Below are 43441 nucleotides of genomic sequence, written 5' to 3'. Positions count from 1 at the left end.
CACCACCTACGCGAACGCCGACGAGACCCTCGCCGAGCTCGGTTACGCCCCGAACCGTCGCCCCGGCCAGGTCGGCTTCACCCAGCACGCCTGACAATCCAGCAGCGGAAGCCTTCGTTGGGCAGGACGCGGCGTGTATCCCCGCCTCCGCCAACTTCAGCAATCAGAGGACTTTAGATGAGCACATTCCGCACGCGTGCGGCCAAGACGGTTGCGATCGCCGCAACCGCTGTCGGCGCGATCACCCTGGGAGCATGTGGCGGGAACACTTCGGCCGCAGACGGTTCCGTGATGAAGGTCGGCGTCACCCAGGGTGTGCCTGGCGACCTGATCGCGGTCGTCGCCGAGAACGAGGGGTTCTTCGACAAGCGTGGCGTCAATGTCGAGTTGATGCCTCCGTCGTTGACCACCGCGCAGTCCGCCGCCGTCATCTCCAATGACCTCACGGTCGGCACCATGGTGCCCGGCACGCTGTGGCCGGCGGTCGACAAGGGCGCCTGCGTGAAGGCGCTCGGCTCCACCCTGGGCAACACGCTGGATGTCATCGCGCAGCCCGGCACGGAGATCAAGGGCGACCCCACCGATCCCGACACCACCATGAAGAGCCTCCAGGGCAAGACCATTGGCGTCACCTCCCGCGGCTCCGGCATGGAGCTGTGGATCACCGAGCTGCTGAACGAGGCGGGCCTGGACCCCGCGAAGGATGTCACGTTCGTGGCCGTCGGCGCGCCCGCGACCGCCATCCAGGCCTTCAACGCCAAGCAGGTCGACGCCATGTACTACGGGCCGACGATGGAGGAGCAGCTGCCCCCGTCGAAGGTCACCCGCGTGACCGACATCGTCGGCCGGGACGGCAACGCACTCTCGCCGCTGGTCCAGGGTTATCCGTCCGCGTCGTGCGACACGATCGAGCAGCGCCCCAACGACGTGCTGAACTACTGCAAGGCCATGTGGGACGCCTACGACTACTCGCGGGACCCGCAGAACGCGGCGACGATGGCCAAGTGGCTCGGTGAGCTTGTCGGCGTCTCGCCCGAGGGTGCGCCCGCGCTGTGGGAGTCCATCAAGGACGTCTACCTGCCCTTCACCATCACCGAGGATTCCTGGGCGGCGCAGGCGCCGCTGGCAGGCTCGCCTGCTCCCCAGGTGCCGGACTTTGCCGACACCGTCCACGCGCCGTGTGCAGGCGGCGATCCGCGATGAGTGTGACCTCGACAGCCCCCACTGCGGCCGCCGGCGCGGCCGTGACGGCGGGCGGCAAACGTGCCGCCGATGCCAAGAAAAAGAAGAAGGTCGTTGTCGGCGCGACCGGTGTGAAGGCCAAGCTGTCGGGCGGGCCGCTGCTGGCGGTGCAGATCCTGCTACTGGCCGCGCTGCTGGGACTGTGGCAGCTCAGCTACAACTTCGCCGGCAGCAACAAGCTGGTGGTCTCGAACCCGCAGCTGGTGTGGAAGGCGTTCGTGGCCTGGCAGGACAAGGGCACCTTCTGGCCGGATCTGTGGTCGACGGTGTCGGCGGCGTTGATCGCGCTGGTCGCCAGTGCCGTGATCGGCATCGCCGTGGGCATCGGTCTGGCGCTGTCCCCGAGTGTGGAGGCGGTGGTCTCCCCGTTCCTGGACGCGATCAACGCCATGCCGCGCATCGCGCTGGCCCCGGTGTTCGTGATCTATTTCGGCATCGGGTCGACGTCGAAGATCGTGCTGGCCTTCACGCTGGTGGTGTTCATCATCACCATCAACACCCGTGCGGGTGTCGCCAGCGCTGACCCGGAGTTGCTGCGACTGTCGGTGGTGATGGGCGCAAACAAGTGGCAGCGCTTCTACAAGGTGCTGCTGCCGGTGGCGGTTCCCTCGATCTTCGCGGGCCTGCGACTGGGCCTGATCTACTCGCTGCTCGGCGTGGTCGGCGCGGAGCTGATCGCGTCCACGGCCGGCCTGGGCCAGCAGATCTCCGCGTCCTCGGCCGCCTTCGACCTCGGCACCGTCTATGCGGCGCTGATCGTGCTGGCGATCATCGCGGCGGCGTTCAATGCGGCGTCGGGCCGGATCGAAAAGGCGATTCTCCGTTGGCAACCCCCTCAGGACTCATGATGACGCATACGGACGTGACGACAACGGGCGCCGCCGGCGCCACCACCATCGAGGATCCGGCATTCGAGATCCGCTCCGCGACACTGGATTACACCCCGCCGGGTGCGACCACCTACTCGGGTGTTCGGGACCTGTCGATCACCGGCAAGCGGGGCGAGCTGCTGGTCTTGGTCGGGCACAGCGGCTGCGGCAAGACCACCGCGCTGAACCTGATGGGCGGACTGATCCAGCCGACCACCGGTTCGGTGTCGGTGCTGGGCACCAGCCCGGCCCAGGCGCGCTCGCAGATGGGCTACATGTTCGCCCGCGACGCGCTCTACCCGTGGCGGACTGCGCTGCGCAACGTCGAGCTGGGCATGGAGATCGCGCACGTCGACAAGACCGAGCGGCGCGAACGCGCGATGGACATGCTGCGCAGAGTCGGCCTCGAGTCGGCGGCCGACCGCTACCCCTGGCAGCTGTCACAGGGCATGCGCCAGCGGGTCGCCCTGGCCCGGACCTGGGTGATGAAACCCGCCCTGATCCTGATGGACGAGCCGTTCTCCGCCCTCGACGCGCAGACACGTGACGTCGTGCGCGACGAATTCCTCAACGTGTGGAGCCAGGAACGGCAGACCGTTGTGTTCGTCACCCACGACCTCAACGAGGCGCTGCTGATCGCCGATCGTGTCGTCGCGATGCGTGAAGGTCGCATTGTGATCGACACGAAGGTAGAACTCGACCGGCCCCGCGACACCATCGACACCGAGAGCTCCGCCGAGTACCGGGACATGCTCGCCGAACTGCGCGAAACGCTCAATCAGCACTGACCGCAACACACACCCCGGACAGCAACAGGGGCCGGCCCGGACAACGGGCCGGCCCCTGTCTCAGTCCCGACCGGAATCCTCGGACGGCAGATTCGGGCCATGTCGCATCCGCGTCGCGGGGTGCGCGCGGGCCACCCCTGGGGGCCCTTGTTCCCGATGCCGTCGGGGCGCAGGCTCGAACCATGACTGAATCACTGGTAGCGAAGGAAGCAGACCGCGTGCTCAAGGCCAAACATCGTGCAATGTGGGCGTCGGGCGACTATCCGGCGGTCGCGGCGGACGTGATCCCTGATCTGGGGGCAGTGCTGGTCCGGGCGTGCGGCGTGCGCAGCGGGCAGCGGGTCCTCGACGTCGGTGCGGGTACCGGCAATGTCGCGATTCCCGCGGCGCTGACCGGCGCCGACGTCGTGGCATCCGATCTGACCCCCGAACTGTTCGACGCGGGCCGCGAGCTGGCCGCCAAGCGCGGTGCCCAACTCGAGTGGCGCGCCGGCGACGCGGAGGCGTTGCCGTTCCCGGACGACGAGTTCGACGTCGTGACGTCGTGCCTCGGGGTGATGTTCGCGCCGCACCACCAGAACAGCGCCGACGAGTTGATCCGGGTGTGTCGGCCCGGCGGCACGATCGGGCTGCTCAGCTGGACGCCCGCCGGGTTCATCGGCCGGATGTTCGCGGCCATGAAGCCGTATGCGCCGCCGCCACCGCCCGGCGCGCAGCCGCCGCCGCTGTGGGGCGACGAAACTCACGTCCGCGAGCTTCTCGGGGACCGGGTCACCGACGTCGTCGCGCACCGGGACACCGTCCGGGTCGACCACTTCGATGGTCCCGAGGCGTTCCGGGACTACTTCAAGGCCAACTACGGTCCCACGATCGCGGTGTACAAGGCGATATCGGGCGAGCCCGACAAGGTCGCCGCGCTGGATCGCGATCTCGTGGACCTGGCCCGACAGTTCGACGTCGGCGCGGGTGCGTTCGCGATGGACTGGGAGTATCTGCTGCTCACCGCGGTCGAGCGCGCGTAACTCACCCGCGGAGCTGTGACAGTATGGCCAGGTGAGTGACCCCGTGCCTGGCCAGACGAACGACGCAGTGCCCACCCCGCCCGATCCGTTCTTCACGGTGGGCACGCGCCTGCCCGACAAGCTGGGCCGCACCGGCACCATCCACACCCCGCACGGCGACATCCGGACCCCGGCGTTCATCGCGGTCGGCACCAAGGCCACCGTCAAGGCCGTGCTGCCCGAGGCCATCAAGGACCTCGGTGCGCAGGCGGTGCTCGCCAACGCCTACCACCTGTACCTGCAGCCCGGCCCCGACATCGTCGACGAGGCCGGCGGGCTCGGGAAGTTCATGAACTGGGACGGCCCGACGTTCACCGACAGTGGCGGCTTCCAGGTGATGTCCCTCGGTGTCGGCTTCAAGAAGGTGCTGGCGATGGAGGCCGTCGGTGTGCAGTCCGACGACGTCATCGCGGCCGGCAAGGAGCGTCTGGCGCACGTCGACGACGACGGCGTGACGTTCAAGTCGCACCTCGACGGCTCGGCGCACCGGTTCACCCCCGAGGTGTCGATGCAGATCCAGCACCAGTTGGGCGCCGACATCATGTTCGCGTTCGACGAGCTGACGACGCTGCTGAACACCCGCGGCTACCAGGAGCAGTCGGTCGAGCGCACGCAGGCGTGGGCGGTGCGGTGCATCGCCGAGCACGAGAAGCTCACCGCCGAGCGCGCGCACCGGCCGTACCAGGCTTTGTTCGGTGTGGTGCAGGGTGCGCAGTACGAGGACCTGCGCCGCCAGGCCGCCCGCGGGCTCGAGTCCATCACCGGTGTGAGCGGGCGCGGTTTCGACGGCTACGGCATCGGCGGCGCGCTCGAGAAGCAGAATCTCGGCACCATCGTGCGCTGGGTCAACGAGGAACTGCCCGAGCACAAGCCGCGGCACATGCTCGGCATCAGCGAGCCCGACGACATGTTCGTCGCGATCGAGAACGGCGCCGACACGTTCGACTGCGTCAACCCGTCCCGCGTCGCCCGCAACGCCGCGATCTACCACCCGGACGGCCGCTTCAACATCAACACGGCGCGGTTCCGTCGCGACTTCACCCCGATCGACGACGAGTGCGACTGCTACACGTGCGCCAACTACACGCGCGCGTACATCCACCACCTGTTCAAGGCGAAGGAGATGCTGGCCTCGACGCTCTGCACCATCCACAACGAGCGGTTCACCGTGCGGCTCGTCGATCGGATCCGGGAGAGCATCGAGGGCGGCTACTTCGAGGAGTACAAGCGCGAGATGCTGGGCCGGTTCTACGGCAGCAAGCCGTCGTCCACCGGCGCGTAGGTCGGTTCGCGCTTCTTCACGAACGCGATCACGCGGTACGTCACGGGCATCACGACGATCTCGACGAGGGTCTTCCACACGAAGCCGACGATCACGTAGTTGATGAAGTCGTCCCACGTGGAGATGCCGATCGCTCCGGCCGCGATGGAGCAGAAGATGACCGTGTCGGCGAACTCGCCCACCACCGTCGAACCGATCAGCCGCGCCCACAGGTGCTGCTCCCGGGTGCGTTCCTTGATGAGCACGAGGACGGCGGAATTGAGCAACTGCCCGACGAGGTAGCCGGCGAGCCCGGCGATCAGCAGCCGCGGCACCACGCCGACGACGGCGTCGAACGCGGCCTGGTTCTCGTAGAAGTCGGCCGCTGGCAGCTGCTGGGTGATCCAGAAGCTCAGCGCCGCCAGCAGCAGCGCACCGAAGCCCATGTAGATCGCGCGGCGGGTGGCCTTGAAGCCGTACACCTCGCTCAGGACGTCGCCGAGGACGTACGCGAGCGGGAACAGGAAGAACCCGCCGTCGGTGATGATCGGCAGGACCTGGAACGGGCCGAACGTAACGTCCTGATCCACGAAGAACGCGACCCCCTTGGTCGCGCAGATATTCGAGATCAACAGAGTCATCGTGAACAACGCCACGATGGTGGCGTAGTAACCGCGGCTGACGTGGGCAAATGCCGCTGGTTCGGAAAGGGTGGATCGGGACTGCACTGGCTCTGTCACCGCGCCATCCAAACATTAGGCGTGGTGTGACGGCGATCCGCACCCCGTGTCCGCCCGTTTTGCGCACTTACCGCCCCGGCGAGGCTGGTCTCCCGGGGCGGTAAGTGCGCGGCGCACAGGGCTGCGGTCAGCGGCGCTTGATTTCCTTGACGTCCTCGGAAATCTTGATCACCGCAACGTAGAACTCGAGCGTGATGCGGATCAGCGCGAGCATCACGATGAAGAACAGGGCACCGACGATCAGCGTGATGATTCCGACCCCGGGATTGTCGCCCATGAAGCCCGAGACGCCGAACGACAGCGAACCCAGACCGATGAAGATCGTCACGAGGATGTAGAGGACCTTGACGACCTTCGGGGTGACGTAGCTGTTGAAGTTGTAGTCGAACAGAGCGGTGAAGAAACTGCTCGGCATCGGGCCGGGCTGGCTGCCCAGAGGTCCCGGTGCCGGGGGTGCCGGCGCGAATCCGCCGAACCCGGCTCCGGGCGGCTGTCCGGGGTAGCCGGGTCCGGGGTAGCCCGGACCGGACGGCGGTGTGCCGCCGGGCGGCGGCATGGGCGGGCCGCCGAAGCCGCCGGAGTTGTTCGGATCGTGAGTGTCGCCGGTATTCATGTTTCCCCTCGTTGTTCATGTCAGGCGTCGAGCATCAACACAATACGGCGAGGTCGGTTTTTTATGGTCAGGGTGCTACGCGTCCCCCGACCGTTACGCGGTACGCGTATGTCGACGCGATGATCGTCATCGGGACGGTCACGAGCAGGCCGACCAGGCAGAGGAGCGCGCCGAGGATGTTCAGGAAGAACAGCGTGATCGCCAGTAGCAGCAGAGGGGCCCAGTTCGACGAGATCGCCCGGAAGCTGGATTTGATCGCGGTGATCGCATCCTGATCCTGGTCGACGACGAACTCGAGCGTCCACCACGTCAGGAACGCGATGATGATGCCCGGGATGACCAGGAGGACCAGGCCGATGCTCGTCATCAGGCCCACCAGGAAGCTGGCGATGATGATCGCACCGACGTTCTTGAACTCGAAGAACGATCCGAAGGCAGGACGGCGTCCGTCGGTCTCGTGCAGCGCGCCGCGGATGAGGGCGGCCGAGATCAGGTAGCCGACGATCGCGGTGACGATATTGCCGATGATCTGCCACGCGCTGAACGACGACGAGGCCAGGTCGCTGAAGTTGTCGTACTCACGGTTGCCGCCGAAGCTGAACGGCAGCGACACCAGCATGGTGATCAGGAAGGCCACGACCAGGATCCCGATCCAGGCACCGGGATTGGCCTTGAACTTGTTCCAGCCGTACGAGAGGGCGGCGCCGACGCTCACCTCGCTGGGCGGCGGTCCTGCAGGTTGCCGTCCGTACCCGGAGTCGTAGGCCGGCGGAGGCGGCGGGTACCCGCCGGGCGGCGGCGGATAGCCGCCCTGCGGCGGTGGGTAGTTCCCGGGCGGGGGCGGATAGCCGCCTCCCGGACCCGGCGGGGGCGGGTAACTACCCGGCGGGGGAGGGTAGTTCCCGGGCGGCGGGGGAGGCGTGCCACCGGGCGGAGGTGGGTAGCTGCCCGGGGGAGGCGGCGTTCCACCCTGCTGCGGCTCGTTGTTGCCGCCCTCCGGGTTCTGATTCGGGTCCTGTCCACCACTGGTCATGTGTGCACCTTGGTTCTCGTCGTCGGGGTACTGCTCGCGGCGAAGATGAATTTCTCGTCCGTGACCCTACGTCGCGAGTGGTCTGTTTGGGTGGTCCGTCGGCGGAGATTCACATGCCGTAAACCCAGGGATCGAGCGAAAGGGCTTTCGGATCCCACCGATCGAGAAGCTGTTGCGGGGTCACCGACTCCTCGTCGTCGGTCATTCCCAGCGATCGGGCGAGCATGCCGAGTACGTCTCGGGGTGTGTGGCCCAGACCCGCCTGGTCTGCGAGGGTGACGGCGCCGTCGCGCTTGGCCAGGCGCTTCCCCTCCGCGTTCAGCGCCAACGGCACGTGGGCGTACGCGGGTGCGGGCAGGCCCAGGAGGCCCGCGAGGTACGCCTGCCGCGGTGCCGACGACAGCAGGTCGTCGCCGCGCACTACCTGGTCGATGCCCTGCGCGGCGTCGTCGACCACCACCGCGAGGTTGTAGGCGGCGACGCCGTCGCCGCGCCGGAGGACGAGGTCGTCGACCGTCCCGGTGTAGGTGCCGTGCAGGACGTCCTCCACCGTGAACGAATCGGTGCCGGCCCGCAGCCGCAGCGCCGGCGGCCGTCCCGTCGCCCGCCGCTCGTCGCGTTCGGACGGACTCAGGTCGCGGCACGTTCCGGGATAGGCGCCGGCGGGTGCGTGCGGAGCCGAGGCCGCCTTCAGGATCTCCTTGCGAGTGCAGAAACACTCGTAGGTCAGTCCGGCGCGCTGCAGTCGGGCGATCGCGGCGTCGTACAGCGGCAGCCGCGCGGACTGGTGGACGACGTCGCCGTCCCAGTCCAGACCCAGTGCCGCGAGATCGTCGAGCTGGCGTTCCTCGGCGCCCGGACGCACCCGGTCCAGGTCCTCGACCCGGACCAGGAAGCGGCGCCCCGTGGACCGCGCGAACAGCCAGGCCAGCAGTGCGGTTCGCAGGTTGCCCAGATGCAGGTCGCCGGAGGGGGAGGGGGCGAATCGTCCCGCATGCGTTGATCCGTCGACCTCGTTCGGCATTGCCGCAGCTTATCGAGGTGGGTGCGACTGTTCGGGACTCGGTCCGGGGCCGCCGGATCCGTAGCCAAGCGCGGGTGGAAGGCGTAGCGTCCACAGTGCTGAGCTTGTGCCGGTTGCCGCCTGCCGATCAGATGTCCCGAGCAGACCGTGACCGGTCACGCTTCGACGAGGAGTGTGCCTCGATTGCGGGGCCCGCGGTCAGGAGGAGCGGTGGCAACCGTCGCGTCGAAACCTGTTGCGGTTCGGCCGTATCCGGCCAGGTTTGCCCGTAAGGGCGCGGTCTTCTACCGCGTGATCACGACGACGGATCCCAAGGTGATCGGGATCATGTACCTGATCACGTCGTTCGCGTTCTTCATGTTCGGTGGGCTGCTGGCGCTGCTGATGCGTGCCGAACTCGCCTTGCCGGGGCTGCAGTTCCTCTCGAACGAGCAGTACAACCAGCTGTTCACGATGCACGGCACGATCATGTTGCTGCTGTACGCGACGCCGATCGTGTTCGGTTTCGCGAACTTCATCCTGCCGCTGCAGATCGGTGCACCCGACGTCGCGTTTCCGCGGCTCAACGCATTCAGCTACTGGGCGTTCCTGTTCGGCGGCATCATCGCGTCGGCCGGGTTCATTACCCCCGGCGGTGCGGCCGACTTCGGTTGGACGGGCTACACGCCGCTCAGTGATGTTCTCCATTCGCCCGGGATGGGCGGCAACCTGTGGATCATGGGCCTGGCCCTCAGCGGTCTGGGCACGATCCTCGGTGCGGTCAACATGATCACCACGGTGATCTGTCTGCGTGCGCCCGGCATGACGATGTTCCGGATGCCGATCTTCACGTGGAACATCTTCATCACCAGCATCCTGATCCTGGTGGCGTTCCCGATCCTCACCTCGGCGCTGATGGGCCTGTTCGCCGATCGCGTGGTGGGAGCGAACGTCTACGACCCCGCGACCGGCGGAACCCTGTTGTGGCAGCACCTGTTCTGGTTCTTCGGTCACCCCGAGGTGTACATCGTCGCGCTGCCGTTCTTCGGCATCATCTCCGAGATTCTGCCGGTGTTCTCGCGCAAGCCGATCTTCGGTTACACGGGACTGGTCTACGCAACGATCGCGATTTCCGCTCTGTCCGTTGCGGTGTGGGCACACCACATGTATGCGACGGGTGCCGTGCTGCTGCCGTTCTTCTCGTTCATGACATTCCTCATCGCGGTGCCGACCGGCGTGAAGTTCTTCAACTGGATCGGCACGATGTGGCGGGGCCAGTTGACGTTCGAATCCGCCATGCTGTTCTCGATCGGGTTCATCGTCACGTTCCTGTTCGGTGGTCTGTCGGGAGTCCTGCTCGCGAGCCCGCCGATCGACTTCCACGTCACCGACTCGTATTTCGTGATCGCGCACTTCCACTACGTCCTGTTCGGCACGATCGTGTTCGCCACGTATGCCGGCATCTACTTCTGGTTCCCCAAGATGACGGGCCGGTTCCTCGACGAGCGACTGGGGAGGTGGCACTTCTGGCTGACGTTCATCGGCTTCCACACCACGTTCCTCGTGCAGCACTGGCTCGGCGCAGAAGGCATGCCGCGCCGGTACGCCGACTATCTGCCGTCCGACGGTTTCACCGTGCTGAACTCGGTGTCGACGGTCGGTTCGTTCATCCTGGGTGCGTCGACCCTGCCGTTCCTGTGGAACGTCTTCAAGAGCTTCCGCTACGGCACCATCGCCGCGGCCGACGACCCGTGGGGTTACGGCAACTCCCTGGAGTGGGCCACGACGTGCCCGCCGCCGCGGCACAACTTCACCGAGCTGCCCCGAATCCGTTCGGAGCGGCCCGCATTCGAGTTGCACTACCCGCACATGGTGGAACGGCTACGGGCGGAGGCCCACGTGGGTCCGGGCAGCGCCGGCCGCGCGGTGACGGCGGTGATCGAGAGCAGTGATCGGGAGGCGGACAGCGACCGTGAGCCGCCGCCCGAGGAAGAACGACACGACCCCGGCCGGCACCGCGACGACACATGACGCCGCCGCGGCGGACGGTTCACTCAGGCCTCGCGCCCCAGGGCCGCGAGGCTGCGCGTCTGCCGATCGGCGTCCGCGGGCACCTCGACGGCCGGGCCGCAAACACCGTCCATGTGCAGCGAGTCGCCGAGTTGCGCGATGATCGCGTCGACCATGTCGAGGTCCCGCTCCGGAATCGTCGTGTCCAATTCTGCCGCGCGGGCGATGTCCCAGCCGTGAACGACGAGGTCGAAGCAGTAGAAGGTGCGGATCGTCGAGGCCAGATCGGTGCGCCCGAAGCGACCGTCGTATTCGAGCGCCGCCTTCGCGGGATCGTCGAGGATCGCCTGGACCGCATCCCGGGTGTGCCGCCAGGCGCCCGCCGGATCGGTGGTGGCGGACGGGCCGGGCGGGATGGACAGTCCCACGACGCCCATCATCTTCGCCTGCGTCCCGACGACGTGGTCGACCACGTCGCGGGCGGTCCAGCCGTCGCACGGCGAGGGGCTGTCCCAGCGGTTGGTGGGCACCGCGTCGACCCGCTCGGTGAGCGCTGCGGCGAGACGTCGGTACAGGTCCGGTGTGGTTTCGGTGATTGTCATGCGGCCGATTCTCCGTTCTCGGGGACGGTGCGGTCTTGCACCGATCGGACATCGAGGACCGACGCGTCACCGTGCCAGTCGGGGGCCTCGCCGGCGAGCAGGTCGGTGGGCGTGAGCGACGCGATGCGGCGACACTCTCGCGACAGGTGCGCCTGGTCGCTGTATCCGGCCTCGGTCGCGAGCGCCGCCAGTCTCCGCCGGCGATCGGCCCGGGCCAACGCCATGAACCGCTGCAGACGGAGGATCGATCGCAGCGTCGACGGCCCGTACCCGAACGCGTCGTTGCAGCGGCGGTGCAGCTGGCGGCTGGTCATCGCCGACGCGTCCGCCAACTCCTCGACGCTCCACGAGCGAGTGGCCAGCGCGGACGTGATCCGGGCCGCGAGAGGGTCGGGCTGGGGCAGCGAGACGAGCCACCGCCGACCGGCGTCCTGCAGGATCGTCAGCCGTTCGGTGGTGTCGCCCGCGTGCTCGAGTCGATCGACGAGCACGCGTTCGGAGGCGGACCCGAGGACGTCCTCGAGTGAGACCCGGATGTCACGGATGTGTGCGGCGGAGGTGCGGAGCACGTGCGGGGCCGTGCCCGGCCGGAACCGGATGCCGAACGACTCGCTGCCCGGCGGCAACGTGAACGACCACGCCGATGTCTCCGGGCCGCACACCCGGATACCGGCACCGGCGATCCACAGCACGTCGATGCAGCCGTCCGGCACGAGAAGGTGGTGCCCCTCGGCGCGCGCGGACCACGCGCACACGAGCGCGTCGGCCAGGTCCGGTGCGACCGCGGTCGGCGAATACCACCCCATGCCGCTCAGCGTAGGAGCGGGCACCGACATCCCGCGCACGAACCGGCTTGGGCCGAACCAGAGAAGAGGAGTTCCGGCATGAGAAGAGCCGTGCTTATCTCGCTCGCCGCATTGGCGGCGGGCGCCACGTTGGTCGGATGCTCCGACAACAACGACTCGGGCCCGACCCCCAGCACCACTCCGATGCCGACGACGGTGCCCGCGGCGGGCCCCGTGCTGTCGACGGGCGAGTCGAGCATCGGTCAGATCGTGGTGAATACCGACGACATGACGGTGTACGCGTACGACCGCGACGAGCCCGGTACCAACGCCAGCGCGTGCGACGCGGTCTGCCTGCAGATGTGGCCGCCGGTGACCAGTGATACGCCCAAGCCGGAGGTGCTGGGCGTCGCCGGCGTCATCGGCACCATCCCGGGGGCGCAGGGCGGCAACCAGGTCACCGTCAACGGAATGCCGCTGTACCTGTTCGCGGGCGATCCGCGGCCCGGTTCGGTGGCCGGTCAGGGGATGGACAACCTGTGGTGGGCGCTCAACCCCGCCGGCGAGAAGATGACCAACGCGCCGGGCGGGTGAGCGTCACTCGCCGGGCGGGAAAGCCTGGGCTGCGCCGAACACCTCGACGGTCACCCGGGCGCCGACATCCGGTGTGCGGGTGCTCGCCTGACGGACCTGGATCTCGGCGCCGGAGTCGAGCGTGATGTCGAGCATCGACGGTGCGCCGAGGAACTCGGTGCGGGTCACCGTGCCCGTCCCGCCGCCGGAATCCCCGGCGACTTCCGTCGCGACGATCTGCTCGGGCCGCAGCATCAGCCGTGCCGGGCCGTGGATATCGGTGTCGCGTACCGGGATCCGGCCCAGGGCGCACGACGCGACACCGTCGGCGACATCCGCCGGCAGCACCACGCACTCGCCCAGGAACCGGGCGGTGAAGTCGTCGACGGGGGAGTGGTAGAGCTGTTCGGGCGTGCCCACCTGTGTGAAGCGTCCGGTACGCATCACCGCGACCTGGCCGGCAAACGTCAGTGCCTCTTCCTGGTCGTGGGTGACCAGCAGGGTCGTCACGCCGGCCGCACCGAGCGTCGCCGCCACCGATTTGCGGGTCGTCACGCGCAGTCCGGCGTCGAGGGCGCTGAACGGCTCGTCGAGCAGCATCACCTCCGGATCGCGGGCCAGCGCTCGTGCCAGGGCGACGCGCTGCTGCTGGCCACCGGACAGCTCGTGGGGGCGCCGCCGCCCGTACGACGCGTCTAGCGAGACCATCTCCAGCAGTTCGGCGACTCGTCGGTCGGATGCCCTGCGGCTCCCGAACCGGGAGCCGGGGAGCCCGTACGCGATGTTTCCGGCGACCGTGAGATGGGGGAACAGCGCACCGTCCTGCGCGACGTATCCGACGCGTCGGCGGTGCGCGGGCACCATCTGGTCGCGGCCGGCGACGACGGAACCGGCGATCGACACCGTCCCGTCGTCGGGGCGCTCGAATCCGGCGATGATCCGGAGCAGGGTGGTCTTGCCGCAGCCCGACGACCCCACGACCGCGGTGATCGAGCCGTGCTCCACGCCGAGGCTCACACCGCGCAGCACGTCCGTCGGTCCGAACGACTTCGACACCTGGTCGATCACGATCTCGCTCATGCGCCGGCCGCCTTCCGGGATTGACTGAACAACAGGTAGGTCATAGGCAACGCGAGGGCGATCATCAGCAGCGCGTACGGCGCCGCGGCCGCGTAGTCGAGCTCGCTGGTGAGCGACCAGAATCGGGTCGACAGCGTGCGGGTGCCGTTGGGGGCCAGCAGCAGCGTCGCGGTCAGTTCCGTCGCGATCGCCATGAACACCAACGCGGCCCCGACCGCGGCGGACGGCGCGGTCAGCCGCAGCGTCACGCGCAGGAACGTCGTCCACGGCGGCCTGCCGAGCGCCGCCGACGCCTCCTCCAGGCCCACCGGCACCTGCGCGAGACCGGCGCGCAGCGACACGAGCGACCGCGGCAGGAACATCAGCACATACGCGACGATCACCATGATCGTGGTCTGGTACAGCGGATTCGCATAGCGGATGGTGACGGTGATCAGCGCCAGCGCGGTCACGATGCCCGGCAGCGAACTCGTCACGTAGTTGGTGCCCTCGACGATCTTGCTGAACACGCCGGGCCAGCGGATCGCCAGCCACGCGACGGGGAACGCGAGCGCCGTCGCGGCCAGCGCGCCGACCAGGCCGAACGCGAGGGTCTGTGTCAGTGCCGGCCACAGCGCCGCCGACTGCCACACTTCGCTGCCGCCGATCCGCAGCCAGCGCACGATGGTCCACAGCGGCACGCCCAATGCCAGCACCGTCAGCGCGACGAGCGCCAGCGTCGCGGGCACGGCGCTCCACCGGAGTCGGATCCGTGGTGCGCTCCGGGCCGCGCCGGAGCCGATGCGGGCGTACCGGGCGGACCCGCGGGCCGCGGCCTCCGAGACGAGCAGCACCAGGCAGCACACCACCAGCACGCTGGCGAGCATGCTGCCGGCGACACCGTTGAACGTGGACTGGAACTGCTCGAGGATCGCGGTGGTGAACGTGTCGAACCGCAGCATCGCGAAGGCGCCGTACTCGGCGAGCAGATGCAGGCCGATCAGCAGTGCCCCGCCGAGCGTGGGCAGCCGCAGCTGCGGCACGACCACCCGGAAGAACACTGCCCAGGGGCTGGACCCGAGCGCGCGGGCCGATTCCTCGACCGCCGGGTCGAGTCGGCGCAGCGTCGCGGCCACGGGCAGCGCGACCAGCGGGAAGTAGGAGAGGGTGGCGACGAGGACGCCCGACCACAGGCCGTGCAGCGAGGGAATCACCGTCACCCACGCGTAGCTGTTGACGAAGGCGGGGACGGCCAGCGGGGCGGCGAGAACCGGTCCCCACCAACGGAATCCGAACACCGTGGAGCGTTCGACGAGCCAGGCCGCGCCGACGCCGAGCGTGACGCAGATCGGGATGGTGACGACCACGAGGGAGACCGTGTTGACCAGCAGTTCGCCGACGCGGGGGCGGAAGATCAGCGCGGACGCAGTCTCCCACCCGGTCGAGATGGTGGTGGTGACGACGTAACCGAGGGGGATCAGCGTGACGGCCACGAGGGCCGCCACGATCAGAACGAGAACCAGCGGGGGGCGGGGCCGTGCCCGCCCCCCGAGCCGGTCAGAGAAGGCCGGCATCCGTCATCAGCTGAGTGACCTTCTGGCTGTTGAGCTTCGACGGATCCACGTTGGGTGCCTGCAGGTCCGCGAGCGGCACCAGCTTCGGGTTGGCGGCGACACCGCTGCCCACCGGGTACTCGAACGAGGTACCGGTCTGCAGGATCTCCTGGCCGGCCTTGCCGGTGATGTACTTCAGGAACGCCTGCGCCGCTTCCGCGTTCTTGCTGGACTGCAGCACACCGCCACCCGAGATGCTGACGAAGGCACCCGGATCTTCGTTCTTGAAGTAGTGCAGCTCGGTGTTCTTGCTGTTCTCGCCGGTCTTGGCCTGGTCGCCGAACCAGTAGTACTGGTAGATGATGCCGCCGTCGATCTCGCCGGCGTTGACGGCCTTCATCACCGTGCTGTTGCCCTTGTAGACGACGGCGTTCTCCTTCATGCCCGCCAGCCACTGCTTGGTGACGTCCTCGCCCTTGAGCTCGAGCAGCGCGCTGACGATGGCCTGGAAGTCGGCGCCGGACGGCGACGCGCCCCAGCGGCCCTTCCACTCGGGGTTCTGGAGGTCGAGCAGCGACTTCGGCAGCTGGTCGGCGGTCAGCTTGTCCTTGTTGTAGACGAACACCGTCGAGCGAGCGGCGATGCCGGTCCACTTGCCGGTGGACGGCCGGAACTGCGTGGGAACCTGCTCGAGCGTCGCGGCGTCGACGTCGGCGAACTGCCCGGCGTTCTCGACGAGCGCCATCGCCGGCGAGTTCTCGGTGAGGAAGACGTCGGCCGGCGACGCCTTGCCTTCGGCGACGATCTGGTTCGCGAGCTCGGTATCCGAGCCGTTGCGGAGCGTGACCTTGACGCCGGTCTCGGCGGTGAACCCGTCGACCCATTCCTGCGTGAGCGACTCGTGCTGCGCGTTGTAGACGGTGATCTCACCGGACGGCGCGCCGGAGGCGGCGGGATTCGAGGTGCCCGAGTCGGAGTCGTTCGAGCAGGCGGTGATCCCCACCAGTGCCGACGCGAGGAACGCCGCACCCACAATCCTCTTCCAGGTTCTTGCCATGTCGGACCTCTCGTCGCTCTCACCGGTGCCTCCGATGAGGTATGGCTAAGCAACATACACCGCAGGTGGGGGTGGTCACTTTCGCCGTCTGCCTGGTGGGACGTATGGCCCTGCATGTGACCTGTCGTCGGCAGGTGAGGAAAGAGAAGAGCCCCCGGTGACTGAGTCACCGGGGGCTTCCCGTGGCGGAGGATAGGGGATTTGAACCCCTGAGGGCGTTAACCCAACCCGCGTTCCAGGCGAGCGCCATAGGCCACTAGGCGAATCCTCCGTTGGGGAGCATACCGGTTCGAGGGGTCGGAATGCCAAACGGGCCCGAGGGAGGGGTGCGTCACTGCGCGATCGGTGGATCTGGTTACACTCGTAGACGGATCCCGCGCGGCGCGCATCCTGTGAACTCCCCCAGGGCCGGAAGGCAGCAAGGGTCAACGGGCTCTGCCGGGTGCGCGGGGTCCCCTATCTTCCCGTCCCCGACCGGTCGTGTCGGTGAAAGGCCGCCCGCATGCCTGTACAAACCCAAATCGGGTTGATGAGCCATGATGAACTTCGCGCCGAACTCGAGCGTCAGAACGCGAAGTACGAGCAGCTCAAGGCAGAGAAGCTGAAGCTCGATCTCACGCGCGGCAAGCCGGCACCCGAGCAGTTGGACCTGTCGGAGGGCCTACTCTCCCTGCCGGGTGACGGTGACTTCCGCGACAGCGACGGCACCGACTGCCGCAACTACGGCGGCCTGACGGGCCTGCCGGAACTGCGCGCCATCTTCGGCGAACTGCTCGGCATCCCGACGGCGAACCTCATGGCCGGCAACAACGCGAGTCTCGAGATCATGCACGACACGATCGTGTTCTCGCTGCTGCACGGCACCCCCGATTCCCCGCGGCCGTGGTCGCAGGAGTCGGCGATCAAGTTCCTGTGCCCCGCACCGGGTTACGACCGTCACTTCGCGATCACCGAGTCGTACGGCATCGAGATGATCGCGATCCCGATGCGCGACGACGGCCCCGACATGACGCGGGTCGCGGAACTGGTCGCTGCGGATCCGCAGATCAAGGGCATCTGGTGCGTTCCCACGTACTCCAACCCGACCGGCGCCGTGTACTCGGAGGATGTGGCCCGCGCGCTCGCGTCGATGCCGGCCGCGGCCCCCGACTTCCGCATCTACTGGGACAACGCGTACGCCGTGCACCCGCTCGTCGAGGAGTGCGCCCCGGCGCTCGACATCCTCGGTATGGCGGCTAAGGCCGGCAACCCGAACCGTCCGCTCGTGTTCGCGTCCACGTCGAAGATCACCTTCGCCGGCGCGGGTGTGAGCTTCTTCGGCGGCTCCGACGCCAACCTGGCCTGGTACCAGCAGCACCTGGGTAAGAAGAGCATCGGCCCGGACAAGATCAACCAGCTGCGCCACCTGCGCTTCTTCGGCGATGCCGACGGCGTCCGCGCGCACATGGACAAGCACCGCGAGATCCTGGCCCCGAAGTTCGCGAAGGTTCTCGAGATCCTCGACGATCGGTTGGGCGCGTCGAAGGTCGCGTCGTGGACCGAGCCCAAGGGCGGCTACTTCATCAGCCTCGACGTGGTCGACGGCACCGCGAAGCGTGTCATCGCGCTCGCGAAGGATGCCGGCATCGCGCTCACCGCCGCCGGCTCCGCCTTCCCGTACAAGCAGGACCCCGAGGACAAGAACATCCGCCTCGCCCCGAGCTTCCCGTCGATGGACGAGCTCACGAAGGCGATGGACGGCGTCGCGACCTGCGTCCTGCTTGCGGCCGCGGAGCACGCGCTCACCAAGCACTAACCGTCGAACACGACAGTGGCCGGTCACCTCGAGGTGACCGGCCACTCCCGTTCAGGGGTTCGCGGGGCTAGGAGAGTGCGGCGACGATGCGGTCGACGACGTTGTTCGCGCTGTAGTAGTCCAGGCGGAAGCTGTCGTAGTCCAGCGGGTACACGGCACCGCGCTGCACCGACGGGACGGCGGCGAGTGTCGGGTCGGCCTTCATCCGGTCGGCACCCGGCTGCTGCGCGTTGATGATGAAGGTCGTCGCGCCGGTCAGTGCGAGCGGCAGGTTCTCGGCGTTCACGGCGACGATGTCGGATCGGCCTGCTTCCGCGCCGGCGCCGGTGATCTCGGTGGGCAGCGTCGCCAGGGTGAGGCCGAGGCGCGTGGCGAGCCGTCCCTGCGCCGACTCGGTCGTGAAGATGCGCGAATCCTCGGGGTTGTTGTAGGTGAGAATGTTCACCGGCGCGGCGCCGGCCTGCAGCGCGGGAGCGATGGTGTTCTTCGCCTCGTCCACCTTGGCGTCGAACTCGGCGATCCGTTCCTTCGCCCGGTCCTCCTTGCCGACCGCGGCGGCCAGCTGCGTGGTCAGTTCCTGCCACGACTTGTCGGAGTAGTCGAACAGCAGGGTCGGGGCGATCTTGGACAGGACGTCGACCTGCTGCGCGGCCGAGTCGGCGCCGCTCGTGGAGACGACGATGAGGTCGGGCGCCGCCGCGGTGATCTTCTCGACGTTCGGCTGGCCCTGGTAGAGGACCTCGACGTCGCGGTCGGCGGCGACGTCGGCCCATTGCGTGAACAGGCCCTGATCGTTGGTGACGGTGCTCTTGGGCTGCGCGGCGGTGCCGATCAGCGGCGCGTCGAGCGACAGCAGCGATCCGGTGAGCGTGACGCTCGTGGACACGACGCGCTGCGGCTCGGCGTCGAGCGTGACCGGGCCCTTGGCGGTCTCGACGGTGCGCGGCCACTCGCCGGACTGGGCGGTGGCGGCGGCAGCAGCGTCTGCGGATTCGTCGTCGGACGAGCACGCGACGGTCGTGACGCCGATCGCGAGGGCGCCGAGAACGACCGCGATCCGGGTGCCGACGGATCGGCGGTGAAGCGTGGTTGGGGACAAGGGGGTTCCTCCTGAGGGTGGGTACGATGAGACCGTACTTTTAGGGCAGCGTCACCTAAGTAAGGGGTACCTATGTCGAACGTCACGTCGGTCGACGGCCTGGCGCGACGTCTGCGCGCCGAAGGCGGGCCGTTGATCGATCCGGGGCCGCGCGGATTCGTGACCGCGACCTTCGTGTGGCGGGCGCCGGCAGGATCTCCGGTTCGCCACGTCTATCTGGAGGCCAACGGCATCACCGACCGGCGTCGGCCCGAACGCAATGCGCTCCAACGGGTTCCGGGGAGTGATCTGTGGACGCTGTCACTCGAGGTTCCGGAGAGATGGCGGGGCGGCTACGGATTCCTGCCCCGGGTGGAGCCGATCACCGGTCCCGCCGAGGGGCAGACGGAGTGGGAGTGGTGGCGGGCCGTGATCGCCGGACTCGTCACGGACGAGGAGAACCCGCGTCCGCCAGTCTCGTCGATGGGGCTGCCGGCGCGCTCGGAGGCGGTGATGCCGGGTGCCCCCACGCAACGCTGGTGGGCGTCCGATGCGCCGGTGCGTGGCGTGCTGACGGAGGAGTCGCGGATCCTCGCGGGGGTGCGCCGCAGTATCTGGATCTACGAACCCGCGGGGATCGCGGATCGCGACCGTCCGGTGCTGGTGCTGTTCGACGGCCGGGTGACCGCCGTCGAGATTCCCATCGCCCCCGCGCTCGACCGACTCCCTGAGCGCGGCTACCGGGTGCCGCTGGTCGTGATGATCGACAGCATCGAGCCCGGACTGCGCTCCAGGGAACTTCCTTGCAGCACCGAGTTTCTCGATGCCCTCACCGGCGACCTGCTGCCGTACCTGCGCGAGCGGTGGCAGGCGACGGGCGATCCGGAGTCGGTGCTGGTCGGCGGTTCGAGCTACGGCGGCCTGGCGGCCACGTTCGCAACGCTGCACGCACCCGACGATTTCGGCGGGGCGATCAGCCTGTCCGGATCGTTCTGGTGGCCGCGACCCGACATGCGGGGACGCTCGGTGCAGGCACGGCTCGCGGATCTGGACGTGAGCAAGTCACGTTTCTGGATGGCGGCTGGGGTGCTCGAACCCCGCCTGATCGAAGAAAACCGAGAGGTGCGGGACCTGCTGCGGGCCAAGGGGTTCGAGGTGGACTACCGGGAGTTCTGCGGCGGCCACGACTACATTCAGTGGCGCGAGCTGCTGGTCGCGGGGGTGGCGGCGCTGCTGGGCCGCGCCGTCTGAGCTCCTCGGGGTCTGGCGAGGGAGCTGGCCGAGGCACCTCCGGGACGTTCCTCCCCCCGGGTGGTGCTGGGTCGCTCGTTACGGGTGCCGTCTGCGACGGCGTCTCCAGACCGCACTCGAGACTGACTCCACCGATCTGGCCGTTGCGCCTGTCGGGAGTTTGGTCCGTACCTATCTGCGTGTGATGAGTGCTCGGGAATCGACGTTTGTCCTGCGGATTTCGAGGAAATCGAAGAATTCTTTGGTCCGCACCTTGACTTGTGATGCGAGTCACGCTTATATCTAAACCTGAGTTTAGATTTACATGTTGAGGACAGGGAGGCGTGTCGTGCAGGCACTCGTGGTGGACGCCGGTGGACCGGCGGACGTCGGACCCTTCCTGCTCCGTCTCGTCGCGGGGTCTGTCGATCATCGGACATGCCGCCCAGAAGTCCTTCGGATGGCTCGGCAGGGTCGGACTGTCAAGCACCGCAGCAGTGTTCGATCGTTTGGGCCACTCTCCGGGTCGACCGATGGTGCTGATCGCGTCGATCGCCGAGATCCGCGGCTCGTTGCTGTTGATCGTCGGCGCGCTGCTCCGGTGGCCGGTGCGGTCCTCCTCGGCCTTCGTTTCCCCGTCTGGGCCCCGGTTGCGGCTTCTCCTTCGTGCGCACCCGGCTCCCGCTCGCGCTCTATCCAACCCGTACCAACTGCCATGGAGAACGAATGAAGAACAAGCTCAAGGTCCTAGGCCCAACGCTCGTGATCGCACTCGCCATTGCCGGCTGCTCCTCGAAGGCGACCGACTCTGACGGCCAGGCAGCAAGTGGCGACCTGAAGGCAGGTATCGGTGTCACCGCCGATGCGATCACTGTCGGATCGCTCGTGCCGCTGAGCGGTCCGATCGGTGGCCTCGGTCAAGATGGCGTTGCCGGCATCCAGCTGTGGTTCGACAAGGTCAACAAGAACGGTGGCGTGTGTGATCGTCAGCTGCGGATCGAGTCGCGCGACAACAAGTACAACACCCAGGAGACCATGACGCAGTACACGTCGCTGCGTTCGGACATCGCCGCGATCGTGAATCTGTCTCCTGGCACGGATGCGGTGACTCTCGGGCCAAAGCTCGCTCAGGACGGACTGGGCGTCATGGCCGGCTCTTTCGACCCCGTGCTGCTGGCCGTGCATGAGGCATTCATGCCGGGTTCGCCGTACGACGTGGAGGCCGTGAACGGCGTGGCCTACCTGGTCGAGCAGGGGGTCCTGAAGGAAGGCGACACGATCGGTGTCATCGCGTATCCGAACGGTATCGGAGCGGCGGTTGCAAACGGTGTCGCCGGTGCGGCTGAGCAGTTCGGCCTGAAGGTGGAGAACACAAAGATCGACAGCACGGCGACGGACGCGACCGCGCAGGTCAACACCTTGCGGCAAGCGGGTGCAAAGGCGATTGTTATGGGAACCGCAGCTGCACAAACTGTTTCGGCGGCTTCTGTGGCGAAGGCCAGCGGGTATGACGTGGTCATTCAGTCCACGAATCTGCTGTCCAGTGGCGACCTGGCAGGACCGGCACGCGATGCACTTGCCGATCACGTCGTCCTGACATCCAACAACGCACCGTTCAGCTCGAATGCGGCACCGGTACAAGAACTCTTGTCTTCCTGGACGGCTCAGTACGGCGACCGGCCCGCCACGTCGCCCGCCGCCTCCGGCTATTTGATGGCGCAGTTGCTCGAAAAGGGCTTGAGCCAGGCCTGCAAGGACAAGGATCTCACCCCGAAGGGCATTACTGCTGCGATGAGCAAGATGGGCGCCATCTCCACCGCCGGGCTTGCTGTCGATCTCGATTACTCCACTCCGGGCAAGGCTCCCTCGCTGTCCTCCTTCATCATCAAGCCCGATCCGAATGCCAAGGGTGGCACAGTAATTGTGCAGGACCCCGCAGCCAGTGACGCCGCGGTCAAGTACGCGGCCGACAAGGGCTACACCAAGTGATTGCAGGGCAGGGAGGCTCACGATGATCGAAGTCGATTCCCTTGCAGTGAGTTACGGAACAGCCAAGGTTCTCCATGACGTGAATCTGCGCGTCGATGACGGGCAGATCGTAGCGCTGATCGGAAACAACGGTGCCGGCAAAACCACACTCCTGCGGGCACTCTCGGGACTACTAGGGGCCCAGGGTGGACACGTGGTCGCCGGGACCATTCGTGGCGAGGGTCTGGATCTCAACCGGAGCAAGGCCGACAAGATCGTTCGGCACGGCATTGTCCAGGTGCCGGAAGGACGTCGAATCTTCGCGCAACTGACCGTCCAGGAAAATCTCATGGCCGGCGCACTGTCGGTGCGCTCTCGGTCCCGCGTGGCGGCCAGCTTGCGCCGAGTACGCGAGCTCTTCCCGATCCTGGTGGATAGGTCGGGGCAAACCGCCGGCTTGCTGTCCGGCGGGGAGCAGCAGATGCTCGCGATCGGACGGGCTCTGATGAGCGAGCCGAAGGTACTGCTCATGGATGAGCCGTCGTTGGGTCTGGCGCCGCTCATCGCTCAGCAGATCATGGAGACGATCACACATGTGAACGCGGACGGGACGAGTGTCCTTCTGGTCGAACAGAACACCAGGCTCGCTCTGTCCGTCGCACACCATGCGTATGTCCTGAACGGCGGGACCATGGCAGCCGAAGGGCCTGCGGCGGAACTGATCGACTCCGACATGCTCCTCGAACTCACACTCGGCAAGACTGCCGCTCACGGTTCCGCCGTGTCGGCCATGACAGGGGAAGGGCACGATGTCTGAAATAGACGGGAATCTTCTCACGGCCGAGGGCTTGACGGTTCGGTTCGGCGGTGTCCTGGCACTGGACAATGTTTCGTTCGCCATCAAGCGCGGCACCATTCATGCATTGATCGGTCCGAATGGAGCCGGGAAGTCGACGTGTTTCAACGCTCTCACCGCGTTGTACCCGCTGGCGTCGGGCGAGGTCCGTCTCGGTGATGAGCGGCTCGATACCCTGCCGCAACACGAGATCGTCACCCACGGAATTGCTCGTACCTTCCAGAACCTGGTGCTCCCACCGCACCTCACCGTCGCGGACACACTTCGGGTCGGGCGTCACCATCGGACCCGCACTGGGATGCTCGCCGCGGCATTGGCTCTGCCGACCGCTCGCCGTGAGCGAGCCGAGGACGAGCGAGTAGTTCAGGTAATGGCGGAGGCGCTGGGTATCGAGGAGTACCTCGACCAGCCTGTCGGGCCACTACCGTATGGCATCCGCAAGAAAGTGGAGATCGCGCGCGCCCTGTGCGCGGAGCCGTCTCTGCTGTTGCTCGACGAGCCGGTTGCGGGCATGAACGACGCCGAATCACGTGCTCTAGGTGAGCAGATCCGGGAGTGCCGCGACCGCTTCGGCCTCACTGTGCTCCTCGTCGAGCACGACATGGAGTTGGTGCTCACTCTCTCCGACCACGTCACGGTCTTGCAGTCCGGCAGGGTGATTGCCGACGGCGCACCTGACGTCGTGCAACGGGACCCTGCTGTCATCGCCGCGTACCTCGGTACGGACGCGACGCCCTACGAATTGGAGAGGACTTCTCGTGGATAACTTTGTGAATGCCTTGGCTGGGGGACTGTCACTCGGTGCGCTGTATGCCGTGATGGCCCTCGGATTCGTGGTCATTTACCGGGCCACCGGAATCCTCAATTTCGCCCACGGTGGGTTCCTGCTCTCGGGTGTCTTCGTGGCGGCGCTGGTCAGTGAATCGCATGGCTATCTGGTGGGTGTGCTGGCCGGACTCGCGGCGGGTGCGTTGGTAGCGATCATCATTGATGTTGTTTTCATTCGGCAGTCCCGGACTCAGGATCATGTGACGCTGACGATCCTGACTCTCGGTGTGAACTTGCTGATCGTCACCGAAGTCAGCCGTCGTCTCGGTTCGGAGTCGTGGGCCCTCAACGATCCGGTCGGGGACCGGATAGTCGAATTCGGGATGATCACCATGCCGGCGTCGCGGCTCATTGCGCTCGGGGTTGCGGTTACCGCAATCGTCGTGTTTCTGCTCCTGTTCCGATTCACCAACTGGGGCCTGGCGATGCGCGTGGGCAGCCAGGACGCAGAGGTCGCCAAGCTGATGGGTGTGCGTCTGTCGCGGGTGTCCTGGACCAGCTGGGCCATCGGTGGTGCGCTGGCTGTTCTCGCCGGATTGTTCCTTGCTTCCTTCCCGGCTGCGGGTGTTTCATCTTCCTTGGCGGACACGGCGTTTCGCGCCTTTCCAGCCGCAGTGATCGGTGGTCTGGGATCGGTCGGCGGCGCTTTGGTCGGTGGCATGATGCTCGGCCTGACGGAGGCGTTTGCGGCGACCTACGAGAGCGCATTGGGCGGATGGGCGCACAACCTGTCCGGTATCAGCGCGTGGATACTGCTGTTGGTTGTTTTGCTGGTGAGGTCCGAGGGTCTGTTCAGTTCGAAGCAGGTGGCCCGTGTCTAGAGGACGTTTGCTCGTAGCCGGACTCCTGGTAGCGCTGGTTGTCGCACCGTACTTCGTCACTGAATTCTGGTTGCAGGTCGGCGGTCTGGCCATGGCTGCAGCGATCGCTGCGATGGGCTTGACGATGCTCGTGGGCGTCGCCGGTCAGATTTCGTTGGCCCATGCAGTTTTTGTCGGCATCGGAGCGTATGGATACGTCATCCTGGCGAGCCCGTCGGGTGAGAACGTGTGGGGCCTGGGTCTGCCACCCGTTGTTGCTGCCGTCGGGGCAGTTCTTGCCGCGGGGATCGGTGGCCTGCTGCTCAGCCCGCTCTCGAGTCGGGTGACCGGACTCTACTTGGCGGTCGTCACCATCGGGTTGGTGTTCATCTGGGTCCACTTCCTCAACGAGGTCGAGCAATTCAGCGGTGGCTATATCGGCCGGGCGGTACCGGAATTCGATATCTTGGGCTTGAACTTCGGTGACAGCGAGCCGTGGCACATATTGGGCGTGCCCTTCGGTGCAGTGGAAAAACTATGGCTGCTCGGAATCGTCCTGGTAGTGGTCACCTATATTGCTGCCCGCCGGATCGTGCAGGCCAGGCCCGGACTGGCCCTGTCGATGGTGCGCGAGAGCGAAGTGGCGGCCGCATCCATGGGGGTCAACGTGGGCCGGTACAAGGCCGGGGCCTTCTTCGTCGCCTCGGTGTACGCGGGCATTGCCGGCGTGTTCCTCGCCGTCACCATTCAGTTCATTACCCCACAGGCGTTCGGGTTCACGCTTTCCACTGATTACTTGGTGATCATCATCATCGGCGGTCTCGGCAGCTTGCGCGGTGCCATCGCCGGTGCCGTGTTCGTCACGGCCCTGCCCCGACTGCTCGGGCAGTTCGCGGGCAACATCCCGTTCCTTGTTCCCGTGGGCCAAGGTGGCATCGACGCCAACGTGATGAGCGTCTTCGTCTACTGCGGCCTGCTGATTCTCGTCATCATGTTCGCCCGCGGCGGGCTCGACCGGGCCCTGGGGTGGATGGTCGGGCCGCAACGCCGCCCCCGCCCGGCGCCTGAGCCGAAGCAGGACCCGGTGCCCCAACCCGAACCGGGCCCGGCGCTGGAGCCCGAGCACGAGAAGGAGACCGTCTGATGTATACGTGGCTGCACGTTCTCGACTGGCGTGCTACGTCCGATCCGGACACCCTCGCGGTGAGTGACGACGGTGAGCAGTTGACCTATCGGAACCTCCGGGATCGCGTGGAGGAGGCTGCCGCGAGTTGGTACGCCCTCGGTGTCCAGTCGGACGATGTCGTTGCGGTACTCGCCCACAACAGCGCCGAATTCCTCGTCCAGACACTCGGTCTCATCCGGCTCGGAGCACTTCCGCTGCTCGTCAACTGGCGAATGACCGCGCACGAGATCGATCGGCTGCTCGACGTCACCAACCCCGTCGGCATCTTCGCCGACGAGTCGTGCCGGTCCGTTGTCGGTCACCGCGGCGACCTCGTGCGCGTGGCAGCCGGACAGGGCGGCGACGGCTGGATCGAGGCCGACAGTGTCGTCGGTCCGCCCGCGCCGTACCCGCGGGAGCGGCTGCGCAGCGATCAGGTGGCCTTCCTCATGCACACCAGCGGCACCACCGGGTTGCCCAAGGTGATCCCGCTCGACCACGGCTCCCTCATCCGCGGGCTCGCGGGGTTCGCGATCGACATCGGCGACCAGCAGCGGGGCAGCCGGCACCTGGTGATGATGCCGCTGTTCCATCTGGCGGGTTTCGCCCAGGCGATGCAGTGCTTCCTCACCGGGGGAACGCTTTTCATTCACGACGGAGTTCAGATCGACCGCGTCATCGACACGATCGTGCGGGACCGCATCCAGTTCTTCACCGCGGCCCCGACCATCATCGAGATGCTCGTAGACGCGATGGAGGGAGCGCGACAGGGGGAGGACCTGTCGAGCCTGCGCGAGGTGCAGTACGGTGCCGCGCCGATCGACTCCGATTTGCTGGAGCGGGCCGTACGTGTCGTGTGCCGGCGATTCCGGCAGATCTACGGCAGTACAGAACTTCAGGGATTCCTGACCGTCCTGCGACCGGAGGATCATGTTCCCGGCAGCACCCGACTCGGTTCCGCGGGCCGAATCTCGCAGGGCTGGGAGGCGCGTATTGCCGGTCTCTCCGGGGACCCGCAGCCGTTCGGCGAACCCGGCGAGCTGTGGGTTCGCAGTGAGAACATCATCCGCGAGTATTGGCACAATCCCGAGGAGACGCGGGCGGCCTTCACCGACGAAGGCTGGTACCGAACGGGTGATATGGCGGTGCTCGACGAGGACAGTTTCCTCTATATCGTCGGGCGCTCCAAGGACATGATCATCAGCGGCGGCGAGAACGTCTATCCCGCCGAGATCGAGCGCGCGCTGCTCGATCATCCCGCCGTGGTCGAGGTCGCCGTCGTGGCACGGCCGCATCCGAAGTGGGGCGAGACCCCGGTGGCGTTCGTCGTCTGCGCCCCGGGCGTGGATCCGGACGAAAGCGAGCTCGCCCGCCACTGCCGGGAGCGGCTGGCCGGTTTCAAGTGCCCGTCCTCGATCGAGCGCATCGCGGAACTGCCGCGCAACGCCCTGGGCAAGGTGCGCAAGGTCGAGCTGCGTGAACGCCTCGCATTCGGGCCCGCGTGAACGACCCCTGGCCAGGGGTACGAGAGGATTGAGTGAACATGCACAACCACCACCGTTCGATCGGACGGATGCTTCAGCACTGGTCGCAGGAACGGCCGGACTCACCCGGCATCGCCGTCGAGGGCGTGGCCGAACGCACCTTTGCCGAGTGGTACCGGCGCAGCAGCCGGCTCGCCACCGGTTTCGCGGGTCTGCGGCCAGAGGGCATCGGAGGGCGCGGTGTCGGATTCGCCGGCAAGAATGCCGTGACCTGGGGCGAGGTGCTGGCTGCGGCCTCGCTGACGAGAGCCTTTGCGGTGCCGCTCAATTGGCGGCTGAGTCACCGGGAAATGCAAGAGATCGTCGCGGACGCGGGCCTGGATGCGATCGTGGTCGAGGCGGAATTCATGCCGCTGATGGGGCACCCGGTGCCCGAGGACGGCCGTCCCCGGCTCCTCGTCCCGGGCGCACCGCCCCAGGACTTCGAACTGTGGCTGGCGCAGTGGTCGGCGGATCCCGTAGAGCCGCAAGCGGATCCGGATGACGTCGCGCTCGTTGTCTACACCTCGGGAACGTCGGGCCGCCCGAAGGGCGTGCAGTTGTCCAACCGGGCCATAGCTGCCAACCTCGCCTCCGGTCCACCGTGGCAGATCCACCCCGGGGACGTCGTGATGGTGCCGGCTCCGAACTTCCACATCTCCGGAACGGGATGGACCTTCTACTGTTTGGGGCTGGGTGCCGGCTCGCACCACGTCCTGGAAGTCCGCCCGGAGTTGGTGTTGCGCGTCCTCGCTGGTGGACGGGTCAACCACGCCCTGACCGTGCCGGCGGTTGTGCAGATGTTGGTCGGGCACGAGGACGCCCGGAAGTCGACGTACAAGGGGCTGCGCACCCTGATCTACGGAGGGTCGCCGATGTCGCCCACCGTCGCAGCGGTCGCGCAGGAGGTCTTCGACTGTGACCTGATGCAGGGCTACGGCATGACCGAAACCTGCGGGCCGATCACCACTCTCGACGCCGACGATCATCGCAGCGGAGGTGAGCGGCTCGCTTCGGCCGGCCGGCCCGTGTCCGGTGTCGAGATGGGCGTCTTCGATCCCGTCACCGAGGAACGCGCTCCGGTGCGGACCACCGGTGAGGTCTGGACGCGCAGTGAGATGCTCCTGACGGGCTACCGCAACCAGCCGGACGAACTGGCCGCGGTGCTGCGCCCCGACGGCTGGTTCCGGACCGGTGACGCGGGCTACCTCGACGAGGACGGCTACCTGTTCCTCTGTGACCGGGTCAAGGACATGATCATCACAGGTGGTGAGAACGTGTATCCGGTGGAAGTGGAGAATGTGCTCATGTCCCATCCCGGCGTGCGCGACGCCGCCGTCATCGGCGTACCGCACGAGCGCTGGGGCGAGACTGTCAAGGCCGTGGTGGTGCAGTCCGGCGCCGCCACGGACGTGGACGAGCTGATCGCCTACTGCCGGGAGCGTCTGGCGCACTACAAGTGTCCGACCACGGTCGACGTGGTGCCGGAACTTCCGCGCAACCCCAGCGGCAAGCTCCTCAAGCGTGAGCTGCGCAGGCCATTCTGGGAGGGGCGCGGGCGAGGGATCGCATGAGTGTTCTGGGAGGGATGGAGGGGGATGACTGTGGTTGCCCGGTATGAGGAGGTGGCGCGGTCACTGTCCCAGCGGATCGAGGACGGGTCCTACCCGGTGGGATCGAAGTTGCCGACCGAGGTGAATCTCGCCGACAGCTACGCGGTGTCACGAGCCACAGTCCGCTCGGCGTTGGATTCCCTGGAGCGTCTGGGCATGGTGTCGCGGCGGCGCAAGATCGGGACGCTTGTGGAGTCGGCGCAGCCCACCAGCGGATATATGCGCACCGTTACGAACATGAACGACCTGGTGCAGTACTCCGTCGAGACCCGGCGGCTGGTGTTGTCCCGGGACGAGGTGGTCGCCGACCAGGCCCTCGCCGACCGGATCGGCGGCCACGCCGGCGACGCGTGGACCCTGATCCGCATGCTGCGGCTCGGCGAGTTGGGTGAGGAACTCCCGGTGTGCCACACCGACGTGTACCTCGACCCCGAGGTCGCCGCTATCGTCGGGGACCGCCTCGAGCGTCCGGATGGTCTGATCAACGAGATCGTGGAGCGGTGTACCGGGCGGCTGACCGATCGTGTCGAGCAACGCATTCGCGCGTGCGCCCTGCCGAAGGGCCTTGCCGCGCAACTGAAGGCCGAGGCCGGTTCGCCGTGCCTCGAAATCACCCGCAGATATGTCGAGAGTTCGGGAGCAGTGGCCCAGGTAACCGTGTCGATCCACCCGGGCGATCGCTTCGATTTCAACGTGCCGATGCAGAGGCAGCGTTGAGAAGAGTCATGGAGGAAAAGTGAGGATCACCGAGATCCGCGAAATCGATGTGCCGCTGGTCGGGGCCATCTCGAACGCGGTAGTCAGCTTCGACCGGCACAAGGTCTCCCTTGTCGCCGTTTTCACCGACACCGTGCGCAACGGGCGGCCGTTGGTGGGTGTCGCCTTCAACTCGATCGGACGGCACTCCCAGGGCGGCATCCTGCGTGAGCGGATGATCCCGCGGGTGCTCGACGCGGACCCGGACACGCTCCTGTCGCCCGCTACCGGGCTGCTGGATCCCGCCCGGGTTCTGCGGTGCGCGCTCACCGACGAGAAGCCCGGCGGCCACGGAGACCGCGCTGCGGCGGCGAGTGCGATCGAGTTGGCCCTCTGGGACCTGCTCGCCAAGTATCACGACGAACCGGCCTACCAGACGATCGCGCGTGCCTACGAGCGGACACCGCTGGCGGCGGGGGCGCCGGTGTATGCGGCCGGTGGCTACTACCAGGACGTCGACGACCTCGGTCGGCTGCGCGCGGAGATCGCAGGCTACCTCGCGGCCGGATACCCGGCCGTCAAGATCAAGATCGGCGGTCTGCCGCTCGACGAGGACCTGCGCCGAATCGAAGCTGCCATCGAGGTCACCGGGAGCGGACAGCACCTGGCGGTCGACGCGAACGGCCGCTTCGACCGCAGGCAGGCCCTGGAATACGCCGAGGCGCTCGCGCCGTACGGCCTGCGCTGGTATGAGGAGGCGGTCGATCCGCTCGACTTTGCCCTGTACGGCGAACTCAGCGAGGCGTACGACGGCGTGATCGCGACCGGCGAGAACCTCTTCTCCACACAGGACGTCGGCAATCTCCTGCGCTTCGGTGGATTGCGGTCGGACCGCGACATCCTCCAGATGGATGCGGGTCTGAGCTACGGGCTGACCGAGTACGCGCGGATGATCACGCTCATGGAACAGCACGGTTTCGACCGGACCGCCGCGATGCCGCACGGCGGGCACCTGGTGAATCTGCACATCGTCGTCGGGCTTGGTCTGGGTGGCTGCGAAGCCTATCCGGGTGTGTTTCAGCCGTTCGGCGGTTACAGCGCCGACTGTTCCCTGGCCGACGGTCTCATACGGCCGGCCGACCACCCCGGGTTCGGACTGGAGGCGAAGATGGGATTGGCGGAGAAGGTTGCGGGGTTGGTGGCATGACTGTGCAACTGCGTATCGCCGTGGTGGGTTGCGGCGCGATGGGCTCGGTATACGCAGGCCGGCTGTCGGCCGCCGGCCACGACGTGCTGGTGGTGGACTCCTGGGCTGATCACGTCCATGCCATCGCAACGTCGGGCCTGCAGATCTCGGGTCCGGACGGGGATCGGGTGGCATCGATCCGTGCATTCCCGACGACCCCACACGAGGTTGTCGACCTCGTCGTGTTGGCGGTGAAGGCCGCCGATGTCTCCAGCGCCGCAGCCACTCTCGGCGGGCTGATCGGCGCCGACACCGTGGTGCTCACGATTCAGAACGGCTTGGGCTCGGCCGACGAGGTCGCCCGGCACGTGGGGGCGGACCGGCTCGCGGTGGGCATCGCCAGCGGTTTCGGTGCGTCACTGGTCGCCCCCGGTCGGGTGCACCACAACGCGATGCGGGCGATGCGCTTCGGCTCCTACGCCGATCTCTCGTTCGCTGCTGTCGACCGGGTCGCCGAGGCCTGGCGGTCGGCTGGGTTCGACGCCCGCGCGGTCGACGACATCGCTGCCATGCAGTGGGAGAAGCTGATCTGCAACGTCGCCTACAGCGCCCCGTGCGCGCTGACCGGACTCACGGTGGGGGAAGTCCTCGACCACGAGGAGATGGGCCCGGTGAGCCGGGCGGCCGCAACTGAGGCGTGGGAGATCGCCAAGGCTCGCGGAATTGCCGTCGACGTGGACGATCCGGTCGCGTTCGTGCGCGACTTCGGGGCCCAGATGCCCGCGGCGAAGCCGTCGGCGTTACTCGATCACGAGGCGGGGAGGGTCGGCGAGATCGCGGTGATCAACGGTGCCGTTCCCCGGGAGGCCGCCAAGGTGGGCCGCCTTGCTCCGGTCAATGCGACGCTGACGGCGCTCGTGCGGACCCGCGAGGCCGGCTTCGGGGGACGCCCGAACGGCTGATCCCGGTCCGCGCGGCCGGCTCAGAGGTCTCCGGGACCGCTGAGCCGGCCGCGTACCGCTGTCATCGCCGCCACCACGGGGGACACGAGGTGGGTCCGTGCACCAGCACCCTGACGTCCCTCGAAGTTCCGGTTGGTCGTCGACGCCGAACGTTGCCCGGGACCCAGCGCATCCGGATTCATAGCGGTGCACATCGAGCAACCGGCCGAGCGCCACTGGAACCCGGCCCGGGTGAAGATCCGGTCGAGCCCTTCGGCCTCGGCTGCGGTCGCGACGGCCTGCGAGCCCGGAACCACGAGGGCCCGGACGCCGGGAGCCACGGTGCGCCCGCTCAGCACCTGGGCCGCGGCGCGCAGGTCCTCGAGCCTGCCGTTGGTGCACGACCCGATGAACACCGTGTCGACCGCGATGTCGCGGACGGGGATGCCCGGCTCGAGGTCCATGTATGCCAGGGCGCGCGCTGCCGCCTCGCGCTCGTCGGGATCGGCGTACTCGTCGGGGGACGGGACGACGCCGTCCAGTGGCACCGAGTGACTGGGGATGGTGCCCCAGGTGACGGTCGGGGAGACGTCGGCGGCGGACAGCACTCGGGTGCGGTCGAAGAGGGCGCCGTCGTCGGTGTGGAGGGTCCGCCAGTACGCCAGCGCCTCGTCCCACCGGGCTCCCGCCGGAGCGTGGGTACGGCCGCGCAGGTAGGCGAAGGTCACATCGTCGGGCGCAACCATGCCGCCGCGTGCACCGCATTCGATGGTCATGTTGCACAGCGTCATCCGCTGCTCCATGCCGAGCGTCCGGACCGCGCTGCCCCGGTACTCGACGACGGCCCCGGCGCCACCGTTGGGGCCGAGGGCGCGTACGACGTGCAGGGCGAGATCCTTGGCGCTCACACCCGGAGCGAGGTCTCCCTCGATCCGCACCTGCATCGCCTCCGGGCGTTCCATCCAGACCGTCTGCGTCGCCAGGACATGCTCCACCTGGCTCGTCCCGATCCCGAAGGCCAGCGCCCCGAAGGCGCCGTGGGTGGAGGTGTGCGAGTCGCCGCACACGATCGTCAGACCAGGCTGAGTCAGGCCCTGCTCGGGCCCGATGACGTGAACGATGCCGTTGCCGGACGAGCCCATCGGGTGGTGTGGCACCCCGAAGGCCGCGCAGTTGCGGCGGACCAGCTCGAGTTGCAGCCGGCTCAGTGGATCGGAGACCGGTGAACCGGGCCCGGTGGTCGGCACGTTGTGGTCCTCGGTCGCCATCGTCAGGTCCGGACGGCGGACCTGTCTGCCGGCCGCCCGGAGCCCTTCGAAGGCTTGGGGGGAGGTCATCTCGTGCAGCAGGTGCACGTCGACGTAGAGCAGGTCGGGGCCGTTGCTGCCACGGACGACGACGTGCTCGTCCCACAGCTTGGCGAACAGGGTGCGCGGTGCCACGGCGGTTGTCGCAGTCGTCAGTCGGTGACGGCGACGGGCCTGCGGCGGTCCGCTTCGGTCCGGGGCGTGTGGGTGACGTCCTCCGGGCCGAATTCGCGCATCCAGCAGGCGAACTCGAGCAGAATGCCGTCGGGGTCCTGGAAGTAGAACGAGCGGACGTACACGCCATCGTGCATCCCGGTCGCCACCTGGGACGGACTGTCGTCGTGGTTCACGATCGGGCCGACCCGTACGCCCGCCTCCTTGAGCCTTTGGCGGTAGTCCTGAAACTTCTCCGGCGGGACGTCGAAGGCGATGTGATTGAGCGAGCTGACAGCGCTGGTCCATTCACCGAAGCCCGGCTTCTCGACAGGGGCCGAGATGCCGGGCACGCCGTCGGGCGCCTCGGCGAACCAGAAGAATGCGAGGGAGTTGCCGTTGCCGGCGTCGAAGAAGAAGTGCTGGCCGATGCCGTCGGGGAGGTCGACGGTCTTCACCAGGGGGAGGCCGAGGACGTTGCTGTAGAAGTCCACGGTGCGTTCCATGTCCGAGCAGACGAGCGCGACATGGTTGAAGCCGCGGATCTCGAAGTTGGGTGTGCTCATAGGGCTTCCTTTCGAGGTGGTATCTGATTCTAACATCAGGTTCATATCTGATCAACGGTCGAAGCGCGGCGAGGGGGGCGGGTCGAAGAAGGTCGGGTAGAAAAGGCGGCAGACGATCTGAAGATTGCAAGGGAAGGGTGCACACATGGCTGATCCGGCGAAGGGTCGACCGACACGGCGGGGTCGAGAGACGTTGGAGGCGATCGATACCGCTGCGCGAAAGGTGATCGCGGAGAAGGGCTTCCTGAAGATGAGGGTGGCCGACATCCTCGCCGAGGCGGGGAGGTCCCCGGCATCGTTCTACAACTATTACGACTCCAAGGAGGCGTTGCTCGAGCGCTGGGCCCGTCGATTCCAGGACGAGGCACGCGCGCGTGCACAAGCCGGCCGTCAGGTGGCCGGTCGCGAACCGCGGGAGCGTGTGGCTGCGTCCGCTCGGGCGCACTGGGAAACCTACCGGGAGTGGCTCGCGGAGATGGTGGGCGTCTTCCAGCTGGCCATGGTCAACGACGATTTTGCTCAGGTCTGGGATGAGCTGTGCGCCGAGGCAATTGCCGGAATCGCCGAGGAGGTCACTCTCGCTCAGGGGCGGGGTTACTGCCCGGGCGTCGATCCTCACCTCACCGCCACGGCGATCGTCGGGATGATGAACATGTTCAGCTACGAGAAGCTCGCGAACGGACGCGCGGCCGATGTCGACGACGAGGCGTGCATCGCGACGCTGGCCGAGATCTGGTATCGCGCCGTCTACTGGCGACCGTGAGCGATGGACAGCGGCTCGACGGCCATGATACTAAATCTGAACCCAGATTTATAAACTAGGAGTCGCAGTGGCTGTCGAACGCATCTTTGTCGGATTGCCGAGTCTCGATCTGCCGCGCTTCGGCGCAGGCGGACACCCGTGCCAGGGGCTGTACCACCGGTTGGCGGGCACACGCCCGAAGACGGCGGTGATCGCGACGCACTATCAGATCGATTTCTCCGAGCACTACATGGCGGATCTCCTGGCGGAACGGGGGATCGGCTTCCTCGGCTGGAACACCCGGTTCCGTGGGGACGAGGCGCATTTCATCCTCGACTATGCCCTCAGTGACATCGGGGCAGGTGTCCGCTGGCTCCGCGAGCAGGCCGGGGTGGAGAACGTCGTACTACTCGGAAACTCTGGAGGCGGTTCTCTCATGGCCGCCTACCAATCCCAGGCAGTGGCACCGAAGATGACCCCTCTGCCCGGCATGAACCTGGCATCAGGTGTCGCGGAGTTGCCGGCCGGTGACGCCTACATCTCGACCGCTGCCCACCTGGGTCGGCCCGAGGTGCTCACCGCGTGGATGGATGGTTCGGTCACCGACGAGAGCGACCCGCTGGCAACCGATCCGTCCCTCGACCTGTTCAACCCGGACAACGGGCCGGCATACAGCGCCGAGTTCGTCGAGCGCTACCGGGCAGCTCAGGTCGCCCGCAACCACCGCATCACCCGCTGGGTGAAGGACGAGCTCGAGCGGCTCACGGCCGCCGGCTACCACGACCGGCCGTTCTCGATCTTCCGAACCTGGGCCGACCCGCGGATGGTCGATCCCACCATCGAGCCCACCCAACGGAAACCGAATCTCTGCTACGCCGGTGTTCCGGAGCGGGCCAACCGTTCGGTGTTCGGTATCGCCTCGGCGTGCACGCTGCGTACGTGGCTGTCCCTGTGGAGTCTCGAGGACTCCCAGACTCGGGCGCGCGCACACCTGCCCAACATCACCGTCCCCGCGCTCGTGGTGAACGCCCTCGCGGACACCGGTGTGTTCCCCAGCGACGCAGCGGCGATCCTTGACCTGATCGGTGCGGAGGACAAGGAATTTCACGAGATCGTCGCCGATCACTACTTCCTCACCCCGGGTGCTCGTGACGAGCTCGCCGACCTGACCGCGGCCTGGATCGAAAAGCGATTCGGAGTGTCGAAGTAGCCGCTGCGCCCGACCGTCAGAGCCCGACGCGCTCCCCGGCGTGCGCGGATCCCAGCCACGTGTGTGGGTTCCCGTTCCAGCACCAGCCCAGCTTCGGCTTGCGGTCGCTGATCCACAGCGCCGGCACGCGCTTGTCGCCGCAGCGGGACGCCAGTAGTGAGAAGCACTTGTTCTTGCGCAACATGTCGGGGCGCGCGGTGACGAGCGCGATGCCCTCGTCGATGGTGAGCGGGCTGCGGCCGTCGCCGGTGATCTTCACGAGCGCGTCCTGCGGCGTGACGTTGAGGAATTCGGTGCCGGTGTCGATGTCGAACAGCAGGTAGCCGGGACCGTCGGGGACGTCGACGCCCTCGATCGGCCGGAACGTGGTGAGCTCGCCCGCCTCGAGGACGGTGAATCCCTGCTGCTTGCCGAGTGCGGTGCGGGCCGTCGTCTCCTGCCGGGGAAGCCCGGTCGGGACGAGCACGAACGGGATGTGGTCCTCGCCGCGCTCGACGTCGGCATCCGGGCGGGCGGCGACGACGTCACGCAGCGGGGCCAGCCCGTCACGGAACGCGGATTCGGACCTTCCGGCCAGGGCCGGATAGCCGAGTCGGACGAGGTGGTCGAGTTGACGGTCGAATTCGGCGAGGGCATCGGACATGGGTCATCCTTTCGACGGCAGCGGATGGTCCAACGCGCGGGCGGCGGCATTGGTTCCCCGATCGGCAGGGAAAGCTGCCATACTCCGGCCAGGGTCGCCGCGCCGGACGCGGCGGGTTCGAAAGTGGTGAGTGTGATGGCCGCTCCGGCTGCAGTCGACGGACTCGGGTCACCGGCGGCATCGCCGCCCAGGGCAGGGGTCCTGGACATCTTTCTTCTTTCCCTGAATATCCTTGGCCTCCAGGATATTTCGGTCGCCGACTCGGTGCGCGATCCCGGCCGCCGAGGCGCGTTCGCGCCGTTCCTGCCCGCGTCGAACATCGAGTCGGGAAGCACGCTGCCGGTGCACCCGTCCGCGGCGCGGGTGACGCTCGACCGCACCGGCCGGGAGGTCGTGCTCGCAACGGACTCGGGTGCGATTCACGTCGGCGCCGAGGCGACCTGCCTGTCGCTGTGGATCGTGCCCGGCCACGGTGCCGTGCTCGCGTGCGAGGCGTTGGCGACCGGTCCGGGCGGGGACCTCGTCGACTGGCGTGCCGGTGAGATCGACCAGGTCCTCGCGCGGTTCCTCGCGCCGTTCGGGCTCACCGTCGATGCCCGACTGCGCGACGTCTTCCCGGACCTCGATAGCGCCGACCTCGATACCGCCCTGTCGAATCTTCGGCTGCCCGACCTCGTCGCCGGTGCGGGTCACGAGCGTGCCTCGGCGGCCCTGGCGATCGAGGTTACCGGCGACGGCGGTGACCGGGTCCGCCGGCGGGTCGACGGCCGCGGCACCGACGCGGCGGGGTGGAGCTGGGAGTCGATCGCGCTGGTGGAGCGCCCGGTGCGGGCGGGTGCGGCCATCGCCGTCCGCGAGGACGCCGGGGCGATCGTGTTCGACCTCGACGCGACCGCCGGCGACCACGACCACGACGTGTTCGGCGTGGGCGAGATGGTGCGCGCCCTCGTGCCGTGGGTCGCCGTCCGGGCCCGCCACGCCGGGGACTACCGGCTGGTGCTCGACCACCTGCGTGACCACGACGCGCTCGAGGACGGTCGACTGCTGGCCGCGCTCGACGACCTCGCCGGGGTGCAGGCGCGGCGCATGGAACGCGTCCTGCTGGCGACCGAGGCGCGGCACGACGGTGCGTCACTGCCCCGGATGTCGCCCGCGCAGTTGCGGACGGTGCTGGTGCGACGGTTGTCGGCGGAGATGACGGCCCTCGATGCCGAACTCGGTGAGGCGACCCGGGTGATCGAGCGCGCGTTGCTGCGCAGTGCCGAACGGCGCGGGAGCCGGCACTCGCGGATCGCCCAGGCCTGGTCGGTCGCCGCCGGCGCCATCGCGGTGGTGGCGGTGTTCGCCGCGCTGGCCGCGGTGCCGGCGGTGGACCAGCCGACGCTGTTCGGGCACTGGATCGAGGCCCTGGCGGCGACGATCGCGATCACCGCCGGTGTCGTCGCGATCGCGATCCTCTGGCGGCGCCCGTCCTGACCGGTCCCGGCAGACGGCATGTACCGCGTTCGGCCGGATGGCAGGATCGGGGCATGGCACTCACGCTGAATCTTGTCGGTGACCCGGACGCGGACGCCCTGTTGGCGTCGGACCCGCTCGCGCTGCTGATCGGGATGCTGCTCGATCAGCAGGTGCCGATGGAGACGGCGTTCGCGGGACCGAAGAAGCTCGACGACCGGCTCGGCGGCCTGGACGTCCACAAGATCGCGGAGATGAGCCCGGACGACTTCATCGCGGTGTGTGCGCAGCCGCCCGCGGTGCACCGGTTCCCGAAGTCGATGGGGGAGCGGATCCAGTCGCTGTGCGGCTACATCGTGGAGCACTACGACGGCGACACCGCCGCGATCTGGACGTCGGGCGACCCGGACGGCAAGGAAGTGCTGAAGCGGCTCAAGGCGCTTCCCGGGTACGGCGACCAGAAGGCGCGGATCTTCCTGGCGCTGTTGGGTAAGCAGATCGGTGTCGAGCCCAATGGCTGGCGCGAGGCCGCTGGCGCCTACGGCGACGAGGGCGCGCGCCGCTCGATCGCCGACGTCGTCGACAGGCAGACGCTCCTCGAGGTGCGCGAGTTCAAGCAGGCCGCCAAGGCCGCGGCGAAGGCGGCGAAGGGGAAGTAGGGACGCCTGGATGAACGATGACGGGTCGCTGCTGTGCGGGCGATGGGCGGAAGCCCCTCCTGCTGGCGCGCGGCGTCGACTTCACCCAGGCCCCGGCGCGGCAGATCTCGGTCACCACGGGGAAGACTAAGCTCAGGATGGATTCCATGGCACACGTTCAACGTTTCGACCACGTCGGCATCACCGTCGCGGACCTCGACGCGGCAACCGCGTTCTTCGTCGGACTCGGTCTCGAGGTGGAGGGCACCGGGTCCGTGGAGGGTGAGTTCGTCGAGACCGTGTGCGGCATCCCCGGTGCGCACTGCAACATCGTGATGCTGCGGCCGCCCGGCGGCGGGTCCCGGCTGGAACTCTCGGCCTTCGTCACGCCCGATCACGTGCCCGGATCGCCGACAGCGATGGCCAACGAGCTCGGGCTGCGCAACGTGTCCTTCGAGGTCGGCGATCTTCAGGCGGCCGTCGACGCGGTGGCTGCGGACGGGTACGGGCTCGTCGGTGGCATCGGCGAGTACGAGAACAGCGTGCGCATGGCTTACGTGCGTGGGCCCGAAGGGATCATCGTGTCCCTGTTCGAGCAGATCGGCTGACGCGCGAGTCCGATCATCGTCATTCGGGGGCAACCAGGTTCAGCCGGGCGGTGCGAAGAACTCGAGCGCGACGTTGTCGGGGTCGCGGAAGGACAGCCCGGAACCGTAGGCGGCGGTCTTGATGCCGCCGTGCGCGATGCCGAGCTCGTCGAGACGATCCCGCCAGAATTCGAGTTCGCCGGTGGTGCAGGCGAATGCGACGTGGTCGAGGCCGATCCGTCGTTCGTCGAACTCTGCGTCCGGGCGCTCGCCGGTGTGGGTGTGCAGGCCGAACATGGTCCCGCCGCCGAGCACGAAGACGGCGTGATGGAAGGCCCCGGATTCCTCGTCCTCGTCGAGCACCGGCGGCGACCCGAACAGGCGCGTGTACCACTCGGTGCTGACGGCCATGTCGGACACCGTGACCGCGATGTGGGTTAGAGCTGGGAACGGCGCCACAACGCACCTCTTCCTCCGGAACGGCGATACAGACCACGGTAGCGTCGTTCACCGCTCCGGAGGGAGGGATTGGATCCGTCAGACCCCGTCGGTTTCCGGTTCCGGACGCTGCCGTGGGCGCTCGTGCTCGCGGGAGAACAGCCCCGGCTGAGTGCCGTGCGCGAGCACGGCGTGCTCGTACGCCGACTCGGCGTGCAGCGCGAGGTCGATGCCCGACGTCTCCTGTTCGGCGGTGACGCGGAACCCGACGAGCCGGTCGATGAGCTTGCCGAGGCCATACGTGACACCGAACGCGTACAGGCCGACGACGGCGACCGCCAGCGCCTGCTTGCCGAGCTGCGCCAGCCCGCCGCCGTACAGCAGACCCTCCACGCCGCCGGTCATGACCTCCGCGGCCAGCAGTCCGATGAGCAGCGTGCCGATGATGCCGCCGACCAGGTGCACGCCGACGACGTCGAGCGCGTCGTCGTAGCCGAAGCGGAACTTCCAGCCCACCGCGAACGAGCACACGGAGCCGGCGACGAGGCCGATCACGGCCGCGCCGACCATGCCGACCCAGCCGCACGACGGGGTGATCGCGACCAGGCCGGCGACGACGCCCGACGCCGCGCCGAACGTGGTGGGGTGCCCGTCGCGCTTCTGCTCGACGAACAGCCAGCCCAGCAGGCCCGTGCAGCCGGCGACCAGGGTGTTGAGGAAGACCGCGGCGGCGGTGCCGTCGGCGGCCATCGCGGAGCCGGCGTTGAACCCGAACCAGCCGAACCACAGCAGGCCGACACCGAGCAGCACGAGCGGCAGGTTGTGCGGGCGCATCGGCTCGCTGCGGAACCCGATCCGCGGGCCGAGAACCAGCGCCAGGGCCAGTGCCGACGCGCCGGAGACGATCTCGACCACCAGGCCGCCGGCGTAGTCGAGGGCGCCGAGCTTCGAGATCCAGCCGTCCGGTCCCCACACCCAGTGCGCGACGGGGACGTAGACGAGCAGCGCCCACACCGGCACGAAGAACATCCACGACGAGAACTTGGCGCGGTCCGCGATCGCGCCGCTGATCAGCGCGGCGGTGAGGATCGCGAACGTCAGCTGGAACGTCGCGAACAGGAACTCGGGAACCTGACCGTGCACGGTGTCGGGGGTGATGCCCGCCATGCCGAAGTGTTCGAGGCCGCCGATCAGGCCGCCGCCCACGTCGTCGCCGAACGCGAGGCTGTACCCGACGAACAGCCACACCACGGTGACCAGGGCGATCGAGACGAAACTCATCATGATCATGTTGAGGACGCCCTTGGAGCGGACCATGCCGCCGTAGAACAGGGCCAGGCCTGGCGTCATGAGCAGCACGAGGGCGGTGCTCACCAGCAGCCAGGCGGTGGTGCCGGCATCGATTGTTTCGGGCATGTCAGTTTCTCCTCACCGTCGCGGGGCGACCGCACGCGAGAAACGACGATCGTCGCCTCCGGTTTCACCGGCGCTGCCGCGCTGTTGCGAGCGTGTTTCGGAAATCTCTCGCCGATTCGCGGGCCGGACGGCACCCGGGTGCGGTCCTGCGGCGCACTGTCGGGAAGCGCCGGTAGTCTTTCGCCGTGGCCCTGTACCGGAAATATCGACCAGCTTCGTTCGCGGAGGTGGTGGGTCAGGAGCACGTCACCGAGCCCCTGAGCACCGCACTCGACGCCGGACGCATCAACCACGCCTACCTGTTCTCGGGTCCGCGCGGCTGCGGCAAGACGTCGTCGGCCCGCATCCTGGCGCGCTCGCTCAACTGCGTGCAGGGGCCCACGTCGACGCCGTGCGGTGAGTGCTCGTCGTGTGTCGCCCTCGGCCCGGGCGGGCCGGGCAATCTCGACGTCATCGAGCTCGACGCGGCCAGCCACGGCGGTGTCGAGGACACCCGTGAGCTGCGCGACCGCGCGTTCTACGCGCCCGCCGAGTCGCGGTACCGGGTGTTCATCGTCGACGAGGCGCACATGGTCACCACCGCGGGCTTCAACGCGCTGCTCAAGATCGTCGAGGAGCCGCCGGAGCACCTCATCTTCATCTTCGCCACCACCGAGCCCGAGAAGGTGCTGCCGACCATCCGGTCGCGCACCCACCACTACCCGTTCCGGCTGCTGGCGCCGTCCACCATGCGCGGGCTGCTCGAGAAGATCTGCGCGCAGGAACACGTGCCGGTCGAGGATGCGGTGTACCCGCTGGTCATCCGCGCCGGCGGCGGCTCGCCGCGTGACTCGCTGAGCGTGCTCGACCAACTCCTGGCCGGTGCCGGGGGGGAGGGCGTCCGGTATGCGCGGGCGCTCGCCCTGCTCGGCGTCACCGATGTCGCGCTCATCGACGAGGCCGTGGACGCGCTGGCCGCGAACGACGGCGCCGCACTGTTCGGCACCGTCGACAAGGTGATGGACGCCGGGCACGACCCGCGCCGTTTCGCCGTCGACCTGCTCGAGCGGCTGCGCGACCTGATCCTCATGCGCGCCGTGCCCGACGCCGCCGAACGCGGGCTGGTCGACGCCCCCGGCGACGTCCTCGACCGCATGCGCGAGGAAGCCGAACGCATCGGTCCCGCGACGCTCGCCCGCTACGCCGAACTGGTGCACGACGGCCTCGGCGAGATGCGCGGTGCCACGGCACCACGCCTGCTGCTCGAGGTGATGTGCGCCCGAATGCTGCTGCCGTCCGCCACGGACGCGGAATCGGCTGTGCTGCAACGCCTCGAGCGGATCGAGCAGGGAGTGGTGATCCCCGCCGCCGGTTCCGCCGCGGCGCCCGTCCCGGCCGCCGCGCCGCGTCCGGCCGCTGTCGAGCCGCCGCCGTCGTCGGGTCCCGTCTACCAGCGTCCGTCGCAGCGCCGCGAGGCCGACGCTGCGCCGGCCCCCGAGCCGCAGCGGCAGCCGGAACCGCCCCGCGAACCCGAGCCCGTGCGTCAGCCGGAGCCTGTCGTGGCGCAGCCCCTCGCCGAGCCGCGTCAGCCGGAGCCGGCGCGTGAGCCGGAACCTTCCCGCGAACCCGAACCCGAACCCGAGCCCGTGCGCGTGCCGGAACCTCCGCGCCGGCCCGAGTCGGTTGTCGAACCCGTCGTCGCCGTCGCGCCCGTCCCGGAGCCCGTCGCACCCGTGCCGGAGCCCGTAACGCCTGCGCCGGTCCCGGAACCTGCTCCGGTGCAAGCGGAGTCGTCGGATCGCCCGGACGTCGCCGGGGTTCGTGCGGTGTGGTCCGAGGTGCGTGCCAAGGTGCGCGACCGCAGTCGCACGGTCGAGGTGATGCTGTCCGGCGCCACGGTCCGGTCGGTGGACGGTCCGCGTCTGGTGCTCAGCCACGACTCGGCCCCGCTGGCCAAGCGTCTGGTCGAGCCTCGCAACACCGACGTGATCGGTGCCGCGATGCGCGATGTGTTCGGCGGCGACTGGGAGGTCACGTGCGAGCACGGCACCGCGCCGCCGGCGCAGACGGCTCCGTCCCGGTCGGCGCAGCAGGCGAAAGCTCCTGCCGCACCGCGTTTCTCCCGGCCCAGTCAGGGCAGGGCTGCCGTGGCGCCCCCTCCGTCGGCACCCCGGTCGTCCTCGTCTGACCTCGACGACATCCCGCCGCCCGAGGCTCCGGACTACCCGGACGACCCCGGGCCGCCGCCCGTCGACTACGAGGCCACCCCTCCTCCCACCACCCCCGAGGATGAGGAAGAGATGATGGCCGAGGCGGCCGTGCCGGTGGATCAGGCGAGCCGTCGCGACCCGGACGAGGTCGCCGCGGAGTTCCTCGGCG

The 43441-nt window shown here is 67.8% G+C and carries 41 protein-coding genes, 1 tRNA gene and 1 other RNA gene; 27 read left to right on the top strand and 16 right to left on the bottom strand.

Going from position 1 to position 43441, the window contains the following annotated elements:
• Positions 1-177 precede the first annotated feature (177 nt).
• The 5 genes from DEU38_RS12005 (at position 178) to tgt (ending at position 5242) form a co-directional block, all read left to right on the top strand.
• Complete coding sequence (locus tag DEU38_RS12005) at positions 178-1203, top strand: ABC transporter substrate-binding protein (protein WP_114721371.1); 1026 nt, start codon at positions 178-180, stop codon at positions 1201-1203.
• The gene (locus DEU38_RS12000; protein WP_258557833.1) at positions 1200-2090 is read left to right on the top strand and encodes an ABC transporter permease; all 891 of its coding nucleotides are present in this window, start codon (positions 1200-1202) and stop codon (positions 2088-2090) included. The genes DEU38_RS12005 and DEU38_RS12000 overlap by 4 nt, the downstream gene beginning before the upstream one ends.
• Entirely contained in the window at positions 2090-2899 is an 810-nt protein-coding gene (locus DEU38_RS11995) for an ABC transporter ATP-binding protein (protein ID WP_114721369.1), read from the top strand. The genes DEU38_RS12000 and DEU38_RS11995 overlap by 1 nt, the downstream gene beginning before the upstream one ends.
• Before the next feature lie 182 nt (positions 2900-3081).
• Positions 3082-3921 (top strand): class I SAM-dependent methyltransferase, encoded by an 840-nt coding sequence (locus DEU38_RS11990; RefSeq protein WP_114721367.1) that lies wholly within the window; start codon positions 3082-3084, stop codon positions 3919-3921.
• A 43-nt stretch (positions 3922-3964) separates the two neighbouring features.
• Positions 3965-5242: a tRNA guanosine(34) transglycosylase Tgt gene (gene tgt, locus DEU38_RS11985; protein WP_258557832.1), complete on the top strand. Its 1278-nt coding sequence runs from the start codon at positions 3965-3967 to the stop codon at positions 5240-5242.
• On the opposite strand, the gene DEU38_RS11980 is transcribed toward tgt, so the two are convergent.
• The 4 genes from DEU38_RS11980 to gluQRS form a co-directional block, all read right to left on the bottom strand.
• Entirely contained in the window at positions 5209-5961 is a 753-nt protein-coding gene (locus DEU38_RS11980) for a queuosine precursor transporter (RefSeq protein ID WP_174907664.1), read from the bottom strand. The genes tgt and DEU38_RS11980 overlap by 34 nt on opposite strands.
• 127 nt (positions 5962-6088) lie before the next feature.
• On the bottom strand, positions 6089-6574 hold the full coding sequence (locus DEU38_RS11975; protein WP_114721361.1) for a DUF4282 domain-containing protein: 486 nt from the start codon (positions 6572-6574) through the stop codon (positions 6089-6091).
• A 67-nt stretch (positions 6575-6641) separates the two neighbouring features.
• Complete coding sequence (locus tag DEU38_RS11970) at positions 6642-7607, bottom strand: hypothetical protein (RefSeq protein WP_114721359.1); 966 nt, start codon at positions 7605-7607, stop codon at positions 6642-6644.
• A 109-nt stretch (positions 7608-7716) separates the two neighbouring features.
• Entirely contained in the window at positions 7717-8631 is a 915-nt protein-coding gene (gene gluQRS / locus DEU38_RS11965; RefSeq protein ID WP_114721357.1) for a tRNA glutamyl-Q(34) synthetase GluQRS, read from the bottom strand.
• 210 nt (positions 8632-8841) lie between these two features.
• On the opposite strand from gluQRS, the gene ctaD reads away from it, so the two are divergent.
• Positions 8842-10641 carry a cytochrome c oxidase subunit I gene (gene ctaD, locus DEU38_RS11960; RefSeq protein WP_114721355.1) on the top strand — a complete coding sequence of 600 codons (1800 nt, stop codon included), beginning with the start codon at positions 8842-8844 and terminating at the stop codon, positions 10639-10641.
• Positions 10642-10664: 23 nt separating this feature from the next.
• Here the strand turns inward: ctaD and DEU38_RS11955 are convergent, their stop codons facing one another.
• Together DEU38_RS11955 and DEU38_RS11950 are read right to left on the bottom strand one after the other, a co-directional pair.
• Positions 10665-11222: a TIGR03086 family metal-binding protein gene (locus DEU38_RS11955; protein ID WP_114721353.1), complete on the bottom strand. Its 558-nt coding sequence runs from the start codon at positions 11220-11222 to the stop codon at positions 10665-10667.
• Positions 11219-12028: a helix-turn-helix domain-containing protein gene (locus DEU38_RS11950; RefSeq protein WP_114721351.1), complete on the bottom strand. Its 810-nt coding sequence runs from the start codon at positions 12026-12028 to the stop codon at positions 11219-11221. Before DEU38_RS11950 ends, DEU38_RS11955 begins: the two co-directional genes overlap by 4 nt.
• Before the next feature lie 78 nt (positions 12029-12106).
• Here DEU38_RS11950 and DEU38_RS11945 point away from each other — a divergent pair, with 78 nt between their 5' ends.
• Positions 12107-12601 (top strand): hypothetical protein, encoded by a 495-nt coding sequence (locus DEU38_RS11945; protein ID WP_114721349.1) that lies wholly within the window; start codon positions 12107-12109, stop codon positions 12599-12601.
• A 3-nt stretch (positions 12602-12604) separates the two neighbouring features.
• On the opposite strand, the gene DEU38_RS11940 is transcribed toward DEU38_RS11945, so the two are convergent.
• The 4 genes from DEU38_RS11940 to DEU38_RS11925 all read right to left on the bottom strand — a co-directional run bounded on the left by DEU38_RS11940 (position 12605) and on the right by DEU38_RS11925 (position 16520).
• A complete protein-coding gene (locus DEU38_RS11940) occupies positions 12605-13660 on the bottom strand; it encodes an ABC transporter ATP-binding protein (protein WP_114721347.1) in 1056 nt (351 codons plus the stop codon).
• Positions 13657-15213: an iron ABC transporter permease gene (locus DEU38_RS11935; RefSeq protein WP_114721345.1), complete on the bottom strand. Its 1557-nt coding sequence runs from the start codon at positions 15211-15213 to the stop codon at positions 13657-13659. Before DEU38_RS11935 ends, DEU38_RS11940 begins: the two co-directional genes overlap by 4 nt.
• Entirely contained in the window at positions 15197-16249 is a 1053-nt protein-coding gene (locus DEU38_RS11930) for an iron ABC transporter substrate-binding protein (RefSeq protein WP_114721343.1), read from the bottom strand. Before DEU38_RS11930 ends, DEU38_RS11935 begins: the two co-directional genes overlap by 17 nt.
• 183 nt (positions 16250-16432) lie before the next feature.
• Positions 16433-16520: transfer RNA gene (locus DEU38_RS11925), tRNA-Ser, on the bottom strand.
• Between the two features lie 95 nt (positions 16521-16615).
• Between DEU38_RS11925 and ffs the strand changes: the two genes are divergently transcribed.
• Together ffs and DEU38_RS11915 are read left to right on the top strand one after the other, a co-directional pair.
• An RNA gene (gene ffs, locus DEU38_RS11920) (signal recognition particle sRNA small type) lies at positions 16616-16710 on the top strand.
• A gap of 41 nt (positions 16711-16751) precedes the next feature.
• Positions 16752-18044, top strand: a complete 1293-nt coding sequence (locus DEU38_RS11915) for an aminotransferase class I/II-fold pyridoxal phosphate-dependent enzyme (RefSeq protein ID WP_114721341.1) — start codon at positions 16752-16754, stop codon at positions 18042-18044.
• A 67-nt stretch (positions 18045-18111) separates the two neighbouring features.
• Here the strand turns inward: DEU38_RS11915 and fepB are convergent, their stop codons facing one another.
• Complete coding sequence (gene fepB, locus DEU38_RS11910; RefSeq protein WP_114721339.1) at positions 18112-19143, bottom strand: Fe2+-enterobactin ABC transporter substrate-binding protein; 1032 nt, start codon at positions 19141-19143, stop codon at positions 18112-18114.
• 72 nt (positions 19144-19215) lie between these two features.
• On the opposite strand from fepB, the gene fes reads away from it, so the two are divergent.
• The 12 genes from fes (at position 19216) to DEU38_RS11850 (ending at position 31949) form a co-directional block, all read left to right on the top strand.
• Entirely contained in the window at positions 19216-20373 is a 1158-nt protein-coding gene (gene fes / locus DEU38_RS11905) for an enterochelin esterase (RefSeq protein WP_114721337.1), read from the top strand.
• 323 nt (positions 20374-20696) lie between these two features.
• Positions 20697-21164, top strand: coding sequence for a DoxX family protein (locus tag DEU38_RS29800; protein WP_114721335.1), 468 nt, complete (start codon positions 20697-20699; stop codon positions 21162-21164).
• Positions 21079-22341 carry an ABC transporter substrate-binding protein gene (locus DEU38_RS11895; RefSeq protein ID WP_114721333.1) on the top strand — a complete coding sequence of 421 codons (1263 nt, stop codon included), beginning with the start codon at positions 21079-21081 and terminating at the stop codon, positions 22339-22341. Before DEU38_RS29800 ends, DEU38_RS11895 begins: the two co-directional genes overlap by 86 nt.
• Before the next feature lie 22 nt (positions 22342-22363).
• Positions 22364-23137 carry an ABC transporter ATP-binding protein gene (locus DEU38_RS11890; RefSeq protein ID WP_114721331.1) on the top strand — a complete coding sequence of 258 codons (774 nt, stop codon included), beginning with the start codon at positions 22364-22366 and terminating at the stop codon, positions 23135-23137.
• Positions 23130-23942, top strand: coding sequence for an ABC transporter ATP-binding protein (locus DEU38_RS11885; RefSeq protein WP_114721330.1), 813 nt, complete (start codon positions 23130-23132; stop codon positions 23940-23942). Before DEU38_RS11890 ends, DEU38_RS11885 begins: the two co-directional genes overlap by 8 nt.
• Entirely contained in the window at positions 23935-24825 is an 891-nt protein-coding gene (locus tag DEU38_RS11880; protein WP_147283501.1) for a branched-chain amino acid ABC transporter permease, read from the top strand. Before DEU38_RS11885 ends, DEU38_RS11880 begins: the two co-directional genes overlap by 8 nt.
• A 7-nt stretch (positions 24826-24832) precedes the next feature.
• A complete protein-coding gene (locus DEU38_RS11875; RefSeq protein WP_114721326.1) occupies positions 24833-25948 on the top strand; it encodes an ABC transporter permease subunit in 1116 nt (371 codons plus the stop codon).
• On the top strand, positions 25948-27474 hold the full coding sequence (locus DEU38_RS11870) for a class I adenylate-forming enzyme family protein (protein WP_114721324.1): 1527 nt from the start codon (positions 25948-25950) through the stop codon (positions 27472-27474). The genes DEU38_RS11875 and DEU38_RS11870 overlap by 1 nt, the downstream gene beginning before the upstream one ends.
• Before the next feature lie 68 nt (positions 27475-27542).
• The gene (locus DEU38_RS11865) at positions 27543-29066 is read left to right on the top strand and encodes an AMP-binding protein (protein ID WP_181818750.1); all 1524 of its coding nucleotides are present in this window, start codon (positions 27543-27545) and stop codon (positions 29064-29066) included.
• Between the two features lie 24 nt (positions 29067-29090).
• Positions 29091-29822, top strand: coding sequence for a GntR family transcriptional regulator (locus DEU38_RS11860; RefSeq protein ID WP_114721320.1), 732 nt, complete (start codon positions 29091-29093; stop codon positions 29820-29822).
• 19 nt (positions 29823-29841) lie between these two features.
• Positions 29842-31008, top strand: coding sequence for an enolase C-terminal domain-like protein (locus DEU38_RS11855; protein WP_114721318.1), 1167 nt, complete (start codon positions 29842-29844; stop codon positions 31006-31008).
• A gap of 8 nt (positions 31009-31016) precedes the next feature.
• Positions 31017-31949, top strand: coding sequence for a ketopantoate reductase family protein (locus tag DEU38_RS11850; RefSeq protein WP_114721419.1), 933 nt, complete (start codon positions 31017-31019; stop codon positions 31947-31949).
• Positions 31950-31969: 20 nt separating this feature from the next.
• Here the strand turns inward: DEU38_RS11850 and leuC are convergent, their stop codons facing one another.
• The gene (gene leuC / locus DEU38_RS11845) at positions 31970-33391 is read right to left on the bottom strand and encodes a 3-isopropylmalate dehydratase large subunit (RefSeq protein ID WP_220181907.1); all 1422 of its coding nucleotides are present in this window, start codon (positions 33389-33391) and stop codon (positions 31970-31972) included.
• Complete coding sequence (locus tag DEU38_RS28830; protein ID WP_174907698.1) at positions 33388-33954, bottom strand: VOC family protein; 567 nt, start codon at positions 33952-33954, stop codon at positions 33388-33390. The genes leuC and DEU38_RS28830 overlap by 4 nt, the downstream gene beginning before the upstream one ends.
• A gap of 145 nt (positions 33955-34099) precedes the next feature.
• Between DEU38_RS28830 and DEU38_RS11840 the strand changes: the two genes are divergently transcribed.
• Positions 34100-34717 (top strand): TetR/AcrR family transcriptional regulator, encoded by a 618-nt coding sequence (locus tag DEU38_RS11840; RefSeq protein WP_114721314.1) that lies wholly within the window; start codon positions 34100-34102, stop codon positions 34715-34717.
• Positions 34718-34784: 67 nt separating this feature from the next.
• Positions 34785-35906 carry an alpha/beta hydrolase gene (locus DEU38_RS11835; RefSeq protein ID WP_114721312.1) on the top strand — a complete coding sequence of 374 codons (1122 nt, stop codon included), beginning with the start codon at positions 34785-34787 and terminating at the stop codon, positions 35904-35906.
• A 16-nt stretch (positions 35907-35922) separates the two neighbouring features.
• Here the strand turns inward: DEU38_RS11835 and DEU38_RS11830 are convergent, their stop codons facing one another.
• Positions 35923-36549 carry a DUF5701 family protein gene (locus DEU38_RS11830; protein WP_114721310.1) on the bottom strand — a complete coding sequence of 209 codons (627 nt, stop codon included), beginning with the start codon at positions 36547-36549 and terminating at the stop codon, positions 35923-35925.
• A 264-nt stretch (positions 36550-36813) separates the two neighbouring features.
• Here DEU38_RS11830 and DEU38_RS11825 point away from each other — a divergent pair, with 264 nt between their 5' ends.
• The 3 genes from DEU38_RS11825 (at position 36814) to DEU38_RS11815 (ending at position 39250) form a co-directional block, all read left to right on the top strand.
• A complete protein-coding gene (locus tag DEU38_RS11825) occupies positions 36814-38025 on the top strand; it encodes a hypothetical protein (protein WP_258557830.1) in 1212 nt (403 codons plus the stop codon).
• A 53-nt stretch (positions 38026-38078) separates the two neighbouring features.
• Positions 38079-38663: an HhH-GPD-type base excision DNA repair protein gene (locus tag DEU38_RS11820; RefSeq protein ID WP_114721306.1), complete on the top strand. Its 585-nt coding sequence runs from the start codon at positions 38079-38081 to the stop codon at positions 38661-38663.
• Between the two features lie 146 nt (positions 38664-38809).
• The gene (locus DEU38_RS11815) at positions 38810-39250 is read left to right on the top strand and encodes a VOC family protein (RefSeq protein WP_114721417.1); all 441 of its coding nucleotides are present in this window, start codon (positions 38810-38812) and stop codon (positions 39248-39250) included.
• Positions 39251-39289: 39 nt separating this feature from the next.
• Here the strand turns inward: DEU38_RS11815 and DEU38_RS11810 are convergent, their stop codons facing one another.
• Entirely contained in the window at positions 39290-39688 is a 399-nt protein-coding gene (locus DEU38_RS11810) for a VOC family protein (RefSeq protein ID WP_114721304.1), read from the bottom strand.
• A gap of 78 nt (positions 39689-39766) precedes the next feature.
• Positions 39767-41083 (bottom strand): ammonium transporter, encoded by a 1317-nt coding sequence (locus tag DEU38_RS11805; protein ID WP_114721302.1) that lies wholly within the window; start codon positions 41081-41083, stop codon positions 39767-39769.
• A 185-nt stretch (positions 41084-41268) separates the two neighbouring features.
• Between DEU38_RS11805 and DEU38_RS11800 the strand changes: the two genes are divergently transcribed.
• Positions 41269-43441 (top strand): DNA polymerase III subunit gamma and tau (locus tag DEU38_RS11800; RefSeq protein WP_114721300.1); only part of this gene is annotated, 2173 nt, incomplete at its 3' end.

Source organism: Rhodococcus sp. AG1013, assembly GCF_003350365.1.
In the GTDB taxonomy this organism is placed as follows: domain Bacteria; phylum Actinomycetota; class Actinomycetes; order Mycobacteriales; family Mycobacteriaceae; genus Prescottella.
The sequence above is the reverse complement of the archived record's forward strand: the minus strand, read 5'-3'. Positions and strand labels throughout refer to the sequence as shown.

Coding starts and splice junctions, on each gene's coding strand:
- DEU38_RS12005 (WP_114721371.1), top strand. CDS start 178: ATGAGCACATTCCGCACGCGTGCGGCCAAGACGGTTGCGATCGCCGCA.
- DEU38_RS12000 (WP_258557833.1), top strand. CDS start 1,200: ATGAGTGTGACCTCGACAGCCCCCACTGCGGCCGCCGGCGCGGCCGTG.
- DEU38_RS11995 (WP_114721369.1), top strand. CDS start 2,090: ATGACGCATACGGACGTGACGACAACGGGCGCCGCCGGCGCCACCACC.
- DEU38_RS11990 (WP_114721367.1), top strand. CDS start 3,082: ATGACTGAATCACTGGTAGCGAAGGAAGCAGACCGCGTGCTCAAGGCC.
- DEU38_RS11975 (WP_114721361.1), bottom strand. CDS start 6,574: ATGAATACCGGCGACACTCACGATCCGAACAACTCCGGCGGCTTCGGC.
- DEU38_RS11970 (WP_114721359.1), bottom strand. CDS start 7,607: ATGACCAGTGGTGGACAGGACCCGAATCAGAACCCGGAGGGCGGCAAC.
- gluQRS (WP_114721357.1), bottom strand. CDS start 8,631: ATGCCGAACGAGGTCGACGGATCAACGCATGCGGGACGATTCGCCCCC.
- DEU38_RS11955 (WP_114721353.1), bottom strand. CDS start 11,222: ATGACAATCACCGAAACCACACCGGACCTGTACCGACGTCTCGCCGCA.
- DEU38_RS11950 (WP_114721351.1), bottom strand. CDS start 12,028: ATGGGGTGGTATTCGCCGACCGCGGTCGCACCGGACCTGGCCGACGCG.
- DEU38_RS11945 (WP_114721349.1), top strand. CDS start 12,107: ATGAGAAGAGCCGTGCTTATCTCGCTCGCCGCATTGGCGGCGGGCGCC.
- DEU38_RS11940 (WP_114721347.1), bottom strand. CDS start 13,660: ATGAGCGAGATCGTGATCGACCAGGTGTCGAAGTCGTTCGGACCGACG.
- DEU38_RS11935 (WP_114721345.1), bottom strand. CDS start 15,213: ATGCCGGCCTTCTCTGACCGGCTCGGGGGGCGGGCACGGCCCCGCCCC.
- DEU38_RS11930 (WP_114721343.1), bottom strand. CDS start 16,249: ATGGCAAGAACCTGGAAGAGGATTGTGGGTGCGGCGTTCCTCGCGTCG.
- DEU38_RS11915 (WP_114721341.1), top strand. CDS start 16,752: ATGCCTGTACAAACCCAAATCGGGTTGATGAGCCATGATGAACTTCGC.
- fes (WP_114721337.1), top strand. CDS start 19,216: ATGTCGAACGTCACGTCGGTCGACGGCCTGGCGCGACGTCTGCGCGCC.
- DEU38_RS11895 (WP_114721333.1), top strand. CDS start 21,079: ATGAAGAACAAGCTCAAGGTCCTAGGCCCAACGCTCGTGATCGCACTC.
- DEU38_RS11890 (WP_114721331.1), top strand. CDS start 22,364: ATGATCGAAGTCGATTCCCTTGCAGTGAGTTACGGAACAGCCAAGGTT.
- DEU38_RS11885 (WP_114721330.1), top strand. CDS start 23,130: ATGTCTGAAATAGACGGGAATCTTCTCACGGCCGAGGGCTTGACGGTT.
- DEU38_RS11870 (WP_114721324.1), top strand. CDS start 25,948: ATGTATACGTGGCTGCACGTTCTCGACTGGCGTGCTACGTCCGATCCG.
- DEU38_RS11865 (WP_181818750.1), top strand. CDS start 27,543: ATGCTTCAGCACTGGTCGCAGGAACGGCCGGACTCACCCGGCATCGCC.
- DEU38_RS11860 (WP_114721320.1), top strand. CDS start 29,091: ATGACTGTGGTTGCCCGGTATGAGGAGGTGGCGCGGTCACTGTCCCAG.
- DEU38_RS28830 (WP_174907698.1), bottom strand. CDS start 33,954: ATGAGCACACCCAACTTCGAGATCCGCGGCTTCAACCATGTCGCGCTC.
- DEU38_RS11840 (WP_114721314.1), top strand. CDS start 34,100: ATGGCTGATCCGGCGAAGGGTCGACCGACACGGCGGGGTCGAGAGACG.
- DEU38_RS11830 (WP_114721310.1), bottom strand. CDS start 36,549: ATGTCCGATGCCCTCGCCGAATTCGACCGTCAACTCGACCACCTCGTC.
- DEU38_RS11820 (WP_114721306.1), top strand. CDS start 38,079: ATGGCACTCACGCTGAATCTTGTCGGTGACCCGGACGCGGACGCCCTG.
- DEU38_RS11815 (WP_114721417.1), top strand. CDS start 38,810: ATGGCACACGTTCAACGTTTCGACCACGTCGGCATCACCGTCGCGGAC.
- DEU38_RS11805 (WP_114721302.1), bottom strand. CDS start 41,083: ATGCCCGAAACAATCGATGCCGGCACCACCGCCTGGCTGCTGGTGAGC.